The sequence below is a fragment of the Enterobacter cloacae complex sp. I2 genome (assembly GCF_014896205.1).
In the GTDB taxonomy this organism is placed as follows: Bacteria; Pseudomonadota; Gammaproteobacteria; order Enterobacterales; family Enterobacteriaceae; genus Enterobacter; species Enterobacter quasihormaechei.
In genome coordinates this window covers 115,344-170,851 of the sequence record NZ_JADBRA010000007.1, presented here as the reverse complement: position 1 = coordinate 170,851, position 55,508 = coordinate 115,344, and the positions used below count along the sequence as shown (strand labels likewise).

At 58.0% G+C, this 55,508-nt stretch carries 58 protein-coding genes (1 of these 58 only partly in view); 24 read left to right on the top strand and 34 right to left on the bottom strand.

Annotation, left to right across the window (positions count from 1 at the left end; all coding sequences use genetic code 11):
* Window positions 1-127: 127 nt before the first annotated feature.
* Complete coding sequence (gene prlC / locus IM300_RS08290; RefSeq protein WP_063865349.1) at window positions 128-2,170, top strand: oligopeptidase A; 2,043 nt, start codon at window positions 128-130, stop codon at window positions 2,168-2,170.
* A 7-nt stretch (window positions 2,171-2,177) separates the two neighbouring features.
* The gene (gene rsmJ / locus IM300_RS08285; RefSeq protein WP_131637051.1) at window positions 2,178-2,930 is read left to right on the top strand and encodes a 16S rRNA (guanine(1516)-N(2))-methyltransferase RsmJ; all 753 of its coding nucleotides are present in this window, start codon (window positions 2,178-2,180) and stop codon (window positions 2,928-2,930) included.
* Between the two features lie 60 nt (window positions 2,931-2,990).
* Here rsmJ and uspA read toward each other — a convergent pair whose 3' ends face one another.
* Window positions 2,991-3,428 (bottom strand): universal stress protein UspA, encoded by a 438-nt coding sequence (gene uspA / locus IM300_RS08280; protein ID WP_003861223.1) that lies wholly within the window; start codon window positions 3,426-3,428, stop codon window positions 2,991-2,993.
* A gap of 282 nt (window positions 3,429-3,710) precedes the next feature.
* Between uspA and uspB the strand changes: the two genes are divergently transcribed.
* Entirely contained in the window at window positions 3,711-4,046 is a 336-nt protein-coding gene (uspB, locus tag IM300_RS08275) for a universal stress protein UspB (protein ID WP_003861224.1), read from the top strand.
* A 43-nt stretch (window positions 4,047-4,089) separates the two neighbouring features.
* Here uspB and IM300_RS08270 read toward each other — a convergent pair whose 3' ends face one another.
* The 3 genes from IM300_RS08270 to pitA all read right to left on the bottom strand — a co-directional run bounded on the left by IM300_RS08270 (window position 4,090) and on the right by pitA (window position 6,535).
* Window positions 4,090-4,497, bottom strand: a complete 408-nt coding sequence (locus IM300_RS08270; protein ID WP_193036084.1) for a hypothetical protein — start codon at window positions 4,495-4,497, stop codon at window positions 4,090-4,092.
* Window positions 4,475-4,864: a polymorphic toxin type 44 domain-containing protein gene (locus IM300_RS08265; RefSeq protein ID WP_226842148.1), complete on the bottom strand. Its 390-nt coding sequence runs from the start codon at window positions 4,862-4,864 to the stop codon at window positions 4,475-4,477. The genes IM300_RS08270 and IM300_RS08265 overlap by 23 nt, the downstream gene beginning before the upstream one ends.
* Before the next feature lie 171 nt (window positions 4,865-5,035).
* Window positions 5,036-6,535, bottom strand: a complete 1,500-nt coding sequence (pitA, locus tag IM300_RS08260; protein WP_063450006.1) for an inorganic phosphate transporter PitA — start codon at window positions 6,533-6,535, stop codon at window positions 5,036-5,038.
* A 228-nt stretch (window positions 6,536-6,763) separates the two neighbouring features.
* On the opposite strand from pitA, the gene IM300_RS08255 reads away from it, so the two are divergent.
* On the top strand, window positions 6,764-7,960 hold the full coding sequence (locus IM300_RS08255; RefSeq protein ID WP_193036082.1) for an NAD(P)/FAD-dependent oxidoreductase: 1,197 nt from the start codon (window positions 6,764-6,766) through the stop codon (window positions 7,958-7,960).
* A gap of 30 nt (window positions 7,961-7,990) precedes the next feature.
* Here IM300_RS08255 and IM300_RS08250 read toward each other — a convergent pair whose 3' ends face one another.
* Window positions 7,991-8,938, bottom strand: coding sequence for a hydroxyacid dehydrogenase (locus tag IM300_RS08250; protein ID WP_193036080.1), 948 nt, complete (start codon window positions 8,936-8,938; stop codon window positions 7,991-7,993).
* On the bottom strand, window positions 8,938-9,630 hold the full coding sequence (locus tag IM300_RS08245) for an RraA family protein (RefSeq protein WP_193036078.1): 693 nt from the start codon (window positions 9,628-9,630) through the stop codon (window positions 8,938-8,940). Before IM300_RS08245 ends, IM300_RS08250 begins: the two co-directional genes overlap by 1 nt.
* Window positions 9,631-9,799: 169 nt before the next feature.
* Between IM300_RS08245 and IM300_RS08240 the strand changes: the two genes are divergently transcribed.
* Window positions 9,800-10,537 (top strand): IclR family transcriptional regulator, encoded by a 738-nt coding sequence (locus tag IM300_RS08240; protein ID WP_107534145.1) that lies wholly within the window; start codon window positions 9,800-9,802, stop codon window positions 10,535-10,537.
* Window positions 10,538-10,572: 35 nt separating this feature from the next.
* Here IM300_RS08240 and IM300_RS08235 read toward each other — a convergent pair whose 3' ends face one another.
* Window positions 10,573-11,907 (bottom strand): MFS transporter, encoded by a 1,335-nt coding sequence (locus IM300_RS08235; RefSeq protein WP_193036076.1) that lies wholly within the window; start codon window positions 11,905-11,907, stop codon window positions 10,573-10,575.
* A 328-nt stretch (window positions 11,908-12,235) separates the two neighbouring features.
* Here IM300_RS08235 and IM300_RS08230 point away from each other — a divergent pair, with 328 nt between their 5' ends.
* The gene (locus IM300_RS08230; RefSeq protein ID WP_193036074.1) at window positions 12,236-13,261 is read left to right on the top strand and encodes a TerC/Alx family metal homeostasis membrane protein; all 1,026 of its coding nucleotides are present in this window, start codon (window positions 12,236-12,238) and stop codon (window positions 13,259-13,261) included.
* Between the two features lie 83 nt (window positions 13,262-13,344).
* Here IM300_RS08230 and IM300_RS08225 read toward each other — a convergent pair whose 3' ends face one another.
* From IM300_RS08225 to IM300_RS08215, 3 genes are all read right to left on the bottom strand, one after another.
* Window positions 13,345-14,004 carry an HAD family hydrolase gene (locus IM300_RS08225; RefSeq protein WP_074177577.1) on the bottom strand — a complete coding sequence of 220 codons (660 nt, stop codon included), beginning with the start codon at window positions 14,002-14,004 and terminating at the stop codon, window positions 13,345-13,347.
* Window positions 14,005-14,110: 106 nt separating this feature from the next.
* Window positions 14,111-14,905 carry an SDR family NAD(P)-dependent oxidoreductase gene (locus tag IM300_RS08220; protein WP_063450000.1) on the bottom strand — a complete coding sequence of 265 codons (795 nt, stop codon included), beginning with the start codon at window positions 14,903-14,905 and terminating at the stop codon, window positions 14,111-14,113.
* Between the two features lie 32 nt (window positions 14,906-14,937).
* A complete protein-coding gene (locus tag IM300_RS08215; RefSeq protein WP_107534139.1) occupies window positions 14,938-15,819 on the bottom strand; it encodes a LysR family transcriptional regulator in 882 nt (293 codons plus the stop codon).
* Between the two features lie 99 nt (window positions 15,820-15,918).
* Between IM300_RS08215 and IM300_RS08210 the strand changes: the two genes are divergently transcribed.
* The gene (locus IM300_RS08210; protein ID WP_063449998.1) at window positions 15,919-16,425 is read left to right on the top strand and encodes a phenolic acid decarboxylase; all 507 of its coding nucleotides are present in this window, start codon (window positions 15,919-15,921) and stop codon (window positions 16,423-16,425) included.
* A gap of 60 nt (window positions 16,426-16,485) precedes the next feature.
* Here the strand turns inward: IM300_RS08210 and acpT are convergent, their stop codons facing one another.
* The 20 genes from acpT to IM300_RS08110 all read right to left on the bottom strand — a co-directional run bounded on the left by acpT (window position 16,486) and on the right by IM300_RS08110 (window position 33,140).
* A complete protein-coding gene (gene acpT, locus IM300_RS08205; RefSeq protein WP_193036067.1) occupies window positions 16,486-17,079 on the bottom strand; it encodes a 4'-phosphopantetheinyl transferase AcpT in 594 nt (197 codons plus the stop codon).
* A 2-nt stretch (window positions 17,080-17,081) separates the two neighbouring features.
* Window positions 17,082-18,311, bottom strand: a complete 1,230-nt coding sequence (locus IM300_RS08200; RefSeq protein ID WP_193036065.1) for a beta-ketoacyl-ACP synthase — start codon at window positions 18,309-18,311, stop codon at window positions 17,082-17,084.
* The gene (locus tag IM300_RS08195) at window positions 18,308-19,039 is read right to left on the bottom strand and encodes a 3-ketoacyl-ACP reductase FabG2 (RefSeq protein ID WP_193034123.1); all 732 of its coding nucleotides are present in this window, start codon (window positions 19,037-19,039) and stop codon (window positions 18,308-18,310) included. The genes IM300_RS08200 and IM300_RS08195 overlap by 4 nt, the downstream gene beginning before the upstream one ends.
* On the bottom strand, window positions 19,033-19,506 hold the full coding sequence (locus tag IM300_RS08190) for a 3-hydroxy-fatty acyl-ACP dehydratase (RefSeq protein WP_193036063.1): 474 nt from the start codon (window positions 19,504-19,506) through the stop codon (window positions 19,033-19,035). Before IM300_RS08190 ends, IM300_RS08195 begins: the two co-directional genes overlap by 7 nt.
* On the bottom strand, window positions 19,506-20,672 hold the full coding sequence (locus IM300_RS08185) for a beta-ketoacyl-[acyl-carrier-protein] synthase family protein (protein WP_193036061.1): 1,167 nt from the start codon (window positions 20,670-20,672) through the stop codon (window positions 19,506-19,508). Before IM300_RS08185 ends, IM300_RS08190 begins: the two co-directional genes overlap by 1 nt.
* Before the next feature lies 1 nt (window position 20,673).
* Window positions 20,674-21,252, bottom strand: a complete 579-nt coding sequence (locus IM300_RS08180; protein WP_193034113.1) for a DUF3261 domain-containing protein — start codon at window positions 21,250-21,252, stop codon at window positions 20,674-20,676.
* Entirely contained in the window at window positions 21,249-23,570 is a 2,322-nt protein-coding gene (locus tag IM300_RS08175) for an MMPL family transporter (protein ID WP_193036059.1), read from the bottom strand. Before IM300_RS08175 ends, IM300_RS08180 begins: the two co-directional genes overlap by 4 nt.
* Window positions 23,539-24,144, bottom strand: a complete 606-nt coding sequence (locus IM300_RS08170; protein WP_193036057.1) for an outer membrane lipoprotein carrier protein LolA — start codon at window positions 24,142-24,144, stop codon at window positions 23,539-23,541. The genes IM300_RS08175 and IM300_RS08170 overlap by 32 nt, the downstream gene beginning before the upstream one ends.
* On the bottom strand, window positions 24,141-24,563 hold the full coding sequence (locus IM300_RS08165) for a thioesterase family protein (RefSeq protein ID WP_193034110.1): 423 nt from the start codon (window positions 24,561-24,563) through the stop codon (window positions 24,141-24,143). The genes IM300_RS08170 and IM300_RS08165 overlap by 4 nt, the downstream gene beginning before the upstream one ends.
* A 3-nt stretch (window positions 24,564-24,566) precedes the next feature.
* Complete coding sequence (locus IM300_RS08160) at window positions 24,567-26,258, bottom strand: glycosyltransferase (RefSeq protein ID WP_193036055.1); 1,692 nt, start codon at window positions 26,256-26,258, stop codon at window positions 24,567-24,569.
* Complete coding sequence (locus IM300_RS08155) at window positions 26,249-26,599, bottom strand: beta-hydroxyacyl-ACP dehydratase (RefSeq protein ID WP_193036053.1); 351 nt, start codon at window positions 26,597-26,599, stop codon at window positions 26,249-26,251. Before IM300_RS08155 ends, IM300_RS08160 begins: the two co-directional genes overlap by 10 nt.
* The gene (locus IM300_RS08150; protein ID WP_193036051.1) at window positions 26,586-27,935 is read right to left on the bottom strand and encodes an acyl-CoA synthetase; all 1,350 of its coding nucleotides are present in this window, start codon (window positions 27,933-27,935) and stop codon (window positions 26,586-26,588) included. Before IM300_RS08150 ends, IM300_RS08155 begins: the two co-directional genes overlap by 14 nt.
* A complete protein-coding gene (locus IM300_RS08145; RefSeq protein ID WP_226842163.1) occupies window positions 27,928-28,488 on the bottom strand; it encodes a hypothetical protein in 561 nt (186 codons plus the stop codon). The genes IM300_RS08150 and IM300_RS08145 overlap by 8 nt, the downstream gene beginning before the upstream one ends.
* A gap of 10 nt (window positions 28,489-28,498) precedes the next feature.
* The gene (locus IM300_RS08140; RefSeq protein WP_193034105.1) at window positions 28,499-28,750 is read right to left on the bottom strand and encodes an acyl carrier protein; all 252 of its coding nucleotides are present in this window, start codon (window positions 28,748-28,750) and stop codon (window positions 28,499-28,501) included.
* An 11-nt stretch (window positions 28,751-28,761) separates the two neighbouring features.
* On the bottom strand, window positions 28,762-29,019 hold the full coding sequence (locus tag IM300_RS08135; RefSeq protein ID WP_003861263.1) for a phosphopantetheine-binding protein: 258 nt from the start codon (window positions 29,017-29,019) through the stop codon (window positions 28,762-28,764).
* On the bottom strand, window positions 29,000-29,815 hold the full coding sequence (locus IM300_RS08130) for a 1-acyl-sn-glycerol-3-phosphate acyltransferase (RefSeq protein ID WP_193034104.1): 816 nt from the start codon (window positions 29,813-29,815) through the stop codon (window positions 29,000-29,002). The genes IM300_RS08135 and IM300_RS08130 overlap by 20 nt, the downstream gene beginning before the upstream one ends.
* On the bottom strand, window positions 29,812-30,534 hold the full coding sequence (locus tag IM300_RS08125) for a beta-ketoacyl synthase chain length factor (protein ID WP_193036047.1): 723 nt from the start codon (window positions 30,532-30,534) through the stop codon (window positions 29,812-29,814). Before IM300_RS08125 ends, IM300_RS08130 begins: the two co-directional genes overlap by 4 nt.
* Window positions 30,535-30,659: 125 nt before the next feature.
* On the bottom strand, window positions 30,660-31,709 hold the full coding sequence (locus IM300_RS08120) for an AI-2E family transporter (RefSeq protein ID WP_063865361.1): 1,050 nt from the start codon (window positions 31,707-31,709) through the stop codon (window positions 30,660-30,662).
* Between the two features lie 135 nt (window positions 31,710-31,844).
* Window positions 31,845-32,402, bottom strand: coding sequence for a DcrB family lipoprotein (locus tag IM300_RS08115; protein ID WP_063865362.1), 558 nt, complete (start codon window positions 32,400-32,402; stop codon window positions 31,845-31,847).
* Between the two features lie 72 nt (window positions 32,403-32,474).
* Window positions 32,475-33,140, bottom strand: coding sequence for a 7-cyano-7-deazaguanine/7-aminomethyl-7-deazaguanine transporter (locus IM300_RS08110; protein ID WP_063449994.1), 666 nt, complete (start codon window positions 33,138-33,140; stop codon window positions 32,475-32,477).
* Between the two features lie 169 nt (window positions 33,141-33,309).
* Here IM300_RS08110 and tusA point away from each other — a divergent pair, with 169 nt between their 5' ends.
* The 4 genes from tusA (at window position 33,310) to IM300_RS08090 (ending at window position 36,576) form a co-directional block, all read left to right on the top strand.
* Window positions 33,310-33,552, top strand: a complete 243-nt coding sequence (tusA, locus tag IM300_RS08105) for a sulfurtransferase TusA (protein ID WP_000130627.1) — start codon at window positions 33,310-33,312, stop codon at window positions 33,550-33,552.
* 233 nt (window positions 33,553-33,785) lie between these two features.
* A complete protein-coding gene (locus IM300_RS08100) occupies window positions 33,786-34,757 on the top strand; it encodes a TRAP transporter substrate-binding protein (RefSeq protein ID WP_063865363.1) in 972 nt (323 codons plus the stop codon).
* A gap of 12 nt (window positions 34,758-34,769) precedes the next feature.
* Window positions 34,770-35,279, top strand: a complete 510-nt coding sequence (locus IM300_RS08095; protein WP_063865364.1) for a TRAP transporter small permease — start codon at window positions 34,770-34,772, stop codon at window positions 35,277-35,279.
* Between the two features lie 10 nt (window positions 35,280-35,289).
* Entirely contained in the window at window positions 35,290-36,576 is a 1,287-nt protein-coding gene (locus IM300_RS08090; protein ID WP_063449991.1) for a TRAP transporter large permease, read from the top strand.
* A 93-nt stretch (window positions 36,577-36,669) separates the two neighbouring features.
* Here IM300_RS08090 and zntA read toward each other — a convergent pair whose 3' ends face one another.
* Both zntA and IM300_RS08080 read right to left on the bottom strand, forming a co-directional pair.
* Entirely contained in the window at window positions 36,670-38,841 is a 2,172-nt protein-coding gene (gene zntA / locus IM300_RS08085; RefSeq protein WP_193036045.1) for a Zn(II)/Cd(II)/Pb(II) translocating P-type ATPase ZntA, read from the bottom strand.
* A gap of 76 nt (window positions 38,842-38,917) precedes the next feature.
* A complete protein-coding gene (locus IM300_RS08080) occupies window positions 38,918-39,544 on the bottom strand; it encodes a lysoplasmalogenase (RefSeq protein ID WP_063865366.1) in 627 nt (208 codons plus the stop codon).
* 129 nt (window positions 39,545-39,673) lie between these two features.
* Here IM300_RS08080 and IM300_RS08075 point away from each other — a divergent pair, with 129 nt between their 5' ends.
* Window positions 39,674-40,033 carry a DUF2500 domain-containing protein gene (locus tag IM300_RS08075; protein WP_063865367.1) on the top strand — a complete coding sequence of 120 codons (360 nt, stop codon included), beginning with the start codon at window positions 39,674-39,676 and terminating at the stop codon, window positions 40,031-40,033.
* A gap of 82 nt (window positions 40,034-40,115) precedes the next feature.
* On the opposite strand, the gene IM300_RS08070 is transcribed toward IM300_RS08075, so the two are convergent.
* Both IM300_RS08070 and rsmD read right to left on the bottom strand, forming a co-directional pair.
* Window positions 40,116-40,397, bottom strand: coding sequence for a DUF1145 family protein (locus IM300_RS08070; RefSeq protein WP_063449553.1), 282 nt, complete (start codon window positions 40,395-40,397; stop codon window positions 40,116-40,118).
* Complete coding sequence (gene rsmD, locus IM300_RS08065) at window positions 40,381-40,983, bottom strand: 16S rRNA (guanine(966)-N(2))-methyltransferase (RefSeq protein WP_063449552.1); 603 nt, start codon at window positions 40,981-40,983, stop codon at window positions 40,381-40,383. The genes IM300_RS08070 and rsmD overlap by 17 nt, the downstream gene beginning before the upstream one ends.
* A 126-nt stretch (window positions 40,984-41,109) precedes the next feature.
* Here rsmD and ftsY point away from each other — a divergent pair, with 126 nt between their 5' ends.
* The 12 genes from ftsY to IM300_RS08005 form a co-directional block, all read left to right on the top strand.
* Window positions 41,110-42,570 carry a signal recognition particle-docking protein FtsY gene (gene ftsY, locus IM300_RS08060; RefSeq protein ID WP_193036043.1) on the top strand — a complete coding sequence of 487 codons (1,461 nt, stop codon included), beginning with the start codon at window positions 41,110-41,112 and terminating at the stop codon, window positions 42,568-42,570.
* A gap of 2 nt (window positions 42,571-42,572) precedes the next feature.
* Complete coding sequence (gene ftsE, locus IM300_RS08055) at window positions 42,573-43,238, top strand: cell division ATP-binding protein FtsE (RefSeq protein WP_063449550.1); 666 nt, start codon at window positions 42,573-42,575, stop codon at window positions 43,236-43,238.
* Complete coding sequence (gene ftsX / locus IM300_RS08050; RefSeq protein ID WP_193036041.1) at window positions 43,231-44,286, top strand: permease-like cell division protein FtsX; 1,056 nt, start codon at window positions 43,231-43,233, stop codon at window positions 44,284-44,286. Before ftsE ends, ftsX begins: the two co-directional genes overlap by 8 nt.
* A gap of 250 nt (window positions 44,287-44,536) precedes the next feature.
* Complete coding sequence (rpoH, locus tag IM300_RS08045; protein WP_000159624.1) at window positions 44,537-45,394, top strand: RNA polymerase sigma factor RpoH; 858 nt, start codon at window positions 44,537-44,539, stop codon at window positions 45,392-45,394.
* 260 nt (window positions 45,395-45,654) lie between these two features.
* Window positions 45,655-46,920, top strand: coding sequence for a 4-aminobutyrate--2-oxoglutarate transaminase (locus IM300_RS08040; protein ID WP_193036039.1), 1,266 nt, complete (start codon window positions 45,655-45,657; stop codon window positions 46,918-46,920).
* A 197-nt stretch (window positions 46,921-47,117) separates the two neighbouring features.
* Window positions 47,118-48,218, top strand: a complete 1,101-nt coding sequence (gene livJ, locus IM300_RS08035) for a branched chain amino acid ABC transporter substrate-binding protein LivJ (RefSeq protein WP_015571474.1) — start codon at window positions 47,118-47,120, stop codon at window positions 48,216-48,218.
* Window positions 48,219-48,629: 411 nt separating this feature from the next.
* On the top strand, window positions 48,630-49,181 hold the full coding sequence (locus tag IM300_RS08030) for a TetR/AcrR family transcriptional regulator (protein WP_107534124.1): 552 nt from the start codon (window positions 48,630-48,632) through the stop codon (window positions 49,179-49,181).
* Window positions 49,182-49,210: 29 nt separating this feature from the next.
* The gene (locus tag IM300_RS08025; RefSeq protein ID WP_193036037.1) at window positions 49,211-49,588 is read left to right on the top strand and encodes a cupin domain-containing protein; all 378 of its coding nucleotides are present in this window, start codon (window positions 49,211-49,213) and stop codon (window positions 49,586-49,588) included.
* Entirely contained in the window at window positions 49,585-51,519 is a 1,935-nt protein-coding gene (locus tag IM300_RS08020) for an aconitase family protein (RefSeq protein WP_193036035.1), read from the top strand. Before IM300_RS08025 ends, IM300_RS08020 begins: the two co-directional genes overlap by 4 nt.
* Window positions 51,520-51,563: 44 nt before the next feature.
* A complete protein-coding gene (locus IM300_RS08015; protein ID WP_193036033.1) occupies window positions 51,564-52,571 on the top strand; it encodes a TauD/TfdA family dioxygenase in 1,008 nt (335 codons plus the stop codon).
* A gap of 44 nt (window positions 52,572-52,615) precedes the next feature.
* A complete protein-coding gene (locus IM300_RS08010; protein ID WP_107534118.1) occupies window positions 52,616-53,818 on the top strand; it encodes a pyridoxal phosphate-dependent aminotransferase in 1,203 nt (400 codons plus the stop codon).
* A protein-coding gene (locus tag IM300_RS08005) for an FAD/NAD(P)-binding protein (protein WP_193036031.1) crosses the window boundary here: on the top strand, window positions 53,815-55,508 show its 5' portion. It continues 178 nt past the right edge of the window; 1,694 of the gene's 1,872 nt are visible here — the first part of the coding sequence; the start codon lies at window positions 53,815-53,817; the stop codon falls past the right edge of the window. The genes IM300_RS08010 and IM300_RS08005 overlap by 4 nt, the downstream gene beginning before the upstream one ends.

Genomic DNA, 55,508 nt, shown 5'->3' with positions numbered 1-55,508 from the left:
CGCAGCGCCACCGGGCTCTTTTCGACAACGTCCGGCATTGAAATCCTCTACACTTAACCCCATTACTGAACAATATGCACAGCGCCGGATGCGCGCTTCATTCATCTATTTCAACAGGACAGCGTTTATGACCAATCCATTACTGACGCCTTTTTCGTTGCCACCGTTTTCTAAAATCCTCCCTGAGCATGTGGTTCCAGCCGTTACCCAGTCGCTGGACAACTGCCGCGCGGCGGTAGAAAGCGTGGTTGCGCAGGGCGCGCCGTACACCTGGGAGAATCTGTGTCAGCCGCTGGCCGAAGTGGACGACGTGCTGGGGCGTATCTTCTCCCCGGTGAGCCACCTGAACTCGGTGAAAAACAGCCCGGAACTGCGTGAAGCCTACGAACAAACCCTGCCGCTGCTCTCTGAGTACAGCACCTGGGTCGGCCAGCACGAAGGGCTGTACAAAGCCTACCGCGACCTGCGCGACGGCGACCATTATGCCGAACTGAACACGGCGCAGAAAAAATCGGTTGATAACGCCCTGCGTGACTTTGAGCTGTCCGGTATCGGTCTGCCAAAAGAGAAGCAGGTTCGCTACGGCGAAATCGCTGCGCGCCTGTCCGAGCTGGGCAATCAGTACAGCAACAACGTCCTCGACGCCACCATGGGCTGGACGAAGCTGATTACCGACGAAGCCGAGCTGGCGGGTATGCCGGAAAGCGCGCTGGCGGCGGCGAAAGCCCAGGCCGAAGCGAAAGAGCAGGAAGGCTTCCTGTTAACGCTGGATATCCCGAGCTATCTGCCGGTGATGACCTACTGCGACAACCAGGCCCTGCGTGAAGAGATGTACCGCGCCTACAGCACCCGCGCCTCCGATCAGGGGCCGAATGCGGGTAAATGGGATAACAGCCCGGTGATGGCGGAGATCCTCGCCCTGCGCCACGAGCTGGCACAGCTGCTGGGCTTCGACAGCTACGCGGATAAATCCCTCGCCACCAAAATGGCCGAGAACCCGCAGCAGGTGCTCGACTTCCTGACCGATCTGGCGAAACGCGCTCGTCCTCAGGGGGAGAAAGAGCTGGCCCAGCTGCGCGCCTTTGCGAAAGCCGAGTTTGGCGTGGACGAGCTTCAGCCGTGGGATATCGCGTACTACAGCGAAAAACAGAAGCAGCACCTCTACAGCATCAGCGACGAACAGCTGCGTCCGTACTTCCCGGAAAACAAAGCCGTCAACGGTCTGTTTGAAGTGGTGAAACGCATTTACGGCATTACCGCTAAAGAGCGTACCGATATCGACGTCTGGCATCCGGACGTGCGCTTCTTTGAGCTGTATGACGAGAAAAATGAGCTGCGCGGCAGCTTCTATCTGGATCTTTACGCGCGTGAAAACAAACGCGGCGGGGCGTGGATGGACGACTGCGTGGGCCAGATGCGTAAAGCGGATGGTTCCCTGCAAAAACCGGTCGCCTATCTGACCTGTAACTTCAACCGTCCGGTAAGCGGCAAGCCTGCGCTCTTTACCCACGATGAAGTGATCACCCTGTTCCACGAGTTCGGTCACGGCCTGCACCACATGCTGACCCGCATTGAAACCGCCGGCGTCGCCGGTATCAGCGGGGTGCCATGGGATGCGGTCGAGCTGCCAAGCCAGTTTATGGAAAACTGGTGCTGGGAGCCGGACGCGCTGGCGTTTATCTCCGGCCACTATGAGACCGGCGAACCGCTGCCTAAAGAGTTGCTGGATAAAATGCTGGCGGCGAAAAACTACCAGGCGGCGATGTTTATCCTGCGTCAGCTGGAGTTCGGCCTGTTCGATTTCCGCCTGCACGCCGAGTTCAGCCCGGAGCAGGGGGCGAAAATCCTCGAAACGCTGGCCGAGATTAAAAAGCAGGTCGCCGTTATTCCAGGCCCAACCTGGGGACGCTTCCCGCACGCGTTCAGCCATATCTTCGCAGGCGGCTACGCGGCGGGCTACTACAGCTACCTGTGGGCCGACGTGCTGGCGGCGGACGCCTTCTCTCGCTTCGAAGAAGAGGGGATTTTCAACCGCGAAACCGGTCAGTCGTTCCTCGATAACATCCTGACGCGCGGGGGTTCAGAAGAGCCTATGGAGCTGTTCAAACGCTTCCGTGGCCGCGAGCCTCAGCTGGATGCGATGCTGGAGCATTACGGAATCAAAGGCTGATTGCTACGTGAAGATCTGCTTAGTGGATGAAACGGGCGCCGGGAACGGCGCCTTATCTGTTCTGGCGGCCCGCTGGGGGCTGGAACATGATGAAAACAACCTGATGGCGCTGGTGATGACGCCGGAACATCTTGAGCTTCGCAAGCGCGACGAGCCGAAGCTCGGCGGGATTTTTGTCGACTTCGTTGGCGGCGCGATGGCGCACCGGCGTAAGTTCGGCGGCGGTCGCGGCGAAGCGGTGGCCAAAGCGGTCGGCATTAAGGGAAGCTATCTGCCTGACGTGGTGGACGCCACGGCGGGGCTGGGGCGCGATGCTTTTGTGCTGGCGTCGGTGGGCTGCCGGGTGCGGATGCTGGAGCGTAATCCGGTTGTCGCCGCGCTGCTCGATGACGGGCTGACGCGAGGCTATGCGGACCCGGAAATCGGCCCGTGGTTGCAGGAACGTTTGCAGCTGATCCACGCGTCAAGCCTGACGGCGCTGACGGATATCACTCCGCGCCCGCAGGTGGTCTACCTCGACCCGATGTTCCCGCATAAGCAGAAAAGCGCGCTGGTGAAGAAAGAGATGCGTGTGTTTCAGTCGCTGGTGGGGCCGGATCTGGATGCAGATGGCCTGCTGGAGCCTGCTCGTCAGCTCGCGACGAAGCGGGTGGTGGTGAAGCGTCCGGACTACGCGCCGCCGCTGGCGGACGTTGCCACGACCAACGCGGTGACCACCAAAGGGCACCGGTTTGATATTTATGCGGGGACGCCGGAATAAAAAAAGCCGGGTGGCGGCTTCGCCTTACCCGGCCTACATTCAGTGCCGCTTTTTTTGCACTTACTCGTCTTCTTCGTCACGCAGTGGAACAATCAGCATATCCACGTGAACGGTATTAATCAGCTGGCGCGCTGAGGACATCAGCTTGCTCCAGAAGTCCTGGTGATGACCGCAGACCACCAGATCCATATCGTATTTCTTAATCGCATCAACCAGCACCTGACCCAGATCGCCGCTACCGCTCAGGGTTTCAGTGATCGGATAGCCCGCGTTGGTAGAGAGCTCGCTCAGCGCGTGGTGAGTCTCTTCGGAGATGCGTTTCTGCATATCGCCGAGATTCACGTCGATCAGACCGGTGTAGAGGTCGGAGTAATTCACATCAACGTGAATCAGCGAAACTTTCGCGTTGTAGGGACGTGCCATGGATACGGCTTTGTCGACCAGCACTTTACTCTCCGGGGAGAGGTCTACCGCGATAAGAATATGTTTGTAAGCCATAGTGTTACTCCTTCCTTAAGTTATCGATGACTAAAAGGGAAAGCGTCGTCTGATGCTTTCATTACGGCCCAGTTAAACATATTTTTCAAGCTTTGGTGTTGATAACGATTAACCTTGTGGCAAAAAAATTAACGGATCTCCTACACTATTTAATGAGCCGTTCGGATATTAAAACGCGAACCGGATCGACTTTTAGTCATTCTTTCACTGAACTGTCTGTCAGGGCATTGGGGTGCGGTAGCTCAGGAGCCTTGCTTCATGGGCGGACGCCGGGGAGGATGTATGATTAGCACCGTCGCATTGTTTTGGGCGTTATGCGTAGTTTGCATAGTGAATATGGCGCGCTACTTCTCATCGTTACGTGCGCTGTTAGTGGTACTTCGTGGTTGCGATCCGCTGCTTTATCAGTACGTGGACGGTGGAGGGTTCTTCACCTCGCATGGACAGCCCAGCAAACAGATGCGTCTGGTGGGGTACATCTATTACCAGCGCTACCGCGATCACCACGATGAAGAGTTTATCCGTCGCTGCGAGCGCCTGCGTCGTCAGTTCATTTTGACCAGCGCCCTGTGTGGCCTGGTTGTGGTGAGTATGATTGCACTGATGATTTGGCACTGAGCATGATGAAGGCGAGGCCAGCCTCGCCTTCTTACCATTCGATTTAGGGGGTAGCCGTGAATCGAAGGTCAGAGATCGTGTCCTGAATTGATATCACTTTACCACTGTAAGAAATGCTCACAGCCCCGTTTTTGACCAGGCTGGCATTTGTAATCGTGCCAGTACCCTCAATGACGGGAGATTTCGTGGAGAGTTGCCTGAGAATGTCGGCGTTTTTCCCTTCTAGCTTATTCGAGAGATAGTATCGATAAATGGTCGGTACGGTTGCGCCACCGCCATGATTCACCGTCATGTACAGCCAGACGCTATCTGAAACGTGATAAACGCGCTGCAACTCGTCGTAACGACGGGAGTCGGGCTGATGATTTAGCCAGGCAAAACCGGCAACCACGAAGAGCAGTACAAGCGTGACGAGCCGATGGAGCCAGCTAATAACCATTCTGAATGGCATAATCTATTCCTTCTCTGATATTGCGCTGATCCGTCGGGTCATCACCGTAAGGCGGTTTATCGTACCATTTACCCCATTTGGCTTTTGAGGTCCCTGCGCGACTCTGAGCCCAACCCGCGCCCATGAGGAGGATCTTCGCAGGAATCCCAGCCGCGGTCCCTGCGGCACCGAAGTTAAAATTGCCAAATGCTGCGAAATACGGATCGAACTTTTTATAATCCCATGGGCCGCCATTTCGGACTTTTTGATAGAACCAGTAATATGTATAGGCTGTGGCCATATTGCGTGACATTCCATTTTGGCGCGCTTCACGCATGTTGTTAGCTATTACAATTGAACCAGGGCCAGGCGTTGGAACGGAAGCCATACATTCTCCAGTAGGCGTTATTCATCCTGCCCGGCATGATAGTTTCTCGCAAACAGATTATCTGAGCAAAAAATGTTCAGATTTTCCTAATGAAATTAGTAATTAATCAGAAATTGCACATAAAAAAAGCGGGCCAGTTTCCTGACCCGCTTTTTTGTCGCCTTCAGCCGGTTAAATCAGCTTCAGCGAAATCCAGTACAGACCGCCGGACAGCAGGATGGACGCCGGGAGGGTGAACACCCAGGCCATCAGAATGTTGGTCACGGTTTTACGCTGTAAACCGCCGCCGTCAACAATCATGGTACCTGCCACGGACGAAGAGAGTACGTGGGTGGTTGATACTGGCATACCGGTGTAGCTCGCCAGACCGATAGACACCGCCGCCGTCATCTGCGCGGACATACCCTGCGCATAGGTCATGCCTTTCTTACCGATCTTCTCGCCGATGGTGGTCGCCACACGACGCCAGCCAATCATCGTACCGATACCCAGCGCCAGCGCGACCGCCATGATGATCCAGATTGGCGCGTACTCAATGGTGTTAAGCATATCGCCTTTCAGTTTCTTCAGCAGACGTTTGTCGTCGGCAGTCACCTCTGGCAGCTTCGCGACTTTATCGGTCACGTCGGAGATGCAGAGCATGATGCGACGCAGCTGACCACGCTGTTCAACAGCCAGTTTGTCGTAGCTTTCGATATCGGCCAGCATGCCTTTCGCACGTTCCAGCGCGTTAATCGCGTTTGCCGGGTGGCAATGGAACTCGCCCGGTGCAGTCAGTGCGCCAGAGTCAGGAGAAGGGATCAGTTGGTCTACGCCGGTCGCTTTCTTCAGCAGCTGAGGATGCTGCTGGAAGTACGTTTCAACGTTGTTTACCGCATCACGGGTACGGGTGATCTCGTAGCCAGAGGCGTTCATGTTAACCACGAAGCCCGCCGGTGCGACGCCAATCAGAACCAGCATCACCAGACCAATGCCTTTCTGACCATCGTTCGCGCCATGAGAGAAGGCCACGCCGATAGCGGAAACGATCAGTGCGATACGCGTCCAGAACGGCGGCTTTTTCTTGCCGTCTTTCTTTTCACGCTCTGCTGGCGTCAGGTGGATACGCGCACGTTTCTTCGTGTTGCTCCAGTAGCGACGCAGGATGAAAATCAAGCCACCCGCCACCACCAGACCCACGATAGGAGAGATGATCAGAGAGCCGAAAATGCCCAGTACTTTAGGCAGGTTCAGCGCATCAACAACCGAGGTACCGGTCATCAGGGCGTTGGTTAACCCAATACCGATAATCGCGCCGATAAGGGTGTGAGAGCTGGATGCAGGCAGGCCGAAATACCAGGTACCGAGGTTCCAGATAATGGCAGCAAGCAGCATTGAGAACACCATGGCCAGGCCATGACCGGAACTCACGTTAAGAAGCAGATCCGTTGGCAGCATATGCACAATGGCATACGCAACGCTCAGTCCGCCCAGGAGGACACCAAAAAAGTTAAATACCGCCGCCATAACGACCGCAAGCTGCGATCGCATTGCGCGAGTGTAGATAACCGTTGCAACTGCGTTTGCAGTGTCGTGGAAGCCGTTGATCGCTTCGTAAAACAGCACAAAAACCAGAGCAAGCAATAATAAAAGCCCGGTATGTAAATCCAGGCCGGCAAACAAATGTAGCATAGGACGTTACGCCATTTTGAGGACATGAACGCGGCGCATTATCCAGGACAAATGCGCAACGGGCAAAGTGAAATATAGACTTTTTTTGACATACCACCTGATTTGAGAAATGTGCCTGAAAGGATAATCTTTAAATATCAATGAAATGGCTTTGTAATATCTTTTTACGCTGGTGCGACCACTGAGGAAACTTTACAATCCGCGGCAGTTAACGAAGAGGATTTTGACGTGGAAAGGTTTGATGCCGTAGTAATTGGCGCCGGTGCGGCGGGTATGTTTTGTGCGGCAATGGCCGGACAAGCGGGTCCTCGCGTGCTGCTGCTGGATAACGGAAAAAAGCCTGGCCGCAAGATCCTGATGTCCGGCGGCGGGCGCTGCAACTTTACCAATCTCTATGTCGAACCGGCGGCCTATCTGAGCCAGAACCGTCATTTTTGTAAATCTGCGCTGGCGCGCTACACCCAGTGGGATTTTATCGAACTGGTGGGTAAACACGGTATCGCGTGGCATGAGAAGACGCTGGGACAGCTGTTCTGCGACGACTCCGCCCAGCAAATCGTTGATATGCTGGTGGCCGAGTGCGAGAAAGGCGGCGTGGTCATGCGCCTGAGGACAGAAGTGCTCGAGGTCGCCCGCGACGAGCAGGGCTACACGCTGCAACTCAACGGTGAAACCGTCAGCGCCGATAATCTGGTGATCGCCAGCGGCGGCCTTTCTATGCCGGGTCTTGGCGCCTCACCGTTCGGCTACAAAATCGCCGAGCAGTTTGGCCTGAAGGTGCTGCCCACCCGCGCCGGGCTGGTGCCGTTCACGCTGCATAAGCCGCTGCTGGAACAGCTTCAGACGCTCTCCGGCGTGTCTGTGCCGTCGGTTATTACGGCCGAAGACGGCACGGTATTTCGCGAAAACCTGCTCTTTACCCATCGCGGCCTCTCGGGGCCGGCGGTGTTGCAGATCTCCAGCTACTGGCAGCCGGGAGAGTTTGTCTCCGTGAACCTGGTACCGGACTGCGATCTGGACGCGTTCCTGAACGAACAGCGCGCAGCGCACCCGAATCAAAGCCTGAAAAATACCCTGGCAATGCAGCTGCCGAAGCGCCTGGTGGAATGTTTGCAGACGCTGGGGCAGATCCCGGACGTGTCGCTTAAGCAGCTGAACAGCCGCGAGCAGGAAACGCTGGTGGAGACGCTGACGAACTGGCGCGTACAGCCAAACGGCACCGAGGGCTACCGCACGGCGGAAGTGACGCTGGGCGGCGTGGATACAAACGAACTCTCATCCCGCACGATGGAGGCCCGCAACGTGCCGGGTCTCTACTTCATTGGCGAAGTGATGGACGTGACCGGCTGGCTCGGCGGGTATAACTTCCAGTGGGCGTGGGCCAGTGCCTGGGCATGCGCGCAGGCACTCGCTGAGGATAAGTGACAAGCGGGCGCTGTCATATATCAATGCGCTTCACGGGCTGACGGTGGCATCGTCAGCCACGCGCACAACGTCCAGAATATTGCTGGCGGCCACGGTTCCCATCCTGACGTATGACGCCTCGCTGACGCCGCCAATATGCGGCGAGATGATGACGTTATCGACGGTCTGCCACCTGTGCGGGGCGGTCAGAGGCTCGCTGATAAAGCTGTCGAGTGCCGCGCTGTGCAAGGTTCCATCCTTTAGCGCCCTGAGCAAGGCGTCATCGTTAATCAACCCGCCGCGCGCCGTGTTCACCAGAATAGCGTTCGGCTTACAGTGGGCGAGCGTGTCTGCGTTGATCATTCCTCTGTTGTCGTCAGTGAGCGGGCAATGCAGGGAGATAACATCGGCACGGGAAAGCAGGTCGGCTAAGGTGTTTGCCCGATCACAGCCTGAAGGCATCGTTTTAGCGTAAGGATCGTACGCCACAACCTGCATGCCGAATGCCAGCCCCACGTTCGCCACCCGCGAGCCAATCGCCCCCAGGCCGATAAGCCCCAGCGTCATGCCTTCCAGCTCGATCGATTTGTGCGTGGCTTTATCCCAGTGCCCGTCGCGCAGGCGCTTATCAAGGGCAACCACGGATTTGGCACAGGCAAGAATTAATGCCCAGGTATGTTCCGCAACCGCTGCCGCATTGGCACCGGGGGCGGAACGTACGGCGATATTACGCGCCGCTGCCGCTGGCTGGTCTATCACGTCAATGCCGCTTCCGTGTTTTGATATAACCTGTAATGCGGGGGCAGCATCCATAATCCGTGCGGTTATCCTGCCGTAACGCACCAGGATGGCCACAGGATTGTGCCGCTCGCACAGCGTAACCAGCTCATTTTCTGTGGGCTGACGTCCTGCATACACCACGTCAAAGTCTCGCAGCATGTTTACAGCCTGGTCTGCCAGGTCGCATCCGGTAACCAGTACAACGCGTTTGCCTGCCATTACAGCGTCTCCCCGTCAGATAACATGCCCGCCTTGCGCAGCGCGTCGTTAAGCCAGTGTGGACGCAAATCGCCCTCACGAATAGCGGCAAGACGTCGGGTCTCTGTTTCGAGTTTCCCTTTGGCCATGGCGATAACGGCCTGCACTTCATCACGCGGGATCGCCACCACGCCGTCGATATCCGCAACAATCAGATCCCCGGCCCGGACCGCCGCGCCAGCGATAGAGATGGGGTGATTAACCCGGCCAGGAATGGATTTTGTCGGGCCACAGGGGTTAAGACCGGCGGCGAAGACGGGGTAATGCCCTTTACTCAGGGTATCGGCATCACGTACCGCTCCGTCAATGATGATGCCCGCGATCCCACTTGCCTGGGCCTGAGCCGCCATAATCTCGCCGAGCAGCGCACAGGTCAGGTCGCCTTTGCCGTCAATAACCAGCACATCGCCAGGCTGGGCGACGGCCATTGCGGCATGGATGGCCAGATTATCTCCCGGGCGCACCTCCACGGTGACAGCCGGGCCCGCAACGGCCATCTGAGGGGCGAGCGGTTTGATACGACCGTGCAGCGTACCGCGGCGACCGGCAACATCCGCGAGGATAGCGGCCTGATACTCAGCGGCCTGGTGAACCTCTTCGGTCGACACGCGTTCGAACTGACGGTTAATAAATGGTTTTTCTGAAACGGACATGAATGCCTCCATATTGTTTTACTGTATACAATGCAGGTGTACAATACAAAACAACTATAGCGGTGTAGCTTTCCCTTTAGCCAGATCTGCAACGGCGTTTGTGATGTAAACACGAAGTGACTCACAAAAATTGAGGTACACTCACTGCCGAGCAGAAAAGGAGATGATGATGGGTAATGAAGGCGTTGTGGCGGTCGAAAAAGCGCTGGCTTTACTGGATTGCTTTCGTCCCGGCGATGAGAGCCTGACGCTGACCGCGCTGGCGCAGCTATCGGGTTATCACAAAACCACGGTTTACCGGTTAATGAATTCGCTTGAACGAATGAATTATGTCGTCAGGCACGATGACGGCAATTACGCGCTTGGCCCACGTCTGCTTTACCTCGGTAAGCTTTATGAGCAATCTTTTCATCTTTCCCGGGTGGTGCAGCCTGAGCTTCAGGCGTTATCTCAGGCCTCTCAGGAGAGCGCCAGCTGGTATGTGTTAGAAGGCGGGCAACGTTTGTGCCTGTTCCGTGCGGAAGCCTCCCACGGGCTACGCCACAGTAATCTGCCGGGTACTCAGTTTCCGCTGGACGATTCTGCCATCAGTAAAGTGCTTCGCCACTGGGGCCTTAATGATGCGCTACCAGAGGGGGAGCCCGCTGTTCCGCTCTATACCGCAGGTGCCCGAGACCCGCATACCGCGGCGTTTGCGATGCCCGTCTTCGGCGTCAATGACAAGCTGATTGCGGCGCTGGCGCTGACCGGGCCCATCTCCAGACTGACTGAAGATCGCCGTGAACAGGGGATCAGCCAGCTGATGCACGCCACTGCCAGTCGCCTGTCGCAGAAAATGGGGGCGAGTAAGGCTTTCTGCCAGCAGTTTTATGGGGAAACGCAAGACGCTGCGGAAGAGAGCCTCTGAGCATAAAGCGGGACGGGCGTCCCGCTGTTTTATGTCTAATGGGTGACCTGTTTTTCATGCAGATGCGCATTGCGGGCCTGGCGTCCCATCACCAACACTGCGACACCCCCCGCGGCGCACAGCGCAGCCAGAGGAAGCATGGCCAGCGTGTGGCTACCCGTCCGCTCGTTAATGATGCCGTAAGCGTTGACCATCACCGCGCCGCCGATAAGGTTAGCGATGGCGCCAATCGCGGCCAGCCCCGCAGCAGCCGACGTGCTGCTCATCCAACCTGACGCCAGCGCCCAGAACGGCCCCTTCATTGAATACGCGCCTATCAGCATGATGCTCAAAATAATAAGGGTGGCAGAAAGAGAGACGCTGACAAATGCGGCAATTACGCCTGCGGCAATCATGAATAGCGTCAGCGCGGTATGCCAGCGGCGTTCATTGGTTCGGTCAGAACTCCGTCCCCAGACAATCATCAGTACGGATGCCAGGCCGTAAGGAATGGCGTTGAGCAGACCCGTCTCCAGATTATCAAGATGGAACGATTTCAGCAGCTGCGGTGACCAGACGCTGATGGTGGTGCCTGCTGAGGACGCGCCTGCGTAAATCAGCGCCAGCAGCCAGATTTGACGATGCCGGAGCAGCTGCCACGTTGTCTGGTGGCCGATATTTTTTTGCTGCTGACGCTCGCTTTCAAGCGTTGTTTCCAGCCATTTTTTCTGCTCCGTGTTAAGCCAGTTAGCCTGGTGCGGGCGATCGCGAAGAACAAACCAGGCGGCAATACCCAGCAGAATCGCGGGTAAGCCTTCAATGATAAACAGCAGATGCCAGCCGCGCAGACCTAACCAGCCGTCCAGTGACAGAATCAACCCCGACAGCGGCGAGCCGATAAAATTGGCCAGCGGGATCGCGACCATAAAGGACGCGATAATTCGCGCACGGTAGCGGGCAGGGATCCACCAGGTCAAAAAGAGTACGACGCCGGGGAAAAAGCCCGCTTCAGCGGCTCCCAGCAGAAAACGCACGATATAAAGCGACGTGGTGTTTTGTACCAGTGCCATGCACATGGATACCACCCCCCAGCTGATCATAATGCGGGGGATCCACAGACGTGCGCCCACCTTCTGCATCGCCAGATTGCTTGGAACTTCAAACAGAAAATACGCCACGAAATAGAGACTGCTGGCGAAGCCAAACGCCGCTTTGCTGAGGCCGAGATCCTCATTCATCTGTAGCGAAGCCATGCCGATATTGCCGCGATCGATAATAGAGACCAGATAACTGACTATCAGAAACGGGAGAATGCGCCAGATCACCTTGCGCATAGTCTTTCGTTCTATGTCCTCAGTGGCGGCAACGCCATTACGAATATGTTCTGTCATGAGTTCCTCGCAGGGTCTGTTCTTGGTTTTATCAGGTACAACTCAGTTTTATTAAACAAAACCACTATAGCGTCGGCGCGTTCTTTTTATCCAGTTAATGGAAGGTTTAAATGATGTAAATAAGACGTGACTCACAGATAACGCGCTCTGCTAAATGCGCCTAAACGACAGATGCACCACCCTACGTTGTGAGGTAAAGTACACACCTTGCGCAGCCACAGAGCTGCGGTTTAGTGGGGTAGATGCGGATAACACGTTCCCCCATTCTCACTTCTGGTCTACGCCAGCCTGCATGGTGTTGTGTTTTGTCTTCTTAAAAGGGTTGTCTATGTCTGCTGCTCATCTCGGTTTCCCGACGGAAACCGTTGTTGTTTTTGTGGTGATGGCCGTTGGGGCGATGTTTATCGACCTCTTCATGCACCGTCACGATAAGCCTATCTCGCTGAAAAGCGCGGCTATGTGGTCCATCTTCTGGGTCATGATGGCCATGGCGTTTGCCGGCTTCTTATACGTGCACCACGGCGCAGAGATGGCGAGTCTGTTCCTTACCGGCTATGCGCTGGAAGAGGTGCTCTCCGTCGACAACCTGTTCGTGATGATGGCGATCTTCGCCTGGTTCGGCGTGCCGGATAAGTATCGCCACCGCGTGCTCTACTGGGGCGTGCTGGGGGCGATTGTGTTCCGCGGGATTTTTGTGGCCATCGGCACCAGTCTCCTGAGCCTCGGGCCGTACGTTGAGGTCATTTTTGCGCTGGTCGTCGGCTGGACGGCGGTGATGATGCTGAAACGCAATGAAGAGAGCGATGAAGTCGAAGATTACTCGAACCATCTGGCGTACCGCCTGGTAAAACGCTTCTATCCGGTCTGGCCAAAAATCAGCAGCCACGCGTTTATCCTGACCCAGAAAGAGGTGGATGCCGAGCTGGAGAAGCCTGAAAACAAGGATGTGATGGTAGGTCGCGTGAAGAAGGCGAAGCGCTACGCGACGCCGCTGCTACTCTGCGTGGCGGTGGTAGAGCTGTCCGACGTGATGTTCGCGTTCGACTCCGTTCCCGCCATCATTGCCGTCAGCCGCGAGCCGCTGATTATCTACAGCGCAATGATGTTCGCGATCCTCGGCCTGCGTACCCTCTACTTCGTGCTGGAGGCGCTGAAGCAGTATCTGGTGCATCTGGAGAAAGCGGTCGTGCTGCTGCTGTTCTTCGTGGCGTTCAAGCTGGGGCTTAATGCGACCGACCACTTCTGGCATCACGGTTATAACATCGGTGCCACGGCAAGCCTGTTTGTAATGCTGGGGGTACTGGCGCTGGGGATTATTGCGAGCGTGATGTTCCCGGGGAAACGTGAGGCCTGATGTACCGCCCGGTGGCGCTTCGCTTACCGGGCCTACGATTGGGTTGTAGGCCGGGTAAGGCGCAGCCGCCACCCGGCAAAAGGCTACCTTATTGGTGAATTTCGGCGCTTGCTCGGATGATGGAAATGGCGCCAGTGCGGATCCTGCGCCGCCGCCAGCAGCTCGTGGTCGCCACGGGTGTCGCCCCAGGCGCGCAGGTGATACGCGTTCAAATCCCCATACACCTTCTCCAGCCTCGCCACCTTCTGCGCACAACGGCAGTTATGGCCGGTGATCCGCCCGGTCAGCTTGCCGTCCTTCACTTCCAGCTGCGTGCCAATCAGCTTAATGCCGAGCTTATCGGCCCACGGCTGCAATACCAGCGCCGGGGAGGCGGAGCAAATCGTCACTTCCGCACCAGAATTGACTTCGTTGGCGACGGCCATGACCCCTTCCGGGCGCATCAGCTTGCTCCAGTATTTTTCACAGAAGGCTTCCGCCTGCTGACGTAACCAGTGTTCATCCACGCCCGTCAGGAAGGTTTTGATCAGCACCTCTTTCAGTTCATCACGCGTCAGCTTGCGGCGCACGCAGTGCAGCGTAGGCAGGGCCATGCGCACCAGTCGGCCAGCAAAGTAGCGCTTGCCAAAGGCAAAGCGCAGGAAAGGAATAAAGCTGTCGTGGTGCGTCAACGTACCATCAAAGTCAAAGACAGAGAGCACGCTGGACTTCGCCACGGCTTCGTCGGCAATCATATTGGTCATAAATACGTCTTAGCTGAAATACACATTCTGTTCACTAGTTTACCTGCTTTACCTTCGCAGTCCTTCTATCCGATCTCATTTTTTCTCGAACCTGTGGCCTGACGGGTCAAACGATGTCATCCACCACGCCACCGTCAACGCGCAGCGCCGCGCCGGAAGTCGCGGAGGCCTGCATCGAACAAACGTAAACGACCATGTTGGCCACTTCTTCCACCGTGGCGGCGCGCTGAATCACCGAGCTGGGGCGATTCTCCATCACGAACGCTTTCGCCAGCTGCTCCAGCGATTTGCCGGTTCTCTCGATCTCGTCTTTCATCATCGCGGCAAAGCCGTCCGACATCGTCGGGCCCGGCAGCACGCTGTTCACCGTGACGCCGCTGCCTGCCACAAACTTCGCCAGACCGCGCGCCAGCGAAAGCTGGGCTGTTTTCGTTACGCCATAGTGGATCATATCCGCCGGAATATTGCAGGCCGATTCTGACGAGATAAACACCACCCGACCCCAGCCTTTTTGCACCATGCCGGGCAGCAGGGCGCGGGAGAGGCGCACGCCGGACATCACGTTGGTTTGCCAGTAGCGTTCCCAGGTCTCGTCGTCGGTGGAATAAAAATCCTGCTGACCATAAATCCCGGCGTTATTCACCAGAATATCGACGTGCGTGGCAACCCTGAGCAGTTCGTCAACGCCCTCCTGCGAGCTCAGATCGGCGATGGCGGCACGGACCTGCACGCCAGGCACCACCTGCTGTAAGGCCTGAATGCCTTTGTTCACCGAGTCGATGCTGCGCCCGTTCACGATCACTTCCGCACCGCTCTCCGCCAGCCCGCGGGCGATGGCAAACCCTATACCGCCGGTGGACGCGGTCACCAGCGCCACTTTTCCCGTTAAGTCGATTTTCATCGTTCGCTCCTTGTCGTCTTCTGGTTCAAAACTTAAAGCGTAGCAGGTGACGATGACGGATCCTGCTTAAAAAGGCGCAACAACGTCTCCACCTGCTCGTCCAGCGGGCTGAGGGAGCGTTTGACGATGAGATGCAGCGGCGTGGCGCGACGTACGCCGTGGCTGAGCGGCAGGGTTTTGAGGATGCCTTGCTGGAGCGGGGCCTGAATGCGTTCTTCCGGTAGCCAGCCGTATCCAACCTGATACATCACCGCTTCGATCGCGGCATCAATGGTTGAGAAGGTCCACGACTCCCCGGCGGGGCGAACGGTGGGCTGGCTGTCTGCGATCTGAATGCGCGGCCACGGGCGTAACGTCTCGTCATTAAGCGGTGTATCCAGCGCGAACAGCGGGTGCGCGTGATGCGCAACGGCAACAAAATCGATATTCATCAGCCATTCGCCCAGCCCGGTGACGTCCTGGCGGCGGGTTAAGACCATCACGTCGGCTTCATCATTGAGCGCGTCCGCGCGGCTGTTTTCCAGCACCTCGGTGAGCCGCACCTGCGTTTGCGGATACCGCTGCTGAAACTGCCGCAAAATAGCGAACAGCCGGCTGCGCGGAAAAATACTGTCTACCATCAAATCAATACGGGTTCGCATCCCGCTGCGCAGGGTCGCAGCGCGGGTTTCAACATAGGCGAAGGCTTTCAGCAGCGGCTTCACCTGATTCAGCAACAGCTCACCCGCCGGGGTCAGCACGGCCCGCCTGCCTTCCGTCATTAAGAGTGCCACGCCAAGCCGTTCCTGCAACAGCGACAGGTTATAGCTAACCGATGACTGGCTGCGGTGCGTCTCTTCTGCTGCTCTGGCAAAGCTGCCAGCCTCGACTACTCTCTCCAGCAGGGCCCATTGTTCTAGCGTCGTCTTATGCATGATCAATCTAAATTTTGGATGAATTTGATTCAAACATAGCGTTATTCATTCATTTTTTGAAGGGGTACGATAGTTTCATCAAAACAAAGGAGACATCTTATGAACACCTTCGACAAACATGACTTAAGCGGCTTCGTCGGCAAACATCTGGTTTATACCTACGATAACGGCTGGAACTACGAAATTTACGTCAAAAACGAGAACACGCTCGACTACCGTATTCACAGCGGTCTGGTGGGTAATCGTTGGGTGAAAGATCAGCAGGCGTACATCGTCCGCGTCGGGGAGAGCATCTATAAAATTTCCTGGACCGAGCCAACCGGTACCGACGTCAGCCTGATTGTGAACCTGGGCGACAGCCTGTTCCACGGCACCATTTTCTTCCCGCGCTGGGTTATGAACAATCCGGAAAAAACCGTCTGCTTCCAGAACGATCACATTCCGCTGATGAACAGCTACCGTGATGCCGGTCCGGCCTATCCGACTGAAGTAATTGATGAATTTGCCACCATCACCTTCGTTCGCGACTGTGGCGCTAACGATGATACCGTGATTGCATGTGCGGCCAGCGAGCTGCCAGCAAACTTCCCTGAAAATTTGAAATAAGCTTCGCAACGCGTTAAATGCACATCGGCCATTTCGGAATTAACCGGAATGGCCCTTTTTTTATGCCGCAGAGGTACCGCAATAAGCGATTGATTCTGCCGTCAGGGTGAAGGGCGTAGGGGTACAGACCGCCAGGCTCAGCGAGCCGAAGCGTAGCTGGCTGACCGGAAGCGACTGGGCGGTGCTGTCAATGCTGACAATCTGCCACGCGCTGCCGCCACGCTGCTTGACGATGGCCTCTTTGCGTGTCCAGATGCGCCAGAAGGCGGAAAGCTGCTCTTCCGGCGCTTCACGTTCCAGCTCGGCATGTTCGGTAAGGCTGAAGACGGCATTCGCCAGCGCCTGCCAGTTCGCACGCGGACGAATCGCTTCAATATCGCAGCCAACTTCACCTTCATCGCTCAGCAGCAGGGCAATGTCGTCCCCGCTGTGGCTCAGGTTAAACCACAGCGGATGACCGTTAGCGAAGGCCGGTTTTCCCTGCTCGCCGTAGATTATCTCGGGAAGCGGAGAAGGGGATAAGGTTCTGGCGAGCAGCGTCCGGCCTGCAAGCCAGGAAGCGTATCGCGCACCCTGAGGTGCCATGTCTGCGAGCGTTGACGCCAGCGGGTCCGCGCTAAGGGTGGAGATCTTTCCCAGTACAAACTGGTACATAGTTACGCCCAGCGTTTAATGATTATCGAGGTATTGATGCCGCCAAAGGCAAAGTTATTGCTCTGTATAAATTCGCAATCAATCGGGCGGGCTTCCCCCATAATATAATCTAAAGCGCCACATTGCTCATCCGGTTGTCTTAAATTGAGCGTCGGCGTGAACCAGCCTTCCCGCATCATGTGCAGGCTCAGCAGCGCTTCCAGCGCACCGCAGGCGCCCAGGGTATGACCGAAATAGCTCTTTAAGGATGAGATGGGCACACTGTCGCCGAAAATAGCGGCGGTCGCCTGACTCTCGGCGATATCCCCGCGATCGGTTGCCGTGCCGTGGGCAGAAATGTAGCCAATGTCCTGAGAGCTAAGGCCCGCCATCGCCAGCGACTGCTCCATACACACCTGCATGGTTTCACGCTGGGGCTGGGTGATGTGCGCCGCATCGCAGTTAGTGGCAAAGCCTACGATCTCGCCATAAATTGTCGCCCCGCGGGCTTTGGCATGTTCCAGCGCTTCCAGCACCAGCGTGCCCGCCCCTTCGCCAATCACCAGACCGTCGCGCTGAACGTCAAACGGCGACGGCGTGGTTTTCGGCGCCTCGTTACGCTGGCTGGTGGCAAACAGGGTATCGAAAACCGCCGCTTCTGACGGACACAACTCTTCCGCACCGCCCGCCACCATCACCGTCTGGTAACCGTGACGAATCGCTTCCCAGGCATAGCCAATTGCCTGGCTGCCGGAGGTACAGGCGCTCGAGGTGGGGATCACCCGTCCGCGCAGGCCAAAGAACAGCCCGGTGTTCACCGCCGTGGTGTGCGGCATCATCTGCACGTAGGTGGTGCCGGTGATGTTGTGGGTGTGCTTTTCCGTAAGCATGGAAGCAAACTCGCTGACCGGCCCGGTGCTGCCCGTCGACGAACCGTAGGCGATCCCGGTCTGACCGTTAGTGAGCACCGCGTCGTCAATTAGCCCTGCCTGCTCAAGCGCCAGCTCGGTGGCACGGGTAGAGAGCAGCGACACGCGGCCCATGGCACGTATGCGCTTACGGGTATAGTGAGCGGGGAGCGCGAAGTCTTCAATCGGCGCGGCGATCAGGGTTTGCAGGCCGTCATACGCCTGCCACTCCGTCATGGTACGCACCGCATTTTCATACCCGCGCAGACGGCGCGAGATGGTCGGCCAGTCCTCGCCGAACGCGGTGACGCCGCCCATGCCCGTAATCACTACCCGACGGGTCATAGCATGCCTCCGTTAATTGAAATTACCTGACGCGTCACATAGCCCGCTTTATCCGACATCAGGTAGCTCGCCAGCGCGGCGACTTCCTCGGCCTGGCCCATACGCTGCATCGGGATCATCGACATCGCCGCGTTCAGCGCGGCTTCGTCCATCTCGATCATGCCGGTATCAATCAGCCCCGGCGCGATGCAGTTCACGGTGATTTTACGTTTTGCCAGCTCGGTGGCGAGCGCTTTGGTGGCGCCGATAATCCCGGCTTTGGCCGCGCTGTAGTTCACCTGCCCACGATTGCCCATAATGCCTGACACCGACGACAGGGTGACGATCCGCCCGCCTTTGCGGGTGCCGATCATCGGCATAATGCAGGGATGGATGACGTTATAAAAGCTGTCGAGATTGGTGTGGATCACGCTGTCCCAGTCATCGTCGCTGAGCGCCGGAAACGCGCCGTCGCGGGTAATGCCGGCGTTACTGACCACGCCATACCACGCGCCGTGGTCTGCGATCTCCTGTTCCAGCACCGTGCGGCACTGCTCGCGGTTGCCCACGTCGAAGGTGAGTAAACGGCCCGCGCCGCCCGCCCGGAGTATTGCCTCCAGCGTCGCCTGCGCGCCCGCTTTATCGCGATGGTAATGCACGCCGACGGTAAAACCGTCCGCCGCAAGCTGAAGGGCGATAGCGCGGCCAATGCCTTTGCTGGCACCGGTGACCAGTACGGATCTCATGATGGGGTTCCCTGGTTGAAAAGTGTGGTTAATTCATCTTCGCTCGGCTGGAAGGTGTTCACGCGGCCCGTGGCGAGGGTGGCGTTATCCGCACGAATGCTGCACTCGAAGCTGCCAAAGCGTTCATCCTGCATCAGGCGTTCGATGGTGATGGTCAGCCTGCTGCCTGCGGCAAAATGCCCCGCGCTGCACACCAGCTCGCGCGCGCCGAGCACCATACCGAGCGCACAGTGTGGCAGCCCTTTTTGCATCCGGTGCCACTCGGACCAGACGCCCACGGTCTGGGCCATCAGCTCCAGCGCAAACCAGCCGGGCAAGTTGCCGTTAGCGTCCAGAAACGGTGCCAGCACGCCGCGATCGTTCACCGTCACGCAGCAAACGGCGCTGTCATCGGTGACGCTCTCCACGCTTTCGAGCAGCAGCATCGGCGTATCGTGAGGAAGATAATCCCCGGGGGGTAAATAGCGCATCACACTCTCCCCAGCAGAAGGCAGGCATTGTTGCCGCCAAACGCGAAGGAGTTCGACAGGATCGTCGGTTTTTTCAGCGGCGCGGCCCGGTGCAGCAAGCCGCAGGCGGGCAGCGTGTCGTCCGGCGCGTAGCGGGAAAAATCCTGCGGCGGCAGCGGCAGGTCACGGGTCAGGATCAGCCAGCTCAGGGCGGCTTCGACGATCCCGGCTGCGCCCAGCGTGTGGCCGGTGAGGTGTTTCGTGGAGCTGCACGGTACGCGGTCGCCAAAGAGATCGTGGATGACCTGCGCCTCAATGCGATCGTTAAGCGGCGTGGCGGTGCCGTGCAGGTTGATATAGCCGACGTCCGCCGCCGTCATGCCCGCCTCGTTCAGCGCCTGGGTGATGGCGCGGATCGCCCCTTCACCCTGCGGATGCGGGGCGGAAATATGGTACGCATCGCTGGATTCCCCCGCGCCCAGGAGCGCAATCTCGCCCGGCTCGCGGGTCAGCACCATCAGTGCCGCCGCTTCACCAATGGTGATCCCCCGACGGTTGCGGCCAAATGGCTCGCACAGAGTCGGGGAGAAGGATTCCAGGCTATTGAAGCCGTTGACCGGCATGCGGCTCAGGCTGTCGGCCCCGCCGACGATGGCGACGTCCACCAGCCCGGCGTCGATCAGGCGACGACCGCTGACGATCGCCCGCGCGCTGGAGGAGCAGGCGGTCGAGATGGTATACGCCGGGCCGTCCAGCGCAAGCCAGCTGGCGAGAAAGCGCGACGGATCGCCCAGCTCCTGCTGGGGATATTGCCACTGCGGGCTGCGTTCGCCGTTCTGCGCGCGCCGCACGTACTCATCACCCTCGTCCAGGCCGGAGGTGCTGGTGCCCAGCACTACCGCCACGCGGTCGCGCCCCACGCGCGCAATGGCCGCATCAACGGCAGGCCGGATTTGCGCCAGCGCCGCCAGCAGCAGCTGGTTGTTGCGGCTGCGGTGGGCGGAAAAAGGCTCGGGGATAGGGGGGAGCTCACCCTCCACGCCCCCCAGCACAGCCTCCGGCAAGCCCTGTAGCCAGCCCGCACGGTGGCGCATTCCGGGGGCCACACCGGCGGTAAGGTTCGCCGCTATTTCATCAGCCGAGTTGCCGAGCGCGTTGACCATGCCAACGGCAGAAAGGTAAATCATCTCAGTCACCCAGATATTGAATGGTGATGTGGTAGTGAAAAGCGTGCTGCGCAATGCTAATCGGTTCGCGCTTGCCTTTGCGGTTCAGGTAGACAATCTCCGTGACCAGTTTGCCATCGGGATTGCGCAGTTCGCGTCTGGTGTCAGTATCGTTCAGCGTCCAGCCTTTCGGCAACTGCGGCTGCCAGGCGCTGAGCGGCCAGTGGCTCAGCATCACGTCGGCCAGCACCTGGCTGGCGGGCGGCAGCTGCGGCATCACAACCGACTGCTCGGTGTGGATCCCGGTATCGTCGTAGGTGGCGAGAAACAGGCGGATCCCGACGGAGGAGAGGCCCGCCAGCGTCACTTTATCGCCGTCGGCGTTCAGCATCACCAGCAGCGACTGGGTCTGGCCTTTAAAGCTGCCGGTAAGCAACTGCTGCGCGCTGATGGCAGGCGTGATCCCCGGCGGCGGCAGCGTGACGCGTGTGCCCGGCTCTAGCCAGGCCTGAGGGAGCGCGTCATCGCGATTCGTCGTATGGCTACACCCCGCCAGCAGCAAGGCCATCATTACTGCCGCCAGGCGAATAAAACGGATCATGGAGAGTTCTCTTTGTTAGTCGGCATCGCCAGCGGGGCGAGCAGGAACGCGGTGAAGATACCGCTCACCAGCACAATGCCAAAGCTGCTGATGGCCTGAGTGGTGCTGAATACCAGCATCCCCAGCGTCAGCAGGGTGGTCAGCATGGCGAGGGTAATCGCCAGCATGGAGGTCAGCGGCGTGCCGCGCGGGTTGCTGAAAAACAGCGTGTAGTTGATGCCAATGCCGAGAACCAGCACCAGCGCCAGCAGGGAAAACAGGTTCACCGGATGGCCCGTCACGGCCAGCGCCGCCAGCCCGCCGCCCAGCGACAGCACGGACGGCACCAGGGCCACCAGCCCTTTTCGCCAGCCGAGACGCACCATCGCGCCGCAGGCAATCACCGCCAGCGCCACGCCCAGAAGCCCCGTCAGCAGCGAGCGGTAGAGCGCAAACAGGCTGTCGAAGCGGGCTTTACGATCGACCCAGACAACCCCCGGATGGCGGGAGGCCAGCTCGCCGAGCGCGGCGCTGTTCCTGACGCCATCGACCGGGACCAGCACACCGCTTTTGCCGTCCGGCAGCGTCAACCACAGCAAACGCCAGCCCTCACTGGCCGGGCTGGCGAGCCACGCCTCCACGCTGACAGGCATGGCGTTCAGGTTCGGTTCACTGGCCTTCAGCCCCGTGCTTTGCAGCATTTTCGTCACCGTCGGCGCGGCGTTGCGCAGAAGATGCAGATCGCTTTTCTGCCGTGCCAGCGAGTTCAACGGCAGGGTGCGCCAGCGGGTAAATTCACCGGCTTTTTGCGCCTGCGCCAGCGCCGGGGTAAACGCCTCCAGCCGCTCCAGCGTTTCCTGCGCCGACGCGCCGTACACCACGAACCACTTCTGATCGACGTTCTGCCCGGTCAGGGCGGTGATGGTTTTTTCCTGCGCCAGAATATCCTGCGGCAGCGCCTGAAGCTGGGCGATATCGTCGTCGACCCGCAGGCTGGCGATTCCGATGGTGGACAGGAGCGCCAGCGCGACCGGCAGCCCGACGGAGAGGACTTTACCGTCGCGCCAGGCGTTCAGCCAGCACTGCATCATCCCGCTCAGCGGGACCGGGCGAACCGGCATGCCCCGGCACAGCCACGGATGCCAGAAAATCACCGTCAGGCACGAGGCGCTCAGCCCTGCGGCGGCGAAGACCGCCATCTGACGAATGCCGGGGAAGGGGGCCAGCATCATGAAGAGATATGCCACGACGGTGGTCAGCAGCGCCAGCAGCAGCGCGTTACGCACCTTCGCCAGGCTTTGCCAGGGCGACTGTTCCGCGCCGTGCACCATCCGCTCCGTGAGGTAGTAAATCGTATAGTCCGCCGAGATACCGATGATGCTCATGCTCATCACCAGCGTCATCAGGTGCAGCTCGCCAAACAGCAGCAGCGTCGCGACCGTGCCCGCCAGCGCGCCTATGCCAACAGAAAGCAGGCTCAGCAGCAGCGGACGCACGGAGCGGAACACCGACACAATCAGTAGGATCACCCCGAGCACCGTGGCGACGCCGAGCGTGGAAATATCTCTTTTGGCCTGCTGGCTGGCGTAATCGCTGTAGAATACCGTCCCGCGCGAGAGCAGCTGCGCCTGTGGAAACTCGGCTTTCAGCGTCTGCTGCAACGCGTTTAGGGTGGTCACCCGCTGGCGGGTTTGCTGCATATCGAACGAGGAGCCCGCCAGCTCGCCGTGCAGCAGATACCAGTACTTCCCGTCCGCGTCTTTTGTCACCAGCCAGCCGTCCATCAGCTGCATCTTCTGGCTGTTCTTCGCCAGCGCGAGCTGCGCGCCGCGCATCAGCATCAGCGGATCGTTTTGCAGCTCCCTGCCGCTCACGCCGGAAAAGGCGGAGTAGAGCTGGGAGAGGATCCACTGTGCCTGCGCTTCACCGCCGTTTTGCAGGCGTGCGCGGGTGGCCGGATCGACCAGGCCATTGCGGTGCTGCCAGAAGAAATCCCCCCAGGCCTGTTGCCCGGCGGCGTCCAGCGGCCCTTTTACGACGCTCAGCGCCTGGCTGCGTTGCAGCAGGGTCAACCACCGTTGCGCCACGCGCGGGTCCGGCTGTTTGCCGGGGCTGACCAGCCAGATGAGCTGGCGGTCGAGGCGCTGTATAAATCCGTCGTTGAGGGCGGGAGGGATCGCGCCGAGCGTCTGTTTCGGCAGCATGGCGAGCACGCTGCTGTTCAGCCGCGCGCCGAGCAGCAGCGACAGCAGTACGCCCAGCAGGATCAGGCATACCGTGGCCCACAGCAGCGCCGGGCGCAGAGGTTTACGGTGCGGCAAAGCGCTGGCGTTCTGCATCGGTCAGGCGGGCGGGCGTGAGCTGGTGGCGGGAGAGCGCGATATCCGTCGTATCGCCCTGCTTATCGTTCAGGCGAATCGACTCCAGATAGATCGCGCCCTTCAGATCAAGGGAGGTGAAGATCTTATCCAGCGGCGTGGTGATGGGCGTCAGCACCAGCGACCAGCGGCCTTCGCCCAGATCTTTGAAATCGATGCGGAAGTTCTCTTCCAGCACCTTGCGGTCGGCCTGGAACAGTGCCCGCAGCAGGTGGTTGAACTGGAACATCTGCGGGTTAGTGTCAGCGGTAAGGGTCTGCGGCGGCTGACCGTTAACGCTCTGCACCATCCGCGTGTCATCCAGCAGCAGGGTCATCGAAAACGGCGTTTTTTGATCCCACAGCAGGCCGCTGTCGCGGGCGATCAGCATCTCCCCCTGAGAGCGCAGTGGCTGAGGCATGTCTTTGATGGTACGGATCTGTTCGAAGTGCGCGCGCACCACCGGTTGCTCCGCAAACCGCTGTTGCAGTTCATCCAGCGTTATCGCGTTCACCAGCGGGCTAATCAGCAGCGCAAGCAGCATTATCCATTTCATGGCGCGATCCCCATGCGTTCGAACAGAATGGCCGGGCTGACAAAGCACATCTCCCGGCTTGTTTCTTCCACCGCTACCTGAATGGTGTAGCCGGTGGTGGTGCGTTTCCCGGTTTGCGCGTCGAAGATTTGATAGGCAATGCGCAGACGGTTTTCATACTCCTCAACGTGGGCGCGGACGCGAATGCGCTGCTCGAAGGTCACCGCATCGCGGTATTTCACGCGGGTATCCACCACGGGCCAGACGTAGCCGGACGCTTTCATCTGGCGATAGCCGTAATCAAACTGGTTGAGCAGCGCTTCGCGGGCAATCTCAAAGTAACGAAAATAATTGCCGTGCCACACCACGCCCATCATATCGACGTCGTGGAACGGCACGGTGATTTCAACTTCAGCCGTAAAGCGGGGATCGGTCAGCACCCTTTACTCCTTCTCGTTGACCTCTGGCAGCTGCCAGAAATCGAAAAAATTAAACCAGTCGAGCGGCGACATGAGCGCGTAATGCTCCAGCCGCTGCGCATAGCGGTCGACGGTCTGCTGTAGCGCCTGCTGGCGTTCGCCGCGCGGCAATAGCAGCGGGTCGGCAAACGGCTCGCAATGCAGGGTCAGTTTCCCCTGCTGACAGAGGGCAAAAATCAGCACCACCGGGCAGCGCAGTATGGACGCCAGAATAAACGGTCCCTGCGGGAACGGCGCGGGCTGGCCCATAAATTCGCTCCATATCACCCGCCAGCTGCCGCCGCGCTGCGGAGTGACGGCGATGCGATCGCCGACGATAGCCATCCATTCGCCGCGATCGAGCTTCTCTTTAATGAGGATGGCGGTATCCGGGCCGATGTCGGTGACCGGCATCAGGTGAATGCCCGCCTGCGGCGCCATCTCCTCCATCACCTGCTTAAAACGTCTGGCGTTGTCGCTAAAGACCAGCGCGTTAATGGTTTTCGCCCCTTCGCGCTGGGCCAGCGCCCGGCAGGCTTCCACATCGCCAAGGTGCGACGCGAGCAGCAGTTTGCCCCGTGGGTCATCGAGACCGAGCGCCTCCTGCGCGCCGGGTGCGAAGACCAGATCGCGATGAAGCTTCATTTCGCCGCGCCAGCTGGCCACTTTGTTCAGCATGGCATGACCGAAGCGCAGGAAGTGGGAAAAACTGTTGAGCCGCGCGGGTGGCGTCATCTGCCGCTGTGCCATCACCGTTTTAACCCGCGCCAGCCACTGGCGGGATGCCCGGCGTGCAGAGCGGGCGGTCAGCCAGTAGACGGCCGTAACCGGCCACAGCAGGACGGTGAACGCCTTTCGCCCCAGCAGCTGCCAGACGCGCAGCATCAGGCGCATGCCCCACAATCCTTTCACCTCCTGCTGTTGCGCCCAGTGCTGCGAGCGGCGACGCATCAGCAGCGTGGGCATACGCGGCAGCATGCCGAGAAACAGGCGGGTATGCATCAGGGAGATACGCACGTTGTCTTTCAGGGCATCGAAATGGGACACCCCGTCCGGCGGATAGGTCACGCGGGTGGGCAGAAAATAGCTGTTATTGCCCTGCCAGTAGAGGCGCACCATCACTTCGGTATCAAAATCCATCCGCCTGCCGAGCGGCGTGGATGCCGCAAGTTTCAGCACCGGCGCTATCGGATAAACGCGAAACCCGCACATGCTGTCTTTCAGTTGCAGGGAGAGGGTTTCAATCCAGACCCAGACGTGGGTTATCCAGCGTCCGTACAGGCGCGAACGGGGGATCGAGTCATCGTAAACGGGCTGCCCGGAAATGAGCGCATCGGGATGGCGTTCGGCCAGCGCCAGCAGTCTGGGAATGTCTTCGATAGCGTGCTGACCGTCAGCGTCGACCTGAACGGCGTGGGTGAAACCGCGCGCTGCGCAGGCTTCCAGCCCCCGCATCACCGCTGCGCCTTTGCCGCTGTTTTCTGCCAGCCGCAGCAGCGTGACCTGCGGACGATCCGCCGCCAACGCTTCAAGCGTGCGGCGGGTGGGTTCATCGCTGCCGTCGTCCACCACCAGACAGGGCAGATCGAACGGCGCGAGGCGCGTCAGCACCGAAGCCATCATCGCCCCGTGGTTGTAGCACGGAATAAGCACGCAGGGGCGGAAGGTTACTGACATAAGCGAATCTTCCCGCTACTGGCGGTGTGGCGCTCGCTGCCCGCATGGCGCTGATAGCTGAAGGTCAGCATCTGGCGTTCGGGTTGCCACGCCAGGTGCAGCGTGACCGTATTCTCCGGCAACAGCGGGGCAGCGAACTTCACGTTCTGAATACTGTGAAAACGGTAGCCCTGCGCCAGCGCGGCGGTGTAGTGCATTACCCAGTCGAGCTGCGCCACGCCGGGCAGCAGCGGCTGTACGGCGAAATGCCCCCTGAACCAGACCAGAACGGGGTCGAGATAGAACGTTATCTCCAGATGCCCGGGTTCAGGCTCGCGGCGTTCGATTTCAGGGATCTTCATGAAACAACTCCTGTAGCTGTGCAGTCACGCGCTTGTTCATGCTGTTGACCGGGATTTCATCAACGATCCGCCAGTAGCGCGGCACGGCAACCGGTTCAAGCCAGGGGCGAAGGGCGCGACGCCAGGCGAGCTCCTGCGCTTTTTTGCCCTGACCATCCCGCTGCTGACGCGCGGCGTCGTTCAGCACCAGCAGCACGCCAATACCCTGACGCCCGCCGCGCGTGACCGTCAGCGCAGCGGCCTCACGGATGCCGTCCAGCGCCAGCAGGCGACGCTCAATTTCATCGAGCGAAATGCGTTTATCTTCAATTTTGACCACCCGGCCACGGCGCCCAACGAGGCTGAAACGCCCGTCAGCGGTGAAGTGCAGGATGTCATCCAGCACGATCCCCTCCGCCTCGGGGATCAGCGGCGATGTCACGCGATCGCCATGAAACGTTACGCCGGTGAAGGGCTGCCAGCGCGTGCTTTCCTCCTGACGGTAGCGCCAGGCCATAACCCCCGTTTCCGTGCTGCCGTAAATCTCATCCGGCCAGACGTTGAGCCAGGCCTGAACTTCGGTAACCGCCTGCCAGGGCAGCACGCCGCCGGCGGAAAAGAGGAGATCGACGGGAGGCGGCATCAGCGACGCGTCCAGCCGCTTGAGGAACGCCGGGCTGCTGATGAAAAGATAGCGTTTATCGCCTGGAAGAGCAGCGAGCTGCTCGACATAGTTGAGCAGGCTGGCGTGCAGCGGCAGGCCGAGCGCCATGGGTAAGACGACACGAAACGTCAGGCCATACAGGTGGTGCAGTACTACCGAAGCCACGACGTGACGGCCCGCCAGACGATCGCCAAAATGCTCCGCCAGCAGGCGGGCTTCACGATCGAGGCTGATCACCGGCTTACTCACCCGCTGCGGCGCGCCGGTCGAGCCGGAGGTGTACAGCTCGATCGTGCGCATCTCGTCGATGGCAGGCAGCGGTGAAGAGGTATGGCCTGCCCGCTGAGCAGAAGCCACCCGCAGCTGTCGCCCCTGAAAATCGAGCGCGCTGTCGCTCAGCACGCCGCTGAACAGCCCCCGCTGCTCCTCAAGCTGCGCGCCGCGGGTGTGGCCCGGAAGGACTGGCGTTTTGCCCGCGTGCAGCGTCGCCAGCAGCGCGACGATAAACAGATAGCCGTTTTCAACGCACAGCGCCCAGCGCTCGCCCTCTTCATGGCGCAGCGTGTCGACCAGCCGAGTGACGTCGTGGCGCAGGTTGCCGAGCGTCCAGAGGCGCTCCCCGCACCAGGCGATGGGGGTGTCGTCAGGACGCGGCGCGTTCAGCCACTGGCTAAGCGGAAGAGGGTTAAGCATCGTTTTTCATCACCCGTTGTCGCACCAGCCACTCGCAGGCCATCAGCGTGCCCATCAGGAGATAGGCAATCATCCCGTTCCACAGCGTCCACAGGCGGATATCGGCGTGAAGCACGGTAAACAGCGCGATCGCCCCGTTGATAATAAAAAAGCCGCACCAGACTTGCGTAACCCGGCGCGTGTAGCGTACGCCGACGGGCGAGAGAGCCGGCTCACGCAGGCGCGCCAGCCGTTCGACAACAGGCATTGCCGTCCACAGCGAGCCGCCAAACACCGCGAGCATGACCAGATTCACCACCACCGGATAAAACAGTACCCACTGATGCGCATGCAGGACGTAGCTCGCCGCGCAAAGCGCCACGCCAGCCAGCGCCACGCTCACGAACAGATAACGCAGGGGGCCGCCCTGACGGCGAGCCTGGCAGACGCGCAACAGCAGTATCAGCGCCATCACGGGCAGTATCCTGTGCAGGCTATTATTCGCCAGCCCGAAGCCGATCAAAAACGGCCATGCCAGCAGCGTCAGCCCCGTCAGGACGGGAAGGATCGGCATCGAACGCACGTTACGCGTCGCGCTGAAGCTGTTCCACAACGTTCACGACGTCCTGCACCGTGCGCACCGCCTTAAAGGTTTCAGGCTTGATTTTATGGCCCGTTTTCTTTTGCAGATGCACCACCATATCGACGGCATCAATGCTGTCGAGGTCCAGATCCTCGTAAAGCCGCGCCTCAGGGGTAATGTCCTCCGGGGCGATTTCAAACAGCGTAATAAGAAGCGCAGAGACTTCCTGATAAATCGTTTGTTGTTCTGTCATGGCGGTCATTCTCAGGCGCGTTGTTGATGGATAAAAGCCGCGAGCGTGGCAACGGAATAGAAGTGCTGACGCATCTCGTCACTTTCGGCAGAAAGCACTACGCCGTATTGATTTTTCACCGCCAGCCCCAGCTCAAGGGCGTCGATTGAGTCCAGACCCAGCCCATCGCCAAAGAGCGCGGCGTCCGTATCAATATCCTCTGGGGTAAGTTCTTCCAGATTCAGCGTAGAGATAATGAGATTCTTAATTTCAAGATAGAGCGCTTGCATCTTTCGTTCCTGACAAAGATTGAAGACCGGTTGTTAACTGATGCTGCATATGCCGGTTTAACTGCCTTGCCGCCAGCGCGGGTTCGTGCTGACTCGCATCATAAAAATCATGAATGTTGATGCGTTCGCGAACATCCACGGTGAAAACAGGTTTATTGGGGGGAACGTTATACCAGCTGCTCTGTTTATCCAGCATGCGTTCGCTACAGTGGATCACCACTACGCGCACGGCGCTGTTGCAGCGAACGGCGATATTCGCCGCCCCGCGTTGCAGGGTAATGGCTTCTCCCACCCGGGTGCGGGTGCCTTCCGGGAAGATAAGCAGGGTGTCGCCCTGGGCCAGACGCTGCTGGCTTGCGGCAAGCAGCGTGTCTGCTTCGCTGTTAATCAGATAGTCAGCCGCGCGGATCACGCCGCTGACGAACGGGTTACGCAGCAACGCGCTTTTCACCAGACAGTCGGTTTCGTTCATCACCGAAGCCAGCAGGACGTAGTCCAGCAGCGAAGGGTGATTCGCAATCACCAGACAGCCCCGCTCGGCGCGCAGAACGTCCAGGTTGTTGAAACGGTAATCCAGCACCCCCACCCCGCGTACCACGGCGAGGAACAGGCGAAAACTGGCGGAAATCGTGCGGCGTGCCAGGCGGCGGCGCTGAGTGCGGTCGCGCTGGAAAATCAGCAGCAGGTTAAACCACACCAGCGACAGCGTCAGCCCGCCGAGGCCAAACAGGACGAAGCACAATCCGGTCATCAGCATGCGCCATACCCGATTGAGGCGGGAAAGTAACCCACTCATTGGCGCGTCCATTGCCACAGCAGACGCTCGCCCGGCAGGGTAAACTGGCGCGCGTCGCGCAGGTAATGGCGCAGAAACTGGAGGCTTTGCGGCAGCGCGGGCTCTTCAGCCGTGCGGTTGGCGCGCGTTTCACAGCTGAGCGTTTCTCCGGCCTCAATCACCAGCGCCAGCGCGTAGGGCCAGACGGGCATCTGTGGCGGCAGCCCGGCGTGATAAAACGCCGGCAGCAGGCCGTCGAAATCCACCAGCAACACGCGGGAGTAGCCCGCATGCAACAGGCTCAGCACCTCGCATAAGCTCTGCTGGAAGGTATCCATACCGGCGGAAACCGATGAGGAGACGACAGGCTGGCGCGCGGCGATGGTGAGATTGCCGACCGCCGAGTTGTGTACCGACATGGCAAAATCAGTAGGGGACACGGGCTGTTCTGCCGCCAGGGCCTGGAGAATACGGAAATTGCGTTCCAGCTCCCCGTGACGGCTGGCGTAGACGACGGCCTCGATGCGGTGTTTGCGCAGCATCATCAGGCCAAGATCAACGGCCAGCCTGCTGCCTGAATTAAGGCGGCGGGCAGTCATCATGGGCAGATCGGTCAGTTTCGCCAGCGGTGCCGCGGGATCGATAGCGTCAAACCGGCGTGACCATGCCTGCCATGCTCCGGCATCGCTGAGTCCTGGCGCTCTTGCCTGCCAGTCGATAATGGTAAGTGTAAATTTCATCTACGCGCGTCCGCGATAAACCTGTTTCTGTGACTTTTTCTTCGCCAGCGCGATTTTCTGCGCACATCGTACAATGTTGTCGTCGCGCTGGCGAATAAACGTCACTTTTAACCATTTTCACCCGGTTATCCCGGCAAACGGCTTTTTGGCCGACCCGGCCCCAGCAGAATGGCGAGTTTACTGCCTCCTTTGGTGGTTTCCATCCAGATTTTACAGACGCTGGTGAGCGGTACGGAGAGCAACATGCCCACCGGTCCCAGGAGCCATCCCCAGATCAGTAATGATAAAAACACCACCATCGTCGACATGCCCAGGCGGTGGCCCATCATGCGCGGTTCGAGAATATTGCCCAGTACCATATGCACGACAAGGAACAGCGCCCCCACCAGCATGCACTCATAAAAACCGTTAAACAGGAACGCCTGGATCATCGGCGGGACGGCAGAAAGCACCGCGCCGATATTGGGCACGTAGTTCAGTAAAAACGCCAGCACGCCCCACATCAGCGCGAACTGCACGTCCAGCAGTACCAGCCCCAGCCAGACAATCACGCCGGTCCACAGGCTAAGCAGGGTTTTCAGCGCCAGATATTTGGACACGCCCTTCAGCGCGCGGTGCAAGCCGGCAATGTGGATCTGCGGATTGTTCAGGGCAAAACGCAGCTTATACGGCACGTGGCGCACTTCGAACAGCATAAACACCACCGTCATCACCAGCAGCAGAATGCTGGCCATCGCCCCGGAAAGCCCGGTCATTAACGTGGTGGCGTAGGTCATGACCTTCTCGGAATCCATCCGGCGCAGCATTCGCTCCGGTGAAATATGCAGATTAACGAACGGCATCATTCGCTGGAGATCGACCAGCTTGCGCGTCAGCTCTTTATTGTACTGCGGCAGCATAGTGGAAAATTCACTCAGCGAGGCGGCGAGCACGCCGAACAGCGCCGTCAGCACAATCAGCATTACGATAACCACAATGGTGATGGCGACCGGCCGGCTGATGCCCCGGCGTAAAAACCATGTCACCAGCGGGTTGAGGACGATGGCGAAAAACAGCGCCAGCAGAAGCTGAACAATAATATCCGCTGCCGCGTGGATACCCGCAAGGATAACCACCAGGCAGGCGAGTTTGAGTAAAATATGAAGTCCGGCTTTATCGGGCGGGCTGGCAGTCATAAGAATTCCTTTTTCCGGGGGGCTCGTTAATTGTAGTGCGCCGGAAGTGCTTCGTCTGGAGCGTTAGTCTGAAAGTCGTGGCAAAAAAATGGCCCCCGGCGCAAGCGACGGAGGCCACGGTATCCCGATGAACGATTACTGGATCACGAGGGTGTTAATGATGTTTTCAGCGGCGCTCTGCGCTTTCTGCTGATTGTCTGCCGGCAGGGTGATCTGCATGGTCAGCAGTTTGTTATCTACCTTGCCGAGCACCACGGAGGAGTACGCGGTCTGGCCTTTGGCGGAGATGATGCTGTCCAGCTGTTGCAGCGTGTGGCCTTTCAGTTCAATCGACTTGTTGGTGACCACCTGAAGCTGCGGGTCGCGGCTGCGCTGCTGGTCTTCCAGACGTTTGGCCAGCACGCCCAGATCTTCGCTGGTATCGTCACCGACAATCACAATGACCGCTTTTTGGCCGGTGGCATCGGAATAGACGTGCATGTTGTTCGCCTGGGTGCCCAGCTTACCGCTCTGATCGGTCATATCCGCGGGCAGCGAGAAACTGAGTTTGCCATCCATCAGGCTCACCGGCTGACCGGTGGCGTTGCTTTCTGCTGACGCGCCCTGAGCAGGCGTTTTGGTGTCGCTGTTATCACAGGCTGCAAGGCCAACAACCAGCAGGCCAATCCCGACATATTTAACCAGATTGCGCATTGACTTCTTCCTTTCGATAAACGGCCATAGCGGCTCATTCGTTCATCTTATCACAACTGATAAAGCGAACCCTTAACCTGCCTGTAATGCGGCGATTTCAGATTTATCTGCCAGCCTTTTCAGCAGCATATTCAACAGCACGCCGTACATCGGCAGGAAGAAAACCAGGCTGATAAGCACCTTAAAGGCGTAGTCCACGAGGGCGATTTCCATCCAGTGTTCTGCCATGAAGGCGTCCGGGCTGCGCCAGAAGGCAATGAAGAAGAAGGCCAGCGTATCACTCACGTTACCGAACAGCGTCGACGCCGTCGGTGCCATCCACCAGCGATGGTTCTGACGCAGGCGGTTAAAGACGTGAACATCGAGGATCTGCCCCAGGGCATAGGCCATAAAGCTGGCGGCGGCAATACGCGCGACGAACAGGTTGAAATGCGTTAGCGCTTCAACGCCCTGCCAGCTACCCATGTAAAACAGGGAGGAGATGGCGTAAGAAACGAACAGCGCCGGGATCATCACCGCAAAAATAATCCGCCGCGCCAGCGGTGCGCCAAAGATACGCACGGTTAAATCGGTCGCGAGGAAAATAAACGGAAAACTGAACGCGCCCCAGGTGGTATGGAAACCAAAAATGGAGATAGGGAGCTGTACCAGATAGTTACTGGAGATGATCACCAGCAGATGAAATAGCGAAAGCCAGAACAACGCTTTGACGCGCTGCGATTGTGTAAAGGAGTTCATATTGTACCTTTTTGATTAATATTTGGGGTGAGGGAACCCAATAAAGCCGCCGCATGATACTGCTTTAACCGCACTTTGCAATGGCTAATTTTCACGCAATCGTTAACCTGGTTTGCATTGACGATAGCGGGGCGTAAACTACAGCCGTTTTTACCTGAACGAGAAGAAAATGACCGATCTGTTTTCCAGCCCAGACCACACGCTTGACGCCCAGGGCCTCCGTTGCCCGGAGCCGGTAATGATGGTGCGTAAAACCGTACGTAACATGCAGAGCGGCGAAACGCTGCTGATCGTCGCTGACGATCCGGCCACCACCCGTGATATCCCCGGCTTTTGTACCTTTATGGAACACGAACTGGTGGCGCAGCAAACGGAAACCCTGCCGTACCGGTATTTGATTCGTAAGGGGTAGGTGCGGCCTGATGCCCGGCGGCGCTTCGCTTGCACGGGCCTACGGGTGTAGTAGGTCGGGTAAGGCGCAGCCGCCACCCGACAAGCACCCATCACAATTTCGAACCATCGTTTCAAAATTTCGCGCTTTTGTGAGGCGCTTCACCCTCCCTTTTCCAGCCGTAGTCTAATTTTTAAACGTCAAAAACTAAAACACCGTTTTAACGCTTATCTCACTACCCTGGAGTTGACTGAATGAAAACGACCCTCAAGCCGTTACTGGCCGCTCTGTGCCTGTCTGCTTTTGCCTGCACCGTTTCCGCGCAAACCATTAAAGCCGCCGATGTGCATCCTGAAGGCTACCCGAACGTGGTGGCGGTTCAGCAGATGGGTGAAAAACTCAAACAACAAACCGACGGCAAGCTGGAGATTAAGGTCTTTCCCGGCGGCGTGCTGGGGGATGAAAAGCAGATGATTGAGCAGGCGCAGATGGGGGCGATTGATATGATCCGCGTCTCCATGGCGCCGGTTGCCGCCATCCTGCCGGATATCGAAGTGTTTACGCTGCCCTACGTGTTCCGTGATGAGGACCACATGCACAAGGTGATCGACGGGGATATCGGCAAGCAGATCGGCGACAAGCTCACCGCCAACCCGAAATCGCGTCTGGTGTTCCTCGGCTGGATGGACTCCGGCACCCGCAACCTGATCACCAAAGAGCCGATCGTCAAGCCGGACGATCTGAAAGGGAAGAAAATCCGCGTGCAGGGTAGCCCGGTGGCGCTGGCCACGCTGAAAGCGATGGGGGCGAACGCAATCGCGATGGGCGTCAGCGAGGTGTACAGCGGCATGCAGACCGGGGTGATTGACGGTGCGGAGAACAACCCGCCAACCTTTGTCGCCCACAACTACATGCCGGTTGCGAAAAACTACACGCTGAGCGGCCACTTCATCACCCCGGAAATGCTGCTCTACTCCAAAGTGAAATGGGACAAGCTGAGCGCTGACGAGCAGCAGAAGATCCTGACACTGGCCCGTGAAGCGCAGTTAGAGCAGCGCAAGCTGTGGAATGCCTATAACGACCAGGCGCTGGCGAAAATGAAGGCCGGCGGCGTGCAGTTCCACGATATTGATAAAACGGTGTTTATCAAGGCGACAGAGCCGGTGCGCGCGCAGTATGGCGACAAGCATCAGGATCTGATGAAAGCCATCGCCGACGTTCAGTGATCCGGAGTACGTATGTCCGAACTCTACCTGAAGTGGATGGACCGTCTGTACCTGCTCGCCATGGCGGTGGCGGGTGTCTCGCTGCTGGTGATGACGATTGTTATCCCCATCGGCATCTTCTCACGCTACGTGCTCAACCGCGGCGAATCCTGGCCGGAGCCCGTCGCCATTATCTGCATGGTGACGTTTACCTTTATCGGCGCGGCGGTGAGCTACCGCGCCGGATCGCATATTGCGGTCAACATGCTCACCGACCGTCTGCCCGTATCGCTGCAAAGGCTGTGCGCGCGGACGGTGGACCTGCTGATGCTGCTGATCTCTGGCCTGATGTGCTGGTACAGCTACTGGCTGTGCGTCGAGCTGTGGGAGCAGCCGGTGGCGGAGTTTCCGCTCCTGACCTCCGGCGAGAGCTATCTGCCGCTGCCTGTCGGATCGGCGATTTTGATCCTGTTTGTGCTTGAACGCCTGCTGTTTGGCTCGCAGGAAAACCGTCCGGTCGTGCTGATCGGCAACCACAGTTAAGGGGTGAACAATGGATGCTTTTATTTTGTTATTCACCCTCGCCATTTTGCTGGCGCTGGGGATGCCGGTGGCCTTCGCCGTGGGCCTGAGCGCCGTCGCGGGCGCGCTGTGGATTGACCTGCCGCTGGAGGCGCTGATGATCCAGATCACCAGCGGGGTGAACAAATTCACGCTGCTGGCGATCCCGTTCTTCATCCTTGCCGGGGCGATCATGGCGGAAGGGGGCATTGCCCGACGGCTGGTTAACTTCGCGTACGTCTTTGTCGGCTTTATTCGCGGCGGGCTGTCGCTGGTGAACATCGTGGCTTCAACGTTCTTCGGCGCGATTTCCGGCTCGTCGGTGGCGGATACGGCGTCCATCGGCAGCGTGATGATCCCGGAGATGGAGAAGAAGGGCTACCCGCGCGAATACGCGGCGGCGGTCACGGCCAGCGGGTCGGTACAGGCGATTTTAATCCCGCCCAGCCACAACTCGGTGATTTACTCCCTGGCGGCGGGGGGCACGGTCTCTATCGCCACGCTGTTTATCGCGGGCGTATTGCCGGGCCTGCTGCTGGGCGTGAGCCTGATGGTGCTCTGTCTGTGCTTCGCCCGTAAGCGCGGCTACCCGAAGGGGGACAAAATCCCGTTCAGGCAGGCGCTGAAAATCATGCTCGATGCCCTGTGGGGGCTGATGACGGTGGTGATTATCCTCGGCGGGATCTTGTCCGGGATTTTTACCGCCACCGAATCTGCCGCCGTGGCCTGCCTGTGGGCGTTTTTCGTCACCATGTTTATCTACCGCGACTACAAATGGAGCGAACTGCCGAAGCTGATGTGCCGCACGGTGAAAACCGTCACCATCGTGATGATTTTAATCGGCTTTGCCGCGGCGTTTGGCGCGGTAATGACCTACATGCAGCTGCCGATGCGCATCACCGAGTTCTTCACGTCGCTGTCCGATAACAAGTACGTGATCCTGATGTATCTCAACGTCATGCTGCTGCTGATTGGCACGCTGATGGACATGGCGCCGATCATTCTGATCCTGACGCCGGTGCTGCTGCCGGTGACCAACGCGCTGGGGATCGACCCGGTGCACTTCGGGATGATCATGATGGTTAACCTGGGGATCGGGCTGATCACCCCGCCGGTTGGGTCGGTGCTTTTTGTGGCGAGCGCGGTGAGCAAGCAGAAGATTGAAACCGTGGTGCGGGCGATGCTGCCGTTCTACGGCATCCTGCTGGTGGTGCTGGGGATGGTGACGTATATCCCGGCGATATCATTGTGGCTGCCGAGGATGTTAGGGATGCAGTAGCGCCGTTTTTTGCCGGGTGGCGGCTGCGCCTTACCCGGCCTACGGTTCAGAGCCGTTGTAGGCCCGGTAAGGCGCAGCCGCCACCGGGCGTTTTTAGTGGCGTCGTAATAACCTCAATGCGTTCGCCGTGACCAGCACCGTCGCTCCGGTATCCGCCAGCACCGCCAGCCACAGTCCGGTCATGCCGAGCAGCGTCGTGACCAGAAAAATGCCCTTCAGCCCCAGCGCAATGCCGATGTTCTGGCGAATGTTGGTCCGCGTCGCCCGCGCAAGATCTATCATCTGCGCCAGCCCGGTCAGGCGGTTGTGCGTTAGCGCCGCGTCGGCGGTCTCCAGCGCCACGTCGGTGCCGCTGCCCATGGCAATGCCAATGGTTGAGGCTTTCATCGCCGGGGCATCGTTTATCCCGTCACCGACCATCGCCAGCGGGGCGTGGCTGTTCAGTTCAGTTACCGCGCTGACCTTGTCCGCAGGCAGTAATCCGGCCTTAAACGCCAGCCCCAGCTCGTCGGCAATTGCGGCCGCCGCGCGCGGGTTATCGCCGGTCAGGATCACGCCCTGCACGCCCAGCCTGTGCAGCGCCTCGACGGCGTCTCTCGCATCGTCACGCAGGGTGTCGCGCAGGGCCAGCATGCCCATCGGTACGCCGTCCTGCATCACGGTAACGACCGTCTGACCGGCCTGCTCCAGCGCCTCAACCTGTGGCGTAGAGCGCGTACCCGCCGCGACAATCAGCACTTTTTTGTCCTCGACCACGGCTTCAATCCCTGAACCGACCAGCGCTCGTTGAGCGGTTGCTGAAGGAATAGCCAGCCCGCGCGCCTGCGCTTCCCGCACGATCGCCTGCGCAAGCGGGTGGGTGGAGCCCTGCTCCACGGCGGCGGCCAGAGTAAGCAGTTCATTTTCGCTGATGTCCTGCGGATACACCCCGGTCACCTGCGGTTTGCCGACGGTCAGCGTACCGGTTTTATCGAAGGCGATGTGCTGGATCTGGCTCAGCTGTTCCAGCGCCGCGCCGCCCTTAATCAGCGCCCCGCGGCGTGCCGCCGCTGCCAGCCCGGAGGTAATCGCCGCCGGGGTGGAAATCACCAGTGCGCACGGGCAGCCGATCAGCAGCAGGGTCAGCCCTTTATAAATCCAGCCCTCCCACGGCGCGCCGAAGAACAGCGGTGGAACGACGGTGACCAGCAGCGCCACCAGCATGATGGCGGGCGTGTAAATCCGGCTGAAGCGGTCAATAAAGCGTTCGACCGGCGCGCGGCGCTCCTCGGCTTCTTCAATCAGCTTCAGGATGCGGTCAATGGCGCTGTCGCCCGGTTCAGAAAGCACCGTAAGCTGCACCAGACGGTCAACGCTGGTGGCTCCGGCAGGGACTTTTTCACCCGCCGCACGCTCTACAGGAATGGATTCCCCGGTCAGGGCGCTTTCGTCAAAGCTCGCGGTGGCGGTAACGAGCGCCCCATCGGCCGGCAGACGTCCACCTGCGGGCACTTCAATCACGTCGCCCGGGCGCAGGGCGTTAATGGCGACCGTTTCACGAGTACCGTCTATCATGCGTGTGGCGGTTTCTGGCTTCAGCGCCATCAGCGCGCTCACCCCCTTACGCGCCCGACTCGCCGCCCAGCCTTCAAGGCGTTCGCCGATTAAGAACAGCAGCAGCACCATCGCCGCTTCCGCCGTCGCGCCAATGAACAGCGCGCCGATGGCCGCCACGCTCATCAGCGTTTCGATGGCAAACCAGCTTCCGCTCCGCATCAGGCGTAGCGCCTGTCGGGCAATGGGGAACAGGCCGACCAGCGTGGTGGCGATAAACGCCAGGTTGCCGAACGGGTGGTTAACCTGTTCCAGCCCCCAGCTCAGGGCCATCATGAAGATGAGGGTAATGAGCGGCAGGTTTTCTTTCAGGGGAGAGGTTTTTTCGGCAGGCGCCGTTTCGCTGCGCAGGGTATAGCCCGCCTTGCTGACGGCGGCTTCAACCTGCTTGCTGACGTCTTTTTCGGCGCTGACCAGCAGCTTTTCGGTGGCAAACAGGACCTGAACGTGGTTCACGCCCGCTACCTGCTTCACCGCGTTTTCTACCTTGCGGGCGCAGGCCGCGCAGTCCATACCGTTGACTACCCAGCTGTAGCGGTTGCCGCTTTCAGGAAGCGTTTGGATTGGTGTTTCGCACGTTTCTTCGCAGCAGCAGTCGTCTTTTGCCGGAACCGGGCTGAGCTTAAGTGCCGAGAACTGTGGAACTTTTTTAGGTGTTTCTGGAGTCGACATGGCAGTCTCCGGTAATGATAATTTTCTCATTAACCGCAGCATACACTCTGGAGTCGACTCCAGAGTCAAGCGTTATTTAGATATACAGCGAACGCACAATCAGGAAGTGCCCGGCGAAGTAACAGGCGGCGGAAATCGCATTATCCGCGCGGAAGCGGCGGCGATAGTGGCTACCCAGCCAGACGATATTGCCGAGCAGCAGCAGCGCGGCCCCGAAGAAGGCAGACATTGCCTGTGAGGTTGGGCGGAAGAACCACAGCTCACCGGCCAGCCACACCATCACCAGCGTCATGGCGATAAAGGTACACACCGGCAGACGCATCTCCTCCAGACGCGACCAGATCACCGCGATCAGCAGGGCGCCAATCACCAGCAGCACCAGCGGCAGCGGCCAGAAGATGGAGAGCGTCATCTGGCTGGCAAAATAGATGGTGTAAAGCAGATGCGACAGGAAGAACGCCCCTACGGCGTACAGCAGGCGCTGGCGCGGCAGCAGGGTTAAGGCATCGCCAATCAGGGAGGCACACAGCCCGGCGAGGACCAGATAGCTGATGGCATTGAACATGGGGGCCTGCCAGGCAAGCAACAGCAGGAGCAATAGCGTGACGGGTTTAAACAACCAGCGCTGCCAGGCTGGGCCACGGTAGGACGCATCGACATAAAGCCATGCGGAAAAACAGACAGCGATAAATGACCAAAGCATATTAACTCCCTGTAACTGTTGAGGCTGAATAATCAGTTTCTGATCCAGTGTAGTGACGCGAGCGGGCGTTTGGCAATGCCGGGGCAGGCGAGGTATCCTGAATTCCGCATAATCTGATGGGATTTTTCAATGAGCAAGATGCCGCTGTTTTTCATCATCGTGGTGGCGATCATCGTCATTGCCGCCTCGTTTCGCTTCGTGCAGCAGCGCCGTGAGAAGGCCGACAACGATGCCGCACCGCTGTTGCACAAGCGCGTGGTGGTGGCGAACAAACGCGAGAAACCGCTTAACGACCGCCGCTCTCGCCAGCAGCAGGTGACGCCTGCGGGGACAACGATGCGCTATGAAGCAAGCTTTAAGCCGGAAACCGGCGGGCTGGAGATGACCTTCCGCCTGGAGGCGCAGCAGTATCACCAGCTGACGGTGGGAGAGAAAGGTACGTTGAGCTACAAAGGGTCGCGGTTTGAAGGGTTTGAACCGGAGCTGTGACGCCGGGCGGCACTGCGTTTGCCCGGCCTACGGGGTTTTGTAGGCCCGGATCGCTGCGCGCCACCGGGCATAAGGCCATATCTTACTTCTTCACCTGCGCCTTAAACTTCTTCATCCACACCAGCAGCTCAAACACGCCGAAAATAAACACCCGTAGCTGCTGCCAGCCGGTCATCGGTGGGCCATCTTTCGGCAGACCGTTTTTCAGCATCACCATCTGAAGGGCATGCATGAACGCGGTAAAAATCAGCGCCACGTTAACAAAGATATTCAGCGGGCGCGGGAATGGGTGCACCAGATTCAAAATCAAAAATGCCCAGACGCCCAGCATCAGCAAGCGCCCTACGTTAATCAGTACTGGCATCGGATCCTCCTTGTGCCTGACGGTGATACAGACGATAAGCCACCTGACCGGCGACCTTTTCGCGGTGCAGATCCCAGTGAACGGGAACGGGCGGCAGGCCATTTTCCACTTCGCTTTCAACGTAAATCAGCGCGTCGTCTGCCAGCCAGCCATTTTTTTCCAGCAACGATAACGTCTCTTCCAGCAGCCCTTTACGGAACGGCGGATCGACAAACACCACGTTGAACGGCGTCCCCTTTTGCGCAAGGAAGCTCAGCGTGTTGGTGTTCACTACCTTCGCGTTGGTTGCCTTCAGCGTAGCCAAATTTTGCTGCAACGTCTGCGCAACGCCGCGTTCCATCTCCAGCAGCGTGGCGCTGGCGGCATAGCGAGACAGCGCTTCCAGCCCCAGTGCGCCGCTTCCGGCGAAGCAGTCCAGGCAGTTGGCGTCTACCATTGACGGGGCAAGCCAGTTAAACAGCGTCTCGCGTACGCGGTCCGTGGTAGGGCGTAAACCGGGGCTGTCCGGCACCGGTAATTTCCGGCCTCGCCACTGACCGCCGATAATTCGAATTTGACCGGCCGGGGCGCGGGTGGGTTTCTTCATCTCAGGAAAGCTCTGTTAACAATGCCCTGCGATTGCGGGCGGTGATGTCAATTAAGTAAAGTGTTAGACTATTTCATCATTTTTTTAGCTTCCCTGTATATAGCGCCGCGAGGAGTGTAGTCGCAGATGGCAAAACAAAAAAAACGTGGCTTCTTTTCCTGGTTGGGTTTCGGTGAAAAAGAGCAAGAAACAGAACAGAAAACCGAAGAACAACAGGTTGTAGAAGAGCAGTCACAGCCTGAAACGCCTGTCGAAACCGCTGCGATTGTCGAAGCGGAAGAACCAGCACACAGCAAAGAAGAGATTGAATCCTTTGCTGAAGAGGTGGTCGAGGTTACTGAACAGGTTCAGGAGAGCGAAAAACCAGAGCCGGTTATGGTAGAAACCCTTACCGAAGCGCCGCAGGCCGCTATCGAACACGAAGCGCTGCCGCTGCCGGAAGAGGTGAACACCGAAGAGGTTTCTGCCGAAGAGTGGCAGGCCGAAGCGGAAACCGTTGAAATTGTTGAGGCGGTGGAAGAAGAGGCGGCCCTTGAGCCTGAACTGACCGACGAAGAGCTGGAAGCCCAGGCGCTGGCGGCGGAAGCCGCTGAAGAAGCGGTCATTGTTGTGCCGGTAGAAGAGCAGGCCGAAGACGAGATCGTTCAGGAGCAGGAAAAACCAACCAAAGAAGGTTTCTTCGCGCGCCTGAAGCGCAGCCTGTTAAAAACCAAAGAAAACTTAGGTTCCGGATTTATCAGTCTGTTCCGCGGCAAAAAAATCGACGACGATCTGTTTGAGGAGCTGGAAGAACAGCTGCTGATCGCGGACGTGGGCGTGGAAACCACCCGGAAGATCATCACCAACCTGACCGAAGGGGCGAGCCGCAAGCAGCTGCGTGACGCCGAGGCGCTGTACGGCCTGCTGAAAGACGAGATGGGCGAAATTCTCGCAAAAGTTGACGAACCGCTTAATATTGAAGGCAAAATGCCCTTTGTTATTCTGATGGTTGGCGTCAACGGCGTGGGTAAAACCACCACCATCGGCAAGCTGGCGCGCCAGTTTGAGCAGCAGGGCAAATCGGTGATGCTGGCGGCGGGCGATACCTTCCGTGCGGCAGCGGTGGAGCAGCTCCAGGTGTGGGGCCAGCGCAACAACATTCCGGTGATTGCCCAGCACACCGGCGCGGATTCTGCGTCCGTGATTTTCGATGCCATCCAGGCGGCGAAGTCGCGTAACGTGGACGTGCTGATTGCGGATACCGCAGGGCGTTTGCAGAACAAATCGCACCTGATGGAAGAACTGAAGAAAATCGTTCGCGTCATGAAGAAGCTGGACGAAGAGGCACCGCATGAAATTATGCTGACTATCGACGCCAGCACCGGACAGAACGCCATTAGCCAGGCGAAGCTGTTCCATGAAGCGGTAGGACTGACCGGGATCACGCTGACCAAGCTGGACGGTACCGCGAAAGGCGGGGTGATCTTCTCCGTGGCCGACCAGTTCGGCATTCCTATCCGTTACATCGGTGTGGGCGAGCGTATTGAGGATTTACGTCCGTTTAAAGCGGACGACTTTATTGAGGCACTTTTTGCCCGAGAGGACTAACAATGATTCGCTTTGAACACGTCAGCAAGGCCTATCTCGGTGGGAGACAAGCGCTACAGGGGGTAACATTTCACCTCCAGCCAGGCGAGATGGCATTCCTGACCGGCCATTCCGGCGCGGGGAAAAGTACCCTGCTCAAGCTGATCTGTGGGATCGAGCGGCCAAGCGCCGGGAAAATCTGGTTCAGCGGCCATGACATTAGCCGTCTTAAGAACCGTGAAGTGCCGTTTCTGCGTCGTCAGATCGGTATGATTTTCCAGGATCACCACCTGCTGATGGATCGCACGGTTTTCGATAACGTCGCGATCCCGCTGATTATTGCCGGCGCCAGTTACGATGATATCCGCCGTCGCGTCTCCGCGGCGCTGGATAAGGTCGGGCTGCTGGACAAAGCGAAGAACTTCCCTATCCAGCTGTCCGGCGGTGAGCAGCAGCGCGTGGGCATTGCCCGTGCGGTGGTGAACAAGCCAGCCGTTTTGCTGGCGGATGAACCGACCGGTAACCTGGACGATGCCCTCTCCGAAGGCATCCTGCGTCTGTTTGAGGAATTTAACCGCGTGGGGGTAACGGTACTGATGGCGACGCACGATATGGGGCTGATCTCCCGCCGTTCGTACCGCATGCTGACCCTGAGCGACGGGCATTTGCACGGAGGCCACGGTGAATAAGCGTGATGCAATGAACCAGATTCGGCAGTTCAGCAATCGGTTTGACCGTTTCCGCAAGCCTCAGGGCGGCGGGGACGGCAATCGCCATGCGCCTAAGCGTGCCAAAGCGACACCGAAGCCGAACTCCCGCAAAACCAACGTCTTTAACGAACAGGTGCGCTACGCCTTCCAGGGCGCGTTGCAGGATCTGAAAAGCAAACCGCTGGCGACGTTCCTGACGGTGATGGTGATTGCCATCTCCCTGACGCTGCCGAGTGTCTGCTACATGGTTTACAAAAACGTTAACCAGGCGGCGTCACAGTATTATCCGTCGCCGCAGATCACCGTTTATCTGGATAAAGCGCTCGACGATAACGCGGCGGCGCAGGTGGTCGGGCAGATTCAGGCCGAACAGGGCGTGGAGAAGGTGAACTATCTCTCCCGCGATGAAGCGCTGGGCGAGTTCCGCAACTGGTCCGGGTTCGGCGGGGCGCTGGATATGCTCGAAGAGAACCCGCTGCCTGCGGTGGCGGTGGTGATCCCGAAGCTGGATTTCCAGGGCACGGATTCGCTCAACACCCTGCGCGACCGCATTACCCGCATCAACGGGATTGATGAAGTGCGCATGGACGACAGCTGGTTTGCCCGTCTTGCCGCCCTGACCGGGCTGGTAGGACGCGTGTCGGCGATGATTGGCGTGCTGATGGTGGCGGCGGTCTTCCTCGTCATCGGTAACAGCGTTCGCCTGAGCATCTTCGCCCGTCGCGATACCATCAACGTGCAGAAGCTTATTGGTGCAACGGACGGTTTCATCCTGCGTCCGTTCCTTTACGGTGGCGCGCTGCTCGGTTTTTCCGGCGCATTTCTTTCACTAATATTGTCAGAAATTTTGGTGATGCGGCTTTCGTCTGCCGTCACCGACGTGGCGCAGGTTTTCGGAACGAAGTTTGATATCAGTGGCTTAGGCTTCGATGAGTGCCTGCTTTTGCTGCTGGTCTGCTCCATGATCGGCTGGATAGCGGCATGGCTGGCAACGGTTCAACATTTACGCCACTTTACTCCCGACTAATAAAAGCGTGATATAATCTTTCCCTGCACCGAGATGTTCGCTTGCAGGGAAAGCGTCCCTGTCGTCTCTTCCCCTGTAATCATCTTCATGTCACATTTTGTGCGTAATTTATTCACGGTTGCACCTGGAACTTGTGGATAAAATCACTGTCTGATAAAAGAGTGAATGCTAATCTCGTTGCTCAAACGCTTTGGCATGGTTGTTGCCTGACGGGGACAACCTGGACCAGAAGAAACATTGAGAGGAATGAATGACCAAAGAAATGCAAACTTTAGCTTTAGCCCCTGTTGGTAACCTGGAATCTTACATCCGGGCTGCGAACACCTGGCCGATGTTAACGGCTGAGGAAGAAAAGGAGCTTGCTGAAAAGCTGCATTACCAGGGCGATCTGGAAGCAGCTAAAACGCTGATCCTGTCTCACCTGCGCTTTGTTGTTCACGTTGCTCGTAATTACGCGGGCTACGGCCTGCCGCAGGCGGACTTGATTCAGGAAGGTAACATTGGCCTGATGAAAGCGGTGCGTCGCTTTAACCCGGAAGTGGGTGTGCGACTGGTCTCCTTCGCCGTGCACTGGATCAAAGCGGAAATTCACGAATACGTTCTGCGTAACTGGCGTATTGTGAAGGTCGCCACGACGAAAGCGCAGCGCAAACTGTTCTTCAACCTGCGTAAAACCAAGCAGCGTCTGGGCTGGTTCAATCAGGATGAAGTGGAAATGGTCGCGCGCGAGCTGGGCGTTTCCAGCAAAGACGTCCGCGAGATGGAATCCCGTATGGCCGCGCAGGACATGACGTTTGATATGTCTGCCGACGACGATGCGTCCGACAGCCAGCCGATGGCCCCGGTCCTGTATCTTCAGGATAAAACCTCTAACTTTGCTGATGGCATTGAAGAGGATAACTGGGAAGACCAGGCGGCAAACAAGCTGACCTTCGCGATGGAAGGCCTCGACGAGCGTAGCCAGGATATCATCCGTGCCCGCTGGCTGGACGAAGATAACAAGTCCACCTTGCAGGAGCTGGCCGACCGCTACGGCGTCTCCGCTGAACGTGTGCGTCAGCTTGAGAAGAACGCCATGAAAAAACTTCGCGCCGCTATCGAAGCGTAATTTTCGCGAAGTACACCTTTAGCCGAAATAGTTCAGGCTGCGGGAAGGCGGCAAACGAGTGAATCCCGATGAGCTTACATCAGTAAGTGATTCGGGTGAACGAGAGCAGCCAACGCACCTGCGGCTTGAAATATGAAGGATAAAAACCCTCGAATGCAAATTCGGGGGTTCTGTTTTTTTAGCACCCGCTCTGGCGAATTTCTCCCCCCTGGCAAACACTTACTGATGCGCTAAGCAGGCGACATTCTCAGGGGGTCAGGGTGAAAAATAACGAACTGAATGACCGACGTATGCAGGCAACGCCGCGCGGTATCGGCGTCATGTGTCACTTCTATGCCGATAAAGCCGAAAACGCCACGGTGTGGGACGTGGAAGGTAACGAGTATATTGATTTTGCCGCCGGGATCGCCGTGCTGAATACCGGCCATCGCCATCCAAAAGTTATCGCTGCCATCGAAAAACAGCTTCACGCCTTTACCCATACCGCTTATCAAATCGTCCCCTACGAAGGCTATGTGGCGCTTGCCGAGCGCATCAACCAGCGCATGCCGATAGAGGGGCCGGCCAAAACCGCCTTTTTCTCAACCGGTGCAGAAGCGGTCGAAAACGCGGTGAAAATTGCCCGTGCGTACACCAGACGCCCCGGCCTCATCACCTTCGGCGGCGCGTTCCATGGTCGTACCTTTATGACCATGGCGCTGACCGGCAAAGTGGCGCCCTATAAGCTCGGCTTCGGCCCGTTCCCCGGCTCGGTATACCACGCGCAATTCCCCAACGACCTGCACGGGGTCAGTACCGCCGAAGCGCTAAAAAGCCTGGAGCGCATTTTCAAAGCCGACATCGCGCCCGATCAGGTGGCGGCCATCATTATTGAACCGGTTCAGGGGGAAGGCGGGTTCAACGTCGCGCCCGCTGATTTTATGCAGGCGCTGCGTGCCCTGTGCGACACGCACGGTATTTTGCTGATTGCCGATGAAGTACAAACCGGCTTCGCCCGCACCGGCAAGCTGTTCTCCATGGAAAACCACTGCGTAAAGCCGGACCTGATCACCATGGCGAAAAGCCTGGCGGGCGGAATGCCGCTCTCTGCGGTCTCAGGGCGGGCGGAGGTGATGGACGCCCCCGCGCCGGGCGGGCTGGGCGGCACCTACGCGGGCAACCCGCTGGCGATCGCCGCGGCCCATGCGGTGCTGGACGTGATTGACGAAGACAACCTCTGCACGCGCGCGTCTCATCTCGGCCATCATCTGGTCGAGGTGCTGAACAAAGCGAAGGATAGCTGTCCGTATATCGCCGATATCCGCGCGCAGGGCTCAATGGTGGCAGTGGAATTTACCGATCCGCAAACCGGGCAGCCGTCGCCGGAATTTACCCGCCAGGTTCAGGAGCGCGCGCTGACGGAAGGGCTGCTGCTCCTGAGCTGCGGCGTTTACGGCAACGTGATCCGTTTTCTCTATCCGCTCACCATCCCCGAAGCACAGTTCCGTAAAGCGCTGGATATAATTTCCGCCTCGCTGACACGATAAAGCCAAATGCCCGGCTGAAATAACGGTCGGGCCTATCATATTTTCATTTCAAATTAGCTATTCCAAAATCATAAAAATGGGGTATGTTTTAGCAGAGTATGCTGAAAAAGCGCGAGCAGCAGGCCTATAAATGAAATAAAGCGCTACACAACAACATCACAACAATCGTTATAACCATAATAATGGGGAATCTCAGGATGAATATGAAGGGTAAAGCGTTACTGGCAGGATGTATCGCGTTGGCATTCAGCACCATGGCGCAGGCCGATATTAAAGTGGCCGTGGTGGGCGCGATGTCCGGTCCGGTAGCACAGTACGGCGACCAGGAATTTACGGGCGCAGAACAGGCGGTTGCAGACATTAATGCTAAGGGCGGTATCAAAGGCGAAAAGCTGCAAATCGTAAAATATGACGATGCCTGTGACCCGAAACAGGCGGTCGCGGTGGCGAACAAAGTAGTGAACGACGGCATCAAATACGTTATCGGTCACCTGTGCTCCTCCTCCACGCAGCCTGCGTCTGATATCTACGAAGACGAAGGCATTCTGATGATCACCCCGGCAGCAACGGCACCCGAGCTGACCGCGCGCGGCTATAAGCTGATCCTGCGCACCACCGGTCTGGACTCCGATCAGGGCCCAACCGCCGCGAAATACATCGTGGAAAAAGTGAAGCCGCAGCGCATCGCGATTGTTCATGATAAACAGCAGTACGGTGAAGGCCTGGCGCGCGCGGTGCAGGACAACCTGAAAAAAGCGAACGCCAACGTGGTGTTCTTTGACGGTATCACCGCCGGTGAGAAAGACTTCTCTACCCTGGTGGCGCGTCTGAAGAAAGAGAATATCGACTTCGTTTACTACGGCGGCTATCACCCGGAAATGGGGCAGATCCTGCGTCAGGCGCGTGCGGCGGGTCTGAAGACTCAGTTCATGGGGCCAGAAGGCGTGGCGAACGTTTCCCTGTCTAACATCGCGGGTGAATCTGCCGAAGGCCTGCTGGTGACCAAGCCGAAGAACTACGACCAGGTTCCTGCGAACAAACCAGTGGTGGATGCCATCAAGGCGAAGAAACAGGATCCAAGCGGTGCGTTCGTGTGGACCACCTACGCAGCGTTGCAGTCTCTGCAAGCGGGCCTGAACCAGTCAGCCGATCCGGCGGAGATTGCCACCTGGCTGAAAGCGAATTCGGTAGAAACCGTGATGGGGCCGCTCTCATGGGATGAGAAGGGCGACCTGAAGGGCTTCGAGTTCGGCGTGTTTGACTGGCATGCTAACGGTACTGCCACCGACGCAAAATAATTTTCCTGCGGCGGGCGGGATTTACCGCTCGCCGTCTCTCCTCTCCTCGCTTTTTTCTTTCCCGCCTCCGGTTTTGTTTACTATCACTACAATATTATTTAGCGCCATCGCACTATGCTTTTGCCTGATGATTAAGAACAATCGGGCAAACCAGAAGGTGATATTGATCAAACAACATGTTTCAGGGCTTTTACTACCGCCTCGTCTGTGCTTTTCTTATGCACTTTTAGCGTAACCCAACGAATTCACTACATTTATTGTGGTTATTGCAGAGCAAAAAGGGGTGATGGAATTTTTATATCGGAATATTGCATATACATAAAATTAACATCTGTAACATTTGAGAGGGTCGATATTAACAACTTTTTGCTAATTTAGTGATTGCCATTTTACATACTAATAGGTACAAAAATGAAAACCAAAGACGCACTGATTAAAACCATGCAGGAACTTTTATGGACCCGTGGTTACTCCAACACTAGCCCGAAAGAGATACAACAGGTTTCTGGCGTTGGGCAAGGAAGCATGTATCACCACTTCAAAGGCAAGGCGGATCTGGCCCGACAGACGATCCTGCTTAACGCCGAGGAGCTACAAAAAGAGATTTCCACCATTTTGCATGCTGAGAAAAATGCACGTGAGCGAATTAAGGACTATCTGCTGCGTGAACGTGAAGTACTGGCTGGGTGCAGGATGGGCGGATTAGCGCAGGATAGCGAAGTGATTCGCGACGACACGCTACGTGAACCCATTGCGAACAATTTTGAATGGCTGATCGGCGAGCTGGAAAAAGTGCTGGAAGAGGGAAAAACCTCCGGTGAATTTTCTGCCGATCTGGATGTAAAACAAACGGCATTAACGCTCATTTCAGTCATGCAGGGGGCGTTTGTTATCGCCAGGGCAACCCAGTCCGAAGCGTATTACAAACAAGCTATTGCTGGAGTGATCGCAATGCTCAAATAAATACCGCCTGGCTTTTGGGAGAAGAGAGAATGAATAACGGTCTGCCCGTTACCCTGAACTTGTTTTCGGTGTTGAAGAATATAGATAGCGTCGCCTGGGAAGCCCACAGCACGCTTGGTCGCAAGGATGCGCGCATTTTCGAACTTTTTCAGGATGATTCAGGGCAGCGCATCGCGCTAGTGCATTGCGCGCCGGGGGCATCTGCAAAATCTCATCTCCATACGGGGCATGAAACGTTTCTGATTCTGGATGGCACCTTTGAAGACGATAACGGTGTTTACCACCCCGGTGAGCTAATCTGCTACGCACCAGGCAGCGAGCACGCCTGGCGAACGCCGCAAGGCGCGCTCATCTATGCAGTCTGGGGCGGCCGCGTTGAAGCCGCTCTTACGGATGTCGCCGCATGAAACTGATGCTAACTCAGGCCAGAATATTATTCCTGGCGGCAGACCCGAACAAAATTACGGCTCAGCTTCGTGGCGAATCTCTTTCGCTGGCGCAGGCCAGGCCGCTGCGCGATAACATTTCCACCGATGAAATCACCCCTATCCCGGCGCTAGCCTACTACGACGAACGACTGGGAGCATTCGCCTGGACGGGCCTGAAGTGCGGCGCTGAAAATCCGATAGGAAAAAATGCCATCGTTGAGGCAGGGATAAACGTCGTGGTTGGCGGACTGCGCTACGGTAAAGGCTCATCCCGCGAGCATAGCCCGGTTGCGGAGAAGGCAGCCGGCGTACAGCTGGTCATCGCCGAAAGTTTTGAACGTATCTACCGGCAAAACGCCGATAACATAGGTTTGCTCACCTCCACTAACATGGCGCTGGTGGACAAACTGGCGCGCGGAGAAGCGCTCACCCTTGAAGAGATTGTTGCTGACCGGGAAGAGAGCGCCCGACGCGTTATCCAGTCCGGCGGGCTGCTGGCCTGGTGGAAAGGACAGATGGAGAAAAGCGGTCTGCCGCCTTTAGCCGCCACGAGCGAGCCGAAACCGATGACGCTGGGGGAGAAAATCATTGCCCGCCATCGTCTGGAGCAGGGCGATTTCCCCGGCACCGCGCTACTGCTGCGCCCGGACTGGCGCTTTATCCATGAGTATTACACCGCCATGTGTGGCCATATGCTGAAACGGACTTTTGGCCGCGAGCTGACCCTGTGGCAGCCGGATTCGATCATCACCTTTGAAGATCACCTGCCGTACATGCATCAAAGCAAAGTGCATATTGACGGGCAGCTTACCGGCGACCTGGAACACCTGCTGGCGGCTCACCGGGCGTTTACCCAAACGTGGGGATTGACGGCACACCGATACAACCCGGACGGCGAGGGTGCAGAAGGTATCTCCCATGCGCTGATGGCGGAGCGCCACGCCCTGCCTGGGCAGCTTATCATCGGCACCGATTCCCACACCCCACACTGTGGTGCGCTGGGCTGTTTGGCTGTGGGCGTCGGCAGCACCGATATGGCAGGCAGCATGGTTACCGGCGCTTTTCGTATGACGCCGCCGGAAACGGTGAAAGTAGTGTTCACCGGTACGCTGCCGGAAGGCACTGGCGCGAAAGATATGGTACTGCACCTGCTGGCAACGGAGTGGATCCGTCAGGGAGGTGGTATTGGCAAAATCTTTGAATTTTGTGGTGAGGCCGTCGAGGGATTATCGGTGGACGAACGCGCCACGCTCACCAATATGGTGGCAGAGTTGGGTGGCGTTTCAGGACTGGTGGCGCCCGATGCGCAGACTGTTGCCTTCCTGAAGGCCCGTCGCGGAATCGATTTCACCATTGAAGCGTGGATGCGTAGCGATGAGGGCGCGCATTACGCCTCAACAATGGTGATTGACTGCATCGATCTTGCGCCAATGATTGCACTGCCGGGCGATCCGGGTAATGGGCTGGCGCTGTCGTCTTTGAGCGAGCCGGTTAAAATTGATATTGCCTACGGCGGTTCATGTACTGCGGGCAAGCGGGATGATTTTGATGAATATCATGCGGTGCTGGATTGGGCTTTATCCAGGGGTAAACAACTGCCGCCGGATGTGACGCTCTACCTACAGTTTGGCACCATGGATGTCTACGACTACTGTCGCGAGCGAGGGTATCTGGAGACGTTCCATCAGGCTGGGGCGATACTGCTCAAACCTGCCTGCGGTGCCTGCGCAAACTGCGGCCCCGGATCGTCGGTGGATGCTGGACAGGTCACTATCAGCGCCATTAATCGAAATTTTCCTGGCCGCTCAGGTCCGGGGAAAGTCTGGCTAGGCAGCCCTTCGACGGTGGTCGCCAGCGCAATAAAGGGTGAAATAACCTCATTTAATGATTTAAAACGTCAGTACCGTTAATTCTACTTACTTACAATCAGCTCATTAACAGGGTGCAAGACATCATGAAACCGTTTTATCATTTTTCGGATGAAGAAAACAAAGAATTAACCCGCTTCTTCCAGCAAATTGTTGTTAATCCTTATACGGATTATCAGGCATTTAAGCTTGCGGTTGCTGAGATTTGTTATTTTAGAGGGGTGCCAGGCTTTTTTGTCGATATTTGTACCGCAATTAAAAATGAACGCGAGTCGGGCGTAAGTGATATTCATGTATTACGCAATTGCCCACGGGATATCGACTTGCCGGAGTTGGATCCGGAAAATCCCATTAGCGATAAATATAAAAAGAAAAAAACATTTATCGGCGAGGTACTGCTGGAATGTTTTTCGCTGCTAACCGATACACCGTTATTAGCCTACGGCAGCCGTAATAATGGAGATTTCTTTACCGATGTTATTGCTATTCGCAAATACAGCGGGCAATTAACGGGTTTTAGCGATAGTGAACTGGTCTACCATAACGACCGTACCGCTCACGCGGTACGCGCTGATTTCGTCACGCTTTTGGGTCTACGCAGCCCGGACGAGGAGCTGATTTTTACCGGCTATATTGACGGCAAAGCCATTCTGGCGCACCTGACGGACGACCAGCAGGCGGCGCTTCGCCAGCCGTGGTATCGCACCCAGTTTGACGTTTACTCCCGTGAAACCAACCGCCGTCAGGTGAGCTCGCCGGATCACGCCATTTTGAAAAATCACCATAGCATTCGTTACCTGGATACGTTGACTCACGTTGCGCCAGAGGCGCCCAATGAGGCAAAAGACGCCCTGATTGCTTTTATGCAGGCGATGACCAAAGCGGATAAACAGCGCCACCGGATTTTGCAGGGCGACCTTTTAACCTTCGCCAACCAGGATGGATTGCACAACCGGGAAAAAATTGAAATTAAGGATAAAGAGAATGCCGCGCGCCGCTGGCTATTAAAAACCTATGCATTCCGCGATCGGCAAACTGCCGAGAAATATCAGGAACACTGGCATAACGGTATTTTTGGCCGGGTTGAAGATTAGTCCGCTTCGCAAAATTTATTTCTTTATTTAACGGAACATGCACGATGAGAAACGTCGCCGATCGCGTAAAGCGTATAGGTTTATCAGAAACCTATGCCATTCTCGATAAAGTTAAAACCATGCAGGCGGAAGGGAAAGTTATTTATGATTTAGGCGGCGGCGAGCCTGATTTTGCCACGCCAAATCATATTACTAATTACACTATAACGGCGATGAAAAATGGCATGACCCATTACACCGCCAGTAAAGGTACGCCTGGATTATTAAAAGCCATCGCCAGCCAGCTCTTTGAAGAAAACCAGCTGCCGGTTCAGTGGAATAAAAATATTATTGTGACGCCTTCGGCGAAACACGCGCTGTTTATTACGCTGATGACGCTGCTGAATCCTGGCGATGAAATAGTGATCCCCACCCCCTGCTGGGTGAGCTATATCGCGATGGCGGAAATGGCCGGGGCGAAGCCGGTGACCCTGCCGCTGGCAAAAGAGAATCAGTTCTTCCTCACCCGTCAGGCGCTAGAAAGTTGCATCACCGCGAAAACCCGCGTGCTGTTGCTTAATAACCCGAACAACCCCACCGGGCGGGTGTTAACAACAGAGGAGATCGACGCGGTCTGCCAGGTCGCGCAGAAGCATGACCTGTTCGTGGTGATGGATGAAATTTACGAACATATCCGCTATCTGCCGGGGCGCCATCGTAGCCTCGCGGCGGAACCCGGCATGTTTGAGCGTACCGTCACTATCAGCGGTTTCTCCAAAGCCTGGGCGATGACCGGCTGGCGGCTCGGCTACCTCAGCGCGCCGGAAACTCTGCTCAATGAAATTCTTAAAGTTCAGCAGCACAGCGTGGGATGCGCCGGCTCCTTCGTGCAGCAGGGCGGGTTGGCCGCGCTGATTGGTGACCGTCAGCCGATGCTGGATATGGTGGCGCACTACCGTCAGCGCAGGGATCTGGTGGTAAACCGGCTAAACGCCATTCCGGGGATCGCCTGCCGGGCGCCGGAGGGAGGACTGTATGTTTACGCCGACATCAGCGGCCTGGGTATGGGGGACGCCCGGGCTGTAACACACTGGCTGCTGACTCACGCCCATGTTGCCGTCACGCCGGGTACCGCATTCGGCAAGGAGGAATCCAGCGCGATTCGCCTGTCGTTTGCCGGGGCGACTGACACGCTTATCGCCGCGCTGGATAGCATCAGCCAGGCGCTCGCTGACTGCCCGTATCCGCTAAAGCAGGTGGCGTCATGAGCGAAGCGCTTCGAATCGCCATTATTGGCAATGGCCCTCGGGCGCTTTCGGTACTTGAACGCCTCGCCGCGCGTTTACAGGACCAGCCGGACGCCGGGGTGGAAATCCACTATATCGATAAACAGCACCCCGGAACGGGCCGTATCTGGCGCCAGGAACAGGATGCCGCTTTCGTCATGAATACCGTAGCGGAAGAAGTCTCCGCCTTTTCCGGCGAAGGCGACGTGGCAACGGCTCGTCCAGGCTGCGGCCCTTCGCTCGCCGCCTGGTGGCGTGCCACGCGGGACGACTTCCCTGGCGAGAATGCCTGGGCGCCGCGTGCGCTGTATGGCGAATATATGCACTTCGTTCTGAACTGCATCAAAGCCTCGTTTAGCCCGGCGCAGCGCTTTTGCCCTCGACAGGCGGAGGTAACAGACATAGTGCCGTTGAACAATAGCCGGGCGGTGCTGTTATTTCGCGATGGTGAAACCCTCACGGTAGACCGCGTGGTTATTGCCAGCGGCCATCCCCGTAACAGCCTGAGCGAACAGGAGCAGCGCTGGCAGGCCTATGCAGACACTCATCCGTCGCTGCGCTGGGTGCCTGGCGATTCAGCCGCCGATATGCCGCTGGAGGAGATCGCCCCCGGCAGCGCCGTCGGCATTTTAGGACTGGGGCTGTCGTTTCTGGATGTCATGGCGGCGTTAACCACCGGGCGCGGCGGCCAGTTTATTGAGCAGGCCGATGGCTCACTGCGCTATCAACCCTCCGGGCGCGAGCCGCGTCTGGTGGCCGGTTCACGCAGTAGTCTGCCCATCCCCGGCCGTGGGCGTAACCAGAAGCCCCCTAACTTCCGCTATCAAAGCGTGCTTTTTACCCAGGAGCGTGCCGAGGCCCTGGCCGCCCGCGGACAACTCGATTTTGATCGCGACGTGCTGCCGCTGCTGATGGCAGAGGTCAACCTGACCTGGTACGCCACCACGCTGCGCCAGCGTTTTGGCCTTTCCGCCGAGCTGGAATTTCGTGCCTGCGCGCAGGCGCTGGAGGATGAGGCGTTTGATAGCCTGCCGGACATCGCCGCGCGCTTTGGCCTCACCGATGTGCCTGCACTGGATATTTATCAGCTCGGCGATCCCTTTCGTGAGCGCCGGTTCATCTCCGCGAGCCATTTCCACGCCGCGCTGCGCGAAGAGCTGGTTCGCGATAGTGAACACGCGGAGGGAGGTAACGTGGATAACCCGCTTAAGGCAGCACTGGATACGCTGCGCGATACTCGCGGGCTGGTGCGCAGAGTAGTGGATTTCGGCGGTCTGGCTCCGGCCTCGTTTCGCGATGCGTTTCTCTCCCGCTACTCCCCGGTGAGTGCGCTGCTTTCCGCCGGGCCGCCGCGCTACCGAACCCGACAAATGCTCGCTCTGATTGACGCCGGCATTCTGGCGGTCGTCGGGCCGCGTATGCAGATCACCTGCGGCGTGGAAAGCGCTGCTTTTGAGCTCTCTTCCCCACAGGTGGAAGGGGCCGTGTGGCGCGTAGAGACGCTGCTGGACGCCAGGGTGCCGGGGCAGGATCTGACGCGGGATCTATCGCCGCTGACTCAGGCGCTGCGCCAGCGTGGTCTCTGGCAAAACTTCACCGTGGAAGATGCCGATACCCGCTTTCAGACCGGCGGCGTGGCGGTTACCCGCGCGCCATATCATCCCCTTAACCA

What these genes read in the sequence shown, in the direction of transcription:
- rsmD (WP_063449552.1), bottom strand. Translation starts at nt 40,983, where the DNA reads ATGAAGAAACCCACCCGCGCCCCGGCCGGTCAAATTCGAATTATCGGC.
- IM300_RS08230 (WP_193036074.1), top strand. Translation starts at nt 12,236, where the DNA reads ATGTCTGCTGCTCATCTCGGTTTCCCGACGGAAACCGTTGTTGTTTTT.
- IM300_RS08200 (WP_193036065.1), bottom strand. Translation starts at nt 18,311, where the DNA reads ATGACCCGTCGGGTAGTGATTACGGGCATGGGCGGCGTCACCGCGTTC.
- IM300_RS08175 (WP_193036059.1), bottom strand. Translation starts at nt 23,570, where the DNA reads ATGCAGAACGCCAGCGCTTTGCCGCACCGTAAACCTCTGCGCCCGGCG.
- IM300_RS08130 (WP_193034104.1), bottom strand. Translation starts at nt 29,815, where the DNA reads ATGAGTGGGTTACTTTCCCGCCTCAATCGGGTATGGCGCATGCTGATG.
- IM300_RS08155 (WP_193036053.1), bottom strand. Translation starts at nt 26,599, where the DNA reads ATGAAGATCCCTGAAATCGAACGCCGCGAGCCTGAACCCGGGCATCTG.
- IM300_RS08180 (WP_193034113.1), bottom strand. Translation starts at nt 21,252, where the DNA reads ATGATCCGTTTTATTCGCCTGGCGGCAGTAATGATGGCCTTGCTGCTG.
- acpT (WP_193036067.1), bottom strand. Translation starts at nt 17,079, where the DNA reads ATGTACCAGTTTGTACTGGGAAAGATCTCCACCCTTAGCGCGGACCCG.
- zntA (WP_193036045.1), bottom strand. Translation starts at nt 38,841, where the DNA reads ATGTCGACTCCAGAAACACCTAAAAAAGTTCCACAGTTCTCGGCACTT.
- IM300_RS08215 (WP_107534139.1), bottom strand. Translation starts at nt 15,819, where the DNA reads ATGCATAAGACGACGCTAGAACAATGGGCCCTGCTGGAGAGAGTAGTC.
- IM300_RS08100 (WP_063865363.1), top strand. Translation starts at nt 33,786, where the DNA reads ATGAAAACGACCCTCAAGCCGTTACTGGCCGCTCTGTGCCTGTCTGCT.
- IM300_RS08140 (WP_193034105.1), bottom strand. Translation starts at nt 28,750, where the DNA reads ATGACAGAACAACAAACGATTTATCAGGAAGTCTCTGCGCTTCTTATT.
- IM300_RS08080 (WP_063865366.1), bottom strand. Translation starts at nt 39,544, where the DNA reads ATGCTTTGGTCATTTATCGCTGTCTGTTTTTCCGCATGGCTTTATGTC.
- IM300_RS08075 (WP_063865367.1), top strand. Translation starts at nt 39,674, where the DNA reads ATGAGCAAGATGCCGCTGTTTTTCATCATCGTGGTGGCGATCATCGTC.
- IM300_RS08170 (WP_193036057.1), bottom strand. Translation starts at nt 24,144, where the DNA reads ATGAAATGGATAATGCTGCTTGCGCTGCTGATTAGCCCGCTGGTGAAC.
- IM300_RS08145 (WP_226842163.1), bottom strand. Translation starts at nt 28,488, where the DNA reads ATGCCGATCCTTCCCGTCCTGACGGGGCTGACGCTGCTGGCATGGCCG.
- IM300_RS08030 (WP_107534124.1), top strand. Translation starts at nt 48,630, where the DNA reads ATGAAAACCAAAGACGCACTGATTAAAACCATGCAGGAACTTTTATGG.
- IM300_RS08025 (WP_193036037.1), top strand. Translation starts at nt 49,211, where the DNA reads ATGAATAACGGTCTGCCCGTTACCCTGAACTTGTTTTCGGTGTTGAAG.
- IM300_RS08245 (WP_193036078.1), bottom strand. Translation starts at nt 9,630, where the DNA reads ATGTCCGTTTCAGAAAAACCATTTATTAACCGTCAGTTCGAACGCGTG.
- tusA (WP_000130627.1), top strand. Translation starts at nt 33,310, where the DNA reads ATGACCGATCTGTTTTCCAGCCCAGACCACACGCTTGACGCCCAGGGC.
- uspA (WP_003861223.1), bottom strand. Translation starts at nt 3,428, where the DNA reads ATGGCTTACAAACATATTCTTATCGCGGTAGACCTCTCCCCGGAGAGT.
- rpoH (WP_000159624.1), top strand. Translation starts at nt 44,537, where the DNA reads ATGACCAAAGAAATGCAAACTTTAGCTTTAGCCCCTGTTGGTAACCTG.
- IM300_RS08210 (WP_063449998.1), top strand. Translation starts at nt 15,919, where the DNA reads ATGAACACCTTCGACAAACATGACTTAAGCGGCTTCGTCGGCAAACAT.
- IM300_RS08110 (WP_063449994.1), bottom strand. Translation starts at nt 33,140, where the DNA reads ATGAACTCCTTTACACAATCGCAGCGCGTCAAAGCGTTGTTCTGGCTT.
- IM300_RS08070 (WP_063449553.1), bottom strand. Translation starts at nt 40,397, where the DNA reads ATGCCAGTACTGATTAACGTAGGGCGCTTGCTGATGCTGGGCGTCTGG.
- IM300_RS08015 (WP_193036033.1), top strand. Translation starts at nt 51,564, where the DNA reads ATGAAACCGTTTTATCATTTTTCGGATGAAGAAAACAAAGAATTAACC.
- IM300_RS08135 (WP_003861263.1), bottom strand. Translation starts at nt 29,019, where the DNA reads ATGCAAGCGCTCTATCTTGAAATTAAGAATCTCATTATCTCTACGCTG.
- IM300_RS08270 (WP_193036084.1), bottom strand. Translation starts at nt 4,497, where the DNA reads ATGCCATTCAGAATGGTTATTAGCTGGCTCCATCGGCTCGTCACGCTT.
- livJ (WP_015571474.1), top strand. Translation starts at nt 47,118, where the DNA reads ATGAATATGAAGGGTAAAGCGTTACTGGCAGGATGTATCGCGTTGGCA.
- pitA (WP_063450006.1), bottom strand. Translation starts at nt 6,535, where the DNA reads ATGCTACATTTGTTTGCCGGCCTGGATTTACATACCGGGCTTTTATTA.
- ftsE (WP_063449550.1), top strand. Translation starts at nt 42,573, where the DNA reads ATGATTCGCTTTGAACACGTCAGCAAGGCCTATCTCGGTGGGAGACAA.
- IM300_RS08190 (WP_193036063.1), bottom strand. Translation starts at nt 19,506, where the DNA reads ATGCGCTATTTACCCCCCGGGGATTATCTTCCTCACGATACGCCGATG.
- IM300_RS08115 (WP_063865362.1), bottom strand. Translation starts at nt 32,402, where the DNA reads ATGCGCAATCTGGTTAAATATGTCGGGATTGGCCTGCTGGTTGTTGGC.
- IM300_RS08240 (WP_107534145.1), top strand. Translation starts at nt 9,800, where the DNA reads ATGGGTAATGAAGGCGTTGTGGCGGTCGAAAAAGCGCTGGCTTTACTG.
- IM300_RS08225 (WP_074177577.1), bottom strand. Translation starts at nt 14,004, where the DNA reads ATGACCAATATGATTGCCGACGAAGCCGTGGCGAAGTCCAGCGTGCTC.
- IM300_RS08095 (WP_063865364.1), top strand. Translation starts at nt 34,770, where the DNA reads ATGTCCGAACTCTACCTGAAGTGGATGGACCGTCTGTACCTGCTCGCC.
- IM300_RS08125 (WP_193036047.1), bottom strand. Translation starts at nt 30,534, where the DNA reads ATGAAATTTACACTTACCATTATCGACTGGCAGGCAAGAGCGCCAGGA.
- IM300_RS08265 (WP_226842148.1), bottom strand. Translation starts at nt 4,864, where the DNA reads ATGGCTTCCGTTCCAACGCCTGGCCCTGGTTCAATTGTAATAGCTAAC.
- IM300_RS08120 (WP_063865361.1), bottom strand. Translation starts at nt 31,709, where the DNA reads ATGACTGCCAGCCCGCCCGATAAAGCCGGACTTCATATTTTACTCAAA.
- IM300_RS08150 (WP_193036051.1), bottom strand. Translation starts at nt 27,935, where the DNA reads ATGCTTAACCCTCTTCCGCTTAGCCAGTGGCTGAACGCGCCGCGTCCT.
- ftsY (WP_193036043.1), top strand. Translation starts at nt 41,110, where the DNA reads ATGGCAAAACAAAAAAAACGTGGCTTCTTTTCCTGGTTGGGTTTCGGT.
- IM300_RS08010 (WP_107534118.1), top strand. Translation starts at nt 52,616, where the DNA reads ATGAGAAACGTCGCCGATCGCGTAAAGCGTATAGGTTTATCAGAAACC.
- IM300_RS08090 (WP_063449991.1), top strand. Translation starts at nt 35,290, where the DNA reads ATGGATGCTTTTATTTTGTTATTCACCCTCGCCATTTTGCTGGCGCTG.
- IM300_RS08020 (WP_193036035.1), top strand. Translation starts at nt 49,585, where the DNA reads ATGAAACTGATGCTAACTCAGGCCAGAATATTATTCCTGGCGGCAGAC.
- prlC (WP_063865349.1), top strand. Translation starts at nt 128, where the DNA reads ATGACCAATCCATTACTGACGCCTTTTTCGTTGCCACCGTTTTCTAAA.
- IM300_RS08160 (WP_193036055.1), bottom strand. Translation starts at nt 26,258, where the DNA reads ATGTCAGTAACCTTCCGCCCCTGCGTGCTTATTCCGTGCTACAACCAC.
- IM300_RS08220 (WP_063450000.1), bottom strand. Translation starts at nt 14,905, where the DNA reads ATGAAAATCGACTTAACGGGAAAAGTGGCGCTGGTGACCGCGTCCACC.
- IM300_RS08235 (WP_193036076.1), bottom strand. Translation starts at nt 11,907, where the DNA reads ATGACAGAACATATTCGTAATGGCGTTGCCGCCACTGAGGACATAGAA.
- IM300_RS08250 (WP_193036080.1), bottom strand. Translation starts at nt 8,938, where the DNA reads ATGGCAGGCAAACGCGTTGTACTGGTTACCGGATGCGACCTGGCAGAC.
- uspB (WP_003861224.1), top strand. Translation starts at nt 3,711, where the DNA reads ATGATTAGCACCGTCGCATTGTTTTGGGCGTTATGCGTAGTTTGCATA.
- IM300_RS08185 (WP_193036061.1), bottom strand. Translation starts at nt 20,672, where the DNA reads ATGATTTACCTTTCTGCCGTTGGCATGGTCAACGCGCTCGGCAACTCG.